54 protein-coding genes (2 of these 54 running past the window's edge) are annotated in these 56005 nt (G+C 70.5%); 17 read left to right on the top strand and 37 right to left on the bottom strand.

The features are described 5' to 3' along the window. On the top strand, positions 1-260 hold the 3' portion of the coding sequence (locus tag ABID77_RS07220) for a copper-binding protein (protein ID WP_429592888.1). It extends 133 nt beyond the left edge of the window; 260 of the gene's 393 nt are visible here — the last part of the coding sequence; the start codon falls outside the window, past its left edge; its stop codon occupies positions 258-260. Here the strand turns inward: ABID77_RS07220 and ABID77_RS07215 are convergent. The 4 genes from ABID77_RS07215 to ABID77_RS07200 all read right to left on the bottom strand — a co-directional run bounded on the left by ABID77_RS07215 (position 191) and on the right by ABID77_RS07200 (position 4526). Beyond that, positions 191-823, bottom strand: a complete 633-nt coding sequence (locus tag ABID77_RS07215; protein WP_429592885.1) for a M48 metallopeptidase family protein — start codon at positions 821-823, stop codon at positions 191-193. The genes ABID77_RS07220 and ABID77_RS07215 overlap by 70 nt on opposite strands. A gap of 8 nt (positions 824-831) precedes the next feature. Next, positions 832-2109: an Hsp70 family protein gene (locus tag ABID77_RS07210; protein ID WP_429592882.1), complete on the bottom strand. Its 1278-nt coding sequence runs from the start codon at positions 2107-2109 to the stop codon at positions 832-834. A gap of 8 nt (positions 2110-2117) precedes the next feature. Continuing rightward, positions 2118-3719 carry a lysine--tRNA ligase gene (gene lysS, locus ABID77_RS07205; RefSeq protein ID WP_429592879.1) on the bottom strand — a complete coding sequence of 534 codons (1602 nt, stop codon included), beginning with the start codon at positions 3717-3719 and terminating at the stop codon, positions 2118-2120. Between the two features lie 135 nt (positions 3720-3854). Beyond that, positions 3855-4526 carry an LON peptidase substrate-binding domain-containing protein gene (locus ABID77_RS07200; protein ID WP_429592877.1) on the bottom strand — a complete coding sequence of 224 codons (672 nt, stop codon included), beginning with the start codon at positions 4524-4526 and terminating at the stop codon, positions 3855-3857. Between the two features lie 31 nt (positions 4527-4557). Here ABID77_RS07200 and ABID77_RS07195 point away from each other — a divergent pair, with 31 nt between their 5' ends. Beyond that, positions 4558-5109, top strand: coding sequence for a YggT family protein (locus tag ABID77_RS07195; protein ID WP_429592873.1), 552 nt, complete (start codon positions 4558-4560; stop codon positions 5107-5109). On the opposite strand, the gene accD is transcribed toward ABID77_RS07195, so the two are convergent. From accD to ABID77_RS07100, 19 genes are all read right to left on the bottom strand, one after another. Continuing rightward, positions 5102-5974 carry an acetyl-CoA carboxylase, carboxyltransferase subunit beta gene (accD, locus tag ABID77_RS07190; RefSeq protein ID WP_429592870.1) on the bottom strand — a complete coding sequence of 291 codons (873 nt, stop codon included), beginning with the start codon at positions 5972-5974 and terminating at the stop codon, positions 5102-5104. The two genes, ABID77_RS07195 and accD, sit on opposite strands and share 8 nt — an antisense overlap. Before the next feature lie 70 nt (positions 5975-6044). Then, positions 6045-6935 (bottom strand): tryptophan synthase subunit alpha, encoded by an 891-nt coding sequence (trpA, locus tag ABID77_RS07185; RefSeq protein ID WP_429592867.1) that lies wholly within the window; start codon positions 6933-6935, stop codon positions 6045-6047. Continuing rightward, complete coding sequence (gene trpB, locus ABID77_RS07180) at positions 6932-8221, bottom strand: tryptophan synthase subunit beta (protein ID WP_429592864.1); 1290 nt, start codon at positions 8219-8221, stop codon at positions 6932-6934. The genes trpA and trpB overlap by 4 nt, the downstream gene beginning before the upstream one ends. 81 nt (positions 8222-8302) lie before the next feature. Beyond that, complete coding sequence (locus ABID77_RS07175) at positions 8303-9028, bottom strand: phosphoribosylanthranilate isomerase (protein WP_429592861.1); 726 nt, start codon at positions 9026-9028, stop codon at positions 8303-8305. A 22-nt stretch (positions 9029-9050) separates the two neighbouring features. Beyond that, positions 9051-9845: a tRNA pseudouridine(38-40) synthase TruA gene (gene truA, locus ABID77_RS07170; protein ID WP_429592858.1), complete on the bottom strand. Its 795-nt coding sequence runs from the start codon at positions 9843-9845 to the stop codon at positions 9051-9053. Between the two features lie 54 nt (positions 9846-9899). Continuing rightward, entirely contained in the window at positions 9900-12668 is a 2769-nt protein-coding gene (locus ABID77_RS07165) for a FimV/HubP family polar landmark protein (protein WP_429592855.1), read from the bottom strand. A gap of 136 nt (positions 12669-12804) precedes the next feature. After that, positions 12805-13974: an aspartate-semialdehyde dehydrogenase gene (asd, locus tag ABID77_RS07160; protein ID WP_429592852.1), complete on the bottom strand. Its 1170-nt coding sequence runs from the start codon at positions 13972-13974 to the stop codon at positions 12805-12807. A gap of 87 nt (positions 13975-14061) precedes the next feature. Beyond that, a complete protein-coding gene (gene leuB / locus ABID77_RS07155; protein ID WP_429592849.1) occupies positions 14062-15174 on the bottom strand; it encodes a 3-isopropylmalate dehydrogenase in 1113 nt (370 codons plus the stop codon). Between the two features lie 70 nt (positions 15175-15244). Then, positions 15245-15895 carry a 3-isopropylmalate dehydratase small subunit gene (gene leuD, locus ABID77_RS07150; RefSeq protein WP_429592846.1) on the bottom strand — a complete coding sequence of 217 codons (651 nt, stop codon included), beginning with the start codon at positions 15893-15895 and terminating at the stop codon, positions 15245-15247. A gap of 17 nt (positions 15896-15912) precedes the next feature. Next, positions 15913-17334: a 3-isopropylmalate dehydratase large subunit gene (leuC, locus tag ABID77_RS07145; RefSeq protein ID WP_429592843.1), complete on the bottom strand. Its 1422-nt coding sequence runs from the start codon at positions 17332-17334 to the stop codon at positions 15913-15915. Positions 17335-17377: 43 nt separating this feature from the next. Further along, entirely contained in the window at positions 17378-18379 is a 1002-nt protein-coding gene (locus tag ABID77_RS07140) for a LysR substrate-binding domain-containing protein (protein WP_429592840.1), read from the bottom strand. A gap of 170 nt (positions 18380-18549) precedes the next feature. Further along, the gene (locus tag ABID77_RS07135) at positions 18550-18690 is read right to left on the bottom strand and encodes an entericidin A/B family lipoprotein (protein WP_429592837.1); all 141 of its coding nucleotides are present in this window, start codon (positions 18688-18690) and stop codon (positions 18550-18552) included. A gap of 181 nt (positions 18691-18871) precedes the next feature. Beyond that, positions 18872-20182: a citrate synthase gene (gene gltA / locus ABID77_RS07130; protein ID WP_429592834.1), complete on the bottom strand. Its 1311-nt coding sequence runs from the start codon at positions 20180-20182 to the stop codon at positions 18872-18874. A gap of 60 nt (positions 20183-20242) precedes the next feature. Then, a complete protein-coding gene (locus tag ABID77_RS07125) occupies positions 20243-20524 on the bottom strand; it encodes a succinate dehydrogenase assembly factor 2 (protein WP_296315561.1) in 282 nt (93 codons plus the stop codon). A gap of 14 nt (positions 20525-20538) precedes the next feature. Then, positions 20539-21240: a succinate dehydrogenase iron-sulfur subunit gene (locus tag ABID77_RS07120; RefSeq protein WP_429592831.1), complete on the bottom strand. Its 702-nt coding sequence runs from the start codon at positions 21238-21240 to the stop codon at positions 20539-20541. Between the two features lie 40 nt (positions 21241-21280). Continuing rightward, entirely contained in the window at positions 21281-23092 is a 1812-nt protein-coding gene (gene sdhA, locus ABID77_RS07115) for a succinate dehydrogenase flavoprotein subunit (RefSeq protein ID WP_429592828.1), read from the bottom strand. Between the two features lie 5 nt (positions 23093-23097). Next, the gene (gene sdhD / locus ABID77_RS07110; protein WP_429592825.1) at positions 23098-23463 is read right to left on the bottom strand and encodes a succinate dehydrogenase, hydrophobic membrane anchor protein; all 366 of its coding nucleotides are present in this window, start codon (positions 23461-23463) and stop codon (positions 23098-23100) included. Between the two features lie 13 nt (positions 23464-23476). Next, on the bottom strand, positions 23477-23920 hold the full coding sequence (gene sdhC, locus ABID77_RS07105) for a succinate dehydrogenase, cytochrome b556 subunit (RefSeq protein ID WP_429592822.1): 444 nt from the start codon (positions 23918-23920) through the stop codon (positions 23477-23479). 114 nt (positions 23921-24034) lie between these two features. Beyond that, positions 24035-24820 (bottom strand): GntR family transcriptional regulator, encoded by a 786-nt coding sequence (locus ABID77_RS07100; protein ID WP_429592819.1) that lies wholly within the window; start codon positions 24818-24820, stop codon positions 24035-24037. Positions 24821-25004: 184 nt separating this feature from the next. Here ABID77_RS07100 and ABID77_RS07095 point away from each other — a divergent pair, with 184 nt between their 5' ends. The 5 genes from ABID77_RS07095 (at position 25005) to ABID77_RS07075 (ending at position 31177) form a co-directional block, all read left to right on the top strand. Beyond that, complete coding sequence (locus ABID77_RS07095) at positions 25005-25997, top strand: malate dehydrogenase (protein ID WP_429592816.1); 993 nt, start codon at positions 25005-25007, stop codon at positions 25995-25997. An 8-nt stretch (positions 25998-26005) separates the two neighbouring features. Beyond that, positions 26006-26788 (top strand): trans-aconitate 2-methyltransferase, encoded by a 783-nt coding sequence (tam, locus tag ABID77_RS07090; protein ID WP_429592813.1) that lies wholly within the window; start codon positions 26006-26008, stop codon positions 26786-26788. After that, entirely contained in the window at positions 26785-27801 is a 1017-nt protein-coding gene (locus ABID77_RS07085; RefSeq protein WP_429592810.1) for an HpcH/HpaI aldolase/citrate lyase family protein, read from the top strand. The genes tam and ABID77_RS07085 overlap by 4 nt, the downstream gene beginning before the upstream one ends. Before the next feature lie 119 nt (positions 27802-27920). Next, positions 27921-28553 carry a hypothetical protein gene (locus ABID77_RS07080; RefSeq protein WP_429592807.1) on the top strand — a complete coding sequence of 211 codons (633 nt, stop codon included), beginning with the start codon at positions 27921-27923 and terminating at the stop codon, positions 28551-28553. 29 nt (positions 28554-28582) lie between these two features. Further along, a complete protein-coding gene (locus tag ABID77_RS07075) occupies positions 28583-31177 on the top strand; it encodes a bifunctional aconitate hydratase 2/2-methylisocitrate dehydratase (protein ID WP_429592804.1) in 2595 nt (864 codons plus the stop codon). A gap of 100 nt (positions 31178-31277) precedes the next feature. Here ABID77_RS07075 and ABID77_RS07070 read toward each other — a convergent pair whose 3' ends face one another. Genes ABID77_RS07070 through ABID77_RS07050 form a run of 5 tightly spaced genes read right to left on the bottom strand, consistent with a single transcriptional unit; the run spans position 31278 to position 34986 of the window. Then, the gene (locus ABID77_RS07070) at positions 31278-31988 is read right to left on the bottom strand and encodes a glycosyltransferase (RefSeq protein ID WP_429592801.1); all 711 of its coding nucleotides are present in this window, start codon (positions 31986-31988) and stop codon (positions 31278-31280) included. Continuing rightward, entirely contained in the window at positions 31985-32650 is a 666-nt protein-coding gene (locus ABID77_RS07065) for a class I SAM-dependent DNA methyltransferase (protein WP_429592798.1), read from the bottom strand. The genes ABID77_RS07070 and ABID77_RS07065 overlap by 4 nt, the downstream gene beginning before the upstream one ends. Further along, on the bottom strand, positions 32647-33468 hold the full coding sequence (locus ABID77_RS07060) for a PIG-L deacetylase family protein (protein ID WP_429592795.1): 822 nt from the start codon (positions 33466-33468) through the stop codon (positions 32647-32649). The genes ABID77_RS07065 and ABID77_RS07060 overlap by 4 nt, the downstream gene beginning before the upstream one ends. Continuing rightward, entirely contained in the window at positions 33456-34466 is a 1011-nt protein-coding gene (locus ABID77_RS07055; protein ID WP_429592792.1) for an acyl-CoA dehydrogenase, read from the bottom strand. The genes ABID77_RS07060 and ABID77_RS07055 overlap by 13 nt, the downstream gene beginning before the upstream one ends. Positions 34467-34488: 22 nt before the next feature. Next, entirely contained in the window at positions 34489-34986 is a 498-nt protein-coding gene (locus tag ABID77_RS07050) for a pyridoxamine 5'-phosphate oxidase family protein (RefSeq protein WP_429592789.1), read from the bottom strand. A gap of 284 nt (positions 34987-35270) precedes the next feature. Between ABID77_RS07050 and ABID77_RS07045 the strand changes: the two genes are divergently transcribed. The 5 genes from ABID77_RS07045 (at position 35271) to ABID77_RS07025 (ending at position 42136) form a co-directional block, all read left to right on the top strand. Further along, positions 35271-38168 (top strand): aconitate hydratase, encoded by a 2898-nt coding sequence (locus ABID77_RS07045; protein WP_429592786.1) that lies wholly within the window; start codon positions 35271-35273, stop codon positions 38166-38168. A gap of 111 nt (positions 38169-38279) precedes the next feature. Next, a complete protein-coding gene (locus tag ABID77_RS07040) occupies positions 38280-38591 on the top strand; it encodes a FeoA family protein (RefSeq protein ID WP_429592784.1) in 312 nt (103 codons plus the stop codon). Continuing rightward, positions 38584-40500, top strand: coding sequence for a ferrous iron transporter B (gene feoB / locus ABID77_RS07035; RefSeq protein WP_429592781.1), 1917 nt, complete (start codon positions 38584-38586; stop codon positions 40498-40500). The genes ABID77_RS07040 and feoB overlap by 8 nt, the downstream gene beginning before the upstream one ends. Before the next feature lie 26 nt (positions 40501-40526). Continuing rightward, positions 40527-40877, top strand: coding sequence for a DUF6587 family protein (locus ABID77_RS07030; RefSeq protein WP_429592779.1), 351 nt, complete (start codon positions 40527-40529; stop codon positions 40875-40877). Between the two features lie 8 nt (positions 40878-40885). Next, positions 40886-42136, top strand: coding sequence for an FAD-dependent monooxygenase (locus tag ABID77_RS07025; RefSeq protein WP_429592776.1), 1251 nt, complete (start codon positions 40886-40888; stop codon positions 42134-42136). A gap of 39 nt (positions 42137-42175) precedes the next feature. On the opposite strand, the gene kynA is transcribed toward ABID77_RS07025, so the two are convergent. The 5 genes from kynA to ABID77_RS07000 form a co-directional block, all read right to left on the bottom strand. Further along, positions 42176-43150, bottom strand: coding sequence for a tryptophan 2,3-dioxygenase (gene kynA / locus ABID77_RS07020; RefSeq protein WP_429592773.1), 975 nt, complete (start codon positions 43148-43150; stop codon positions 42176-42178). Beyond that, positions 43150-44556, bottom strand: coding sequence for a kynureninase (kynU, locus tag ABID77_RS07015; protein ID WP_429592771.1), 1407 nt, complete (start codon positions 44554-44556; stop codon positions 43150-43152). Before kynU ends, kynA begins: the two co-directional genes overlap by 1 nt. A 5-nt stretch (positions 44557-44561) precedes the next feature. After that, positions 44562-45239: an arylformamidase gene (gene kynB / locus ABID77_RS07010; protein ID WP_429592768.1), complete on the bottom strand. Its 678-nt coding sequence runs from the start codon at positions 45237-45239 to the stop codon at positions 44562-44564. A 104-nt stretch (positions 45240-45343) separates the two neighbouring features. After that, positions 45344-46288 (bottom strand): ornithine carbamoyltransferase, encoded by a 945-nt coding sequence (gene argF / locus ABID77_RS07005; protein WP_429592765.1) that lies wholly within the window; start codon positions 46286-46288, stop codon positions 45344-45346. Beyond that, a complete protein-coding gene (locus ABID77_RS07000) occupies positions 46285-47490 on the bottom strand; it encodes an aspartate aminotransferase family protein (RefSeq protein ID WP_429592763.1) in 1206 nt (401 codons plus the stop codon). Before ABID77_RS07000 ends, argF begins: the two co-directional genes overlap by 4 nt. Before the next feature lie 174 nt (positions 47491-47664). On the opposite strand from ABID77_RS07000, the gene ABID77_RS06995 reads away from it, so the two are divergent. Continuing rightward, positions 47665-47979 carry a DUF3579 domain-containing protein gene (locus tag ABID77_RS06995; RefSeq protein WP_429592760.1) on the top strand — a complete coding sequence of 105 codons (315 nt, stop codon included), beginning with the start codon at positions 47665-47667 and terminating at the stop codon, positions 47977-47979. 160 nt (positions 47980-48139) lie between these two features. On the opposite strand, the gene rpsT is transcribed toward ABID77_RS06995, so the two are convergent. Next, positions 48140-48454 carry a 30S ribosomal protein S20 gene (rpsT, locus tag ABID77_RS06990; RefSeq protein ID WP_429592757.1) on the bottom strand — a complete coding sequence of 105 codons (315 nt, stop codon included), beginning with the start codon at positions 48452-48454 and terminating at the stop codon, positions 48140-48142. An 86-nt stretch (positions 48455-48540) separates the two neighbouring features. Here rpsT and murJ point away from each other — a divergent pair, with 86 nt between their 5' ends. The 4 genes from murJ to yccS all read left to right on the top strand — a co-directional run bounded on the left by murJ (position 48541) and on the right by yccS (position 53967). Further along, positions 48541-50106, top strand: a complete 1566-nt coding sequence (gene murJ, locus ABID77_RS06985; RefSeq protein ID WP_429592754.1) for a murein biosynthesis integral membrane protein MurJ — start codon at positions 48541-48543, stop codon at positions 50104-50106. Positions 50107-50181: 75 nt separating this feature from the next. Beyond that, the gene (locus tag ABID77_RS06980) at positions 50182-51033 is read left to right on the top strand and encodes a SirB1 family protein (protein WP_429592751.1); all 852 of its coding nucleotides are present in this window, start codon (positions 50182-50184) and stop codon (positions 51031-51033) included. Continuing rightward, the gene (locus ABID77_RS06975) at positions 51033-51491 is read left to right on the top strand and encodes a VOC family protein (RefSeq protein ID WP_429592748.1); all 459 of its coding nucleotides are present in this window, start codon (positions 51033-51035) and stop codon (positions 51489-51491) included. Before ABID77_RS06980 ends, ABID77_RS06975 begins: the two co-directional genes overlap by 1 nt. Positions 51492-51546: 55 nt before the next feature. Further along, positions 51547-53967 (top strand): YccS family putative transporter, encoded by a 2421-nt coding sequence (yccS, locus tag ABID77_RS06970; RefSeq protein WP_429592746.1) that lies wholly within the window; start codon positions 51547-51549, stop codon positions 53965-53967. Positions 53968-54000: 33 nt separating this feature from the next. Here the strand turns inward: yccS and ABID77_RS06965 are convergent, their stop codons facing one another. The 3 genes from ABID77_RS06965 to purM form a co-directional block, all read right to left on the bottom strand. Continuing rightward, positions 54001-54426, bottom strand: coding sequence for a VOC family protein (locus ABID77_RS06965; RefSeq protein WP_429592743.1), 426 nt, complete (start codon positions 54424-54426; stop codon positions 54001-54003). A gap of 76 nt (positions 54427-54502) precedes the next feature. Continuing rightward, the gene (locus tag ABID77_RS06960) at positions 54503-55588 is read right to left on the bottom strand and encodes an AI-2E family transporter (protein WP_429592740.1); all 1086 of its coding nucleotides are present in this window, start codon (positions 55586-55588) and stop codon (positions 54503-54505) included. A gap of 70 nt (positions 55589-55658) precedes the next feature. Beyond that, positions 55659-56005: the final stretch of a phosphoribosylformylglycinamidine cyclo-ligase gene (purM, locus tag ABID77_RS06955; protein WP_429592738.1), read on the bottom strand. It continues 694 nt past the right edge of the window; only the last 347 of its 1041 coding nucleotides appear in the window; its start codon lies beyond the right edge, outside the window; its stop codon occupies positions 55659-55661.

The following is a 56005-nucleotide window of genomic DNA, read 5'->3' as shown; positions in this document are numbered from 1 at the left end:
GCGCCACGGCATCGCCCGACGCCGACGACCTCGCCGACGGCGAGGTGCGCAAGATCGACCGCGACGCCGGCCGCGTCACCCTGCGGCACGGTCCGCTGAGGAACCTCGACATGCCCGGCATGACGATGGTGTTCGACGTCGCCGACGCGGCCGTGCTCGACCGGCTGCGTCCCGGCGAGAAGGTGCGCTTTCAGGCCGGGAAGGTCGACGGGCGCTTCGTCGTCGTGCGCATCGAGCCGGCGTCGACCTCGGCGCCCTGATCCTCGCCCCACAGCCGCGCCCCGCCCGCCTCCAGGTGCGTCAGGTAGAGCCGCAGGTCGAACTCGTGCTGGTGGTAGTCGGGCTCCATGTGCGTGCACAGGGCGTAGAAGGCGCGGTCGTGGTCGCGCTCCTTCATGTGCGCGAGCTCGTGCACGACGATCATGCGCAGCCAGGCGTCGGGCACGGCCTTGAACAGGCTCGCCACGCGGATCTCGCGCTTGGCCTTGAGCTTGCCGCCCTGCACGCGCGAGATCGTCGTGTGGGTGCCCAGCGCGTGGCGCACGACGTGCAGCTTGCTGTCGAAGGCGACCTTCGCGAGCGGATCGGCGTTGCGCAGGAACTCGCCCTTGAGCGCCGTGACGTAGTCGTAGAGGGCGCGGTCGGTGCGCACCGTGTGCGCCGCGGGATGGCGCGTTCGCAGGTGCTCGCCCAGCCGCGCCTCGTCGATCATCCGCCGCACCTGTGCCTGCACGCTCGCCGGGTAGTGGGCGATGTACTTCAGGCGCGGGATCGCCGTCGGGGTCGCGGACGGGCTCGCGGGCGGGGGCGGGCGGGAGGCCATGCGCGGTCTCAGGCGCCGCCGGTGGCGGAGGATGGGGTGATCGCGCCGGCCGCGCGCGCCGTGTACGCCAGCCCGGCCGCCACGCCGCCGAAGAGGTCGCCCTCGACCAGCTTCACGCCCGCGAAGCCGCGCCGCAGCGCCTCCTGGAACGCGCGCAGCGCCGACGAGCCGCCCGTGAGGTAGAGCGCGTCGAGGTCGTTGCTGCGCAGGCCCGCGCGGCGCACGCACTCGTGCGCGCTGGCGACCACCTTGGCCAGCGGGTCGGCGAGCTCGCGCGCCATGTCGGCCACGCCCAGCGTCACGGACAGGCCGCGCTCGGCGCACGACAGGTCGATGGCCGCGTCGGCGCCCGAGAGCGAGCCCTGGATCTTGGCGTCCTCGACCGCGCTGGCGATGCGGTGGCCGTGGCGTTCCTCCAGCACCGTCATCAGCCGGTCGTGCAGGCGCGCGTCGGCGTAGCTGGTGCGCAGCTCCTTCGCCTGGCGCACCGCCTTGGCGGCGTAGAGCCAGTTGATCAGGTGCCAGGACGACAGCTCGAAGAACACCTTGCTCGGCACCTCGCGCCCGCGCGCGTCCTTGTGGCGGAAGCCGAACTGCGGCATCACGCGCTCCAGGTTCAGACGCTGGTCGAAGTCGGTGCCGCCGATGTGCACGCCGCTGGTGGCCAGCACGTCGGCGGCGCGGTCGGGGCGGCCCATGCGCTCGGGGCCCAGGCGCACCACGGTGAAGTCGGAGGTGCCGCCGCCGATGTCGACGATCAGCACCAGCGACTCCTTCGTCACGCGCTGCTCGTAGTCGAAGGCGGCGGCGATGGGCTCGAACTGGAAGCGGATGTCGCGGAAGCCCGCCGTGCGCGCGGCCTGGCGCAGGCTGTCCTCGGCCTGGCGGTCGCGCTTGGCGTCGTCGTCGACGAAATGCACCGGCCGCCCGAGCACGACGCGGGTCGGCCGCTCGCCCAGCGAATGCTCGGCGCGGTGGCCGAGCTCCAGCAGGAAGCGCGCGACGATGTCCTGGAAGCTCACCAGGCCGTCGTACACGGCGGTGGTCTCCTGCATCAGCGCGCTGCCCAGCAGGCTCTTGAGCGAGCGCATCAGGCGCCCCTCGACGCCCGCGAGGTAGAGCGCGACAGCCTCGCGGCCGAAGTGCGTGCTGCGGTCCTCGGCGTTGTAGAACAGGGCCGTCGGCATCGTCGTCGCCGTGCCCTCGAGCGGGAGCGCCCGCGCCAGTTCGCCCTCGGGCGCCCAGGCGACGGCGGAATTGGAGGTGCCGAAGTCGATGCCGATCATGGGGCGGGTCAACCCTCGCGGCGCAGGGCGGGGAACAGGATCACGTCGCGGATGCTCGGCGAGTCGGTCAGCAGCATCATGAAGCGGTCGATGCCGATGCCGCAGCCGCCGGTGGGCGGCATGCCGTACTCGAGCGCGCGCACGAAGTCGTGGTCGAAGAACATCGCCTCGTCGTCGCCCGCGTCCTTGGACGCGACCTGCGCGTTGAAGCGCGCGGCTTGGTCCTCGGCGTCGTTGAGCTCGGAGAAGCCGTTGCCGAACTCGCGCCCGGTGATGTAGAGCTCGAAGCGCTCGGTGACCTCGGGCCGGTCGTCGTTGGCGCGCGCCAGCGGCGAGATCTCGGTCGGGTGCTCCATGATGAAGGTCGGCTGCCAGAGCTGCTCCTCCACCGTCTCCTCGAAGTACATCACCTGCAGGCTCGGCAGGCTGCGCTGGGAGAGGCGGTCCTTCTCCTCGCTCAGGCCGAGCTTGCGCAGGGCGTTGACGAGCCAGTCGCGGCTGTCGACGCGCGCCAGGGCATGCGAGTGGGGCGTGGCCAGGGCCTCGACGCTCTCCATCGGCGCGCCGGCCTCGGTGTACTTCACGATCGCCTCGCGGATCGTCAGGCGCTCGAAGGGCCGGCTCAGATCGACTTCCTTGCCCTGGTAGACCAGCTGCTCGCCGCCGGTGGTCTTCTGGGCGATCGTGCGGACGATCCGCTCGGTGAAGTCCATCAGGTCCTGGTAGTTCCAGTACGCGGCGTAGAACTCCATCATCGTGAACTCGGGGTTGTGCCGCACCGAGATGCCCTCGTTGCGGTAGCTCCGGTTGATCTCGAAGACGCGCTCGAAGCCGCCGACGATCAGGCGCTTCAGATAGAGCTCCGGCGCGATGCGCAGGAACATCTCCTGGTCGAGCGCGTTGTGGTGCGTCTTGAACGGCTTGGCGTTGGCGCCGCCCGGGATCGGGTGCAGCATCGGCGTCTCGACCTCCAGGAAGTCGTTGGCCACCATGAACTCGCGCAGGGCCGAGACGGCCCTGCTGCGCGCCTTGAAGCGCTCGCGCGCCGACTCGTCGGTGATCAGGTCGACATAGCGCTGGCGGTACTTCTGCTCCTGGTCGGCCATGCCGTGGAACTTGTCGGGCAGCGGGCGCAGGCTCTTGGTGAGCAGGCGGATCGAGGTCACCTTGATCGACAGCTCGCCGGTGCGGGTCTTCATCAGCGTGCCCTCGGCGCCGACGATGTCGCCCAGGTCCCAGCGCTTGAAGTCGGCGTAGGCGGCCTCGCCGATGGCGTCGCGCGTGACGTAGACCTGGATGCGGCCGGTGGCGTCCTGCACGGAAGCGAAGCTGGCCTTGCCCATGACGCGCTTGAGCATCATGCGACCGGCCACGCTGTAGGTGTCGGTGGTGGTCTCCAGGACTTCGGCGGTGGTCTCGCCGTGGACCTGCAGCAGCGCGGCGGCGCGGTCGCGCGGCTTGAAGTCGTTCGGGAACGCGACGCCCCGGCCTTCGGCCTGCGCTGCGCGCATCGCCTTGAGCTTCTCGCGCCGCTCGGCGATGAGCTGGTTGTCGTCGACGGCGGGGACGCTCGGGGATGCGGTCGCGGAGGTGGGCGTGGGTTCGGTCATTGCAGGGAAGGGACGAAGGACAGGGAACGACGGATCGGCCGGCGGCGCGGTCCACGAGGGGCCGGGACCGGCACGGGCGTCGTGTGGGAAGCAGGAAGGCGAAGGGAGCGCCGATGCGGCGCGGAACCCTCGATTTTAAGGTGCGCGGTCGCCGATGCCGTTGCGCGTGAGCAGGTCGTCCACCAGTTCGAGGCGCATGAGCGGGCTGTCGAGCTCCATCAGGCGCTGCCGGGCCTCGGGCTGCATCGGCAGCAGCTCGCTCCAGCGGTTGGCCAACCAGCCGCAGTCGTCGAAGCGGTAGGGCTCGGTCATCGGCAGGCGCAGGGCGTCCGCCTCGCCGGCCTTGCGCCGCTCCTCCAGGGTGTCGACCAGCCGGCGCAGGGCGTCGGCGATGTGGCGCAGGTCCTCGGGCACGGCCAGCGGCACGTCGTCGTCCACGGCCTCGGCCTCGGCGGTCCAGAGCCCGTGCTTCTGCAGGGCGCTGCTGCGGATGCGGAAGCGTTGCGTGCCGGTGCATTCGATGCGCATCAGGCCGGGCTGCGGCGCGTCGAACTCGCGGATCACGGCCAGCGTGCCGATCGCGGCGAAGCGCTCCGTGCCGGCGCCGGCCACGCGCACTTCGGCGCCCTGCACCAAGCTCACCACGCCGAAGGGCGTGCCCTGGCGGCGGCAGCGGCCGACCATGTCGAGGTAGCGCACCTCGAAGATCTGCAGCGGCAGCAGGCCGCCAGGGAACAGCACGGTGCCCAGCGGGAACAGGGGCAGGTCGTGCAGGACGGCGGGAACGGGGGTGGGAAGGGGGGTCATGGGAACACCTCGCTGGCTATCATCGGACTCCATGCTCTACCAGATCACCGCGTTCCTGCTCGATGTCATCGCCGGCCTTCTGGGTGGAGCATGCCTCTTGAGGCTGTACATGCAGTATCACCGGGTGCCGTTCGGCAATCCGCTCGGGCGCTTCGTGTTCGCGCTGACCGACTGGATCGTCATGCCGCTGCGCCGCATCGTGCCGGCGTTCCGGCGCTGGGACCTAGCGAGCGTCGTCGCGGCCTGGATCGTCATCACGGTGAAGTACGTGCTGCTGTTCCTGCTGGCGGGCCGGACGGCGCAGATGGGGCTGCTGCCGGTGCTCTCGCTGATCGGACTGGTGCAGCTGGCGGTGTCGGGGCTCACGATGCTGCTCATCGTGCATGCCGTGCTGTCGTGGGTGCCGGGCGCCTCGCCGCCGCTGCGCGACGTCGTCGCGCGCCTGGCCGAGCCGCTGGTGGCGCCCCTGCGGCGCTTCATCCCGCTGGTCGGCGGCATCGACCTGTCGCCGCTGGCCGCGATCGTGCTGCTGCAGGTGGCGGGCATGGTCGCGGGCGGCGTGCTGGGTTCGCTGCTCAGGTGACGGCGTCGGCCGGCTGGCGCAGCAGCATCGCCAGCGTGCTGGCCACGGTCTTGCGCAGTTCGCGGCGGTCGCAGATGAAATCGATGGCGCCTTTGGTCTGCAGGAATTCCGAGCGTTGGAAGCCCTCGGGCAGCGTCACCCGCACGGTCGACTCGATCACGCGCGGGCCGGCGAAGCCGATCAGCGCCTTGGGCTCGGCGATCACCACGTCACCGACGAAGGCGAAGCCCGCGGAGACGCCGCCCATGGTCGGGTCGGTCAGCACGCTGACGTAGGGCAGGCCCTTCTTGGCCAGGTGCGTGAGCGCGGCGTTGGTCTTGGCCATCTGCATGAGCGAGAGCAGGCCTTCCTGCATGCGCGCGCCGCCGGTGGCGGTGAAGCACACGAAGGGCACCTTCTGCTCGATGGCGGTCTCCACGCCGCGCACGAAGCGCTCGCCGACCACGCTGCCCATGCTGCCGCCCATGAACTCGAACTCGAAACAGGCGACCACCGCGTTGATGCTGTGGATCGAGCCGCCCATGACCACCAGCGCGTCGGTCTCGCCGGTGTGCTCCATGGCTTCCTTCAGGCGCTCGGGATACTTGCGGCTGTCCTTGAACTTCAGCGGATCGATCGGCAGCACCTCCTGGCCCAGCTCGTAGCGGCCCTCGGGGTCGAGGAACTTGTCCAGCCGGGCGCGGGCGCCGATGCGGAAGTGGTGGCTGCAGTTGGGACAGACGTTCTGGTTGTGCTCCAGGTCGGTCTTGTAGAGCACCGTCTCGCAGCTCGGGCACTTGGTCCACAGGCCGCCGGGCACCTGGCGGCGCTCGCTGGGGTCGGTCTGCGTGATCTTCGGGGGCAGGAGTTTTTCTAGCCAGCTCATGGGCGGTCCTCGTGAAGTCGGTGCGGGGGGCGATTATCGGGCGATCGTGCGGTCTCGGACACCGTCCGTCTCAACCGCCGGCCGCGTTCTTGGCCGTGGCGGCCGGCAGGGCGTCGAGCGCCTGGCGGATCTCGCCGAGGAATTCGCCCACCACCGGCACGACCCGCTCGCGCGGCTCGCCGCCGATGAGCTGCAGGATGCGCGTGCCGATCACCACCGCGTCGGCGGCCGAGCCCACCGCCTGCGCCGTGCGCGCATCGCGGATGCCGAAACCCACGCCCACGGGCACCTTCACGTGCGTGCGGATGCGCGGGATCATGCGGCCGACGGCCTCGGTGTCGAGGTGGCCGGCGCCGGTCACGCCCTTGAGCGAGACGTAATAGACATAGCCCGTGGCGATGCGCGCGACCTGCGCCATGCGCGCGTCGGTGCTGGTCGGCGCCAGCAGGAAGATGAGGTCGATGCCCACCGCGCGCAGTTCGGCGGCGAAGGCCTCGCACTCCTCGGGCGGGTAGTCGACGATCAGCAACCCATCGACGCCGGCGGCGGCCGCGTCGCGCACGAAGCTGCCCTTGCCGTGGACGCCGTCGTAGCGCTCGACCGGGTTGGCATAGCCCATCAGCACCACCGGCGTGCGGTCGTCGTCGCGACGGAACTCGGCCACCATCGCCAGCACCTGCTTCGTGCCGACGCCCAATGCCAGCGCCGACTCGCCGGCCTGCTGGATCACCGGGCCGTCGGCCATCGGATCGGAGAAGGGCACGCCCAGCTCGATCACGTCGGCGCCGGCGGCGACCATGCCGTGCATGAGCTCGGGCGTGATGTCGGCGAACGGGAAGCCGGCCGTGACGTAGGGAATGAGGGCCTTGCGGCCGTCGCGCTCCAGGGCCATGAACGTCGTGGCGATGCGGCCGGTGGTGCGGCCGGCGCTGGCCGTGGTCGACGGCGTCGTCCCGCTCATGCCTGGCCTCCCTTCACGTTCATGCCGCGCATCGACGGCCGGTCGTAGAACTCGACGCCCGAGAGGTCGGCCACCGTGCCGATGTCCTTGTCGCCGCGGCCCGAGAGATTGACCAGGATCGACTGGTCGGCGCGCATCGTCGGCGCCAGCTTCATCGCGTAGGCCACCGCGTGGGCGGATTCGAGCGCGGGGATGATGCCCTCGGTGCGGCACAGGTAGTGGAAGGCCGCGAGCGCCTCGGCGTCGGTGACGCCGACGTACTCCGCGCGGCCGATGTCGGCCAGGTGCGCGTGCTCGGGGCCGACGCCGGGATAGTCCAGGCCGGCGCTGATGCTGTGCGTCTCGGTGATCTGGCCGTCCTCGGTCTGCAGCAGGTAGGTGCGGTTGCCGTGCAGCACGCCGGGGCTGCCGCGCAGGATCGAGGCCGAATGCTTGCCGCTGTCCAGGCCCTCGCCGGCGGCCTCGACGCCGATCAGGCGCGTCTCGGCGAACGGGATGTAGGGGTAGAAGATGCCCATCGCGTTGCTCCCGCCGCCCACGCAGGCGACCACCACGTCGGGCTGCCGGTCCGCGCCGCCGCCGGCGATGCCGTCGGCCGCCAGCATGCCGGGCATCTGGGCGATGCACTCGGTGCCGATCACGCTCTGGAAGTCGCGCACCATCATCGGATAGGGGTGCGGGCCGGCCACGGTGCCGATGATGTAGAAGGTGTTTTCGACGTTGGTGACCCAGTCGCGCATGGCTTCGTTGAGCGCGTCCTTCAGGGTCTTGCTGCCCGACTCGACCGGCACCACCGTCGCGCCCAGCAGGTTCATGCGATAGACGTTGGGGCTCTGGCGCTTCACGTCTTGGCTGCCCATGTAGACCACGCACTCGAGGCCGTAGCGCGCGCAGATGGTGGCCGTGGCCACGCCGTGCTGGCCGGCGCCGGTCTCGGCGATCACGCGCGGCTTGCCCATGCGCTTGGCGAGCATGGCCTGGCCGATCACGTTGTTGATCTTGTGGGCACCGGTGTGGTTCAGGTCCTCGCGCTTGAGGTAGATCTGCGCGCCGCCCATTTCGCGGCTGGTGCGCGCCGCGTGGTAGACGGGCGAGGGCCGGCCGACGAAATGGGCCAGCTCGTAGTGGAATTCGGCCAGGAACTCCGGGTCGTCCTTGAAGCGGGCGTAGGCCTCGCGCAGCTCGGCGATGGCATGGGTGAGCGTCTCGCTCGCGAAGGTGCCGCCGTAGGGGCCGAAATGGCCGCTGGGGTCGGGTTGCTGGTAAAGGGTGCTGATGGCGTCCATGGGATGCTTTCTCTCTGTCTCTCGATGCGGGGGAGCGGCGACGGCGGCCCGGAGGACGGGGCGCCGCGCGGCGGGTGGGAGTCAGGTCGCGCGATCGGCGGCCTGCACGGCGGCGACGAAGGCACGGACCTTGGCGGCGTCCTTGACGCCCTTCATGCCCGGACCGTCGGCTTCGACGCCGGAACTGACGTCAACGGCGAGCGAGCGGCAACGCGGCCGCAGCGCGGCGATGCCCTCTGCCACGCTTGCAGGTGTGAGTCCACCACTCAAGACGAGGTGAGCGTCGACGGCGGTTGGAAGGAGTGACCAATCGAATGCCTTGCCGCCACCGCCGAAGCCCGCGACGTCGGCGTCGAGCAGGATGGCATGGGCGTGGGAGAAATCGGAAACGTATTTTAGGAGGTCGAAACTTGCCCCTGCCGCTCCCAGAGGAATGCGCGCCGCGCGCAGGAAGCGGTGGGCGCCGTCGCCGCTCGCCTCGACGCACCACGCGGGCGACTCGTCGCCGTGGAACTGCGCCATCGCGCCCGGGACCCGTCGCAGGGCGTCGCGCACCCGTTCGGACGCGTCGTTGACGAACAGCAGCACGGGCGTCACGAAGGGCGGCAGGCGCGACGCCAGTTCGGCCGCGCGCTCGATGGAGACGGCGCGCGGACTCGGCGGGTAGAGCACGAAACCGATGGCGTCGGCACCGGCCTCGACGGCGGCGTCGACGTCGGCCTCGCGCGTCAGGCCGCAGATCTTGATGCGGGTGCGCCGCGGCGCGGGGAGGGGAGAGACGGCGGAAGGGACGGGCGGAGCGCTCATCCGGACGATGATACGCAGCGCCTCAGGGACCGAACGTGGCCTCGGCCGGCAGCCCCCAGGCCGCGTCGTAGAGCGGTCCGAGGAAGTACAGCCCGTCGGCGGAGAAGGTCGGCGCGGCGACCTTGCGGCTGCGCGCGGCCAGCACCCCGGCCATCCAGGCGGGCGGCGCGTCGCCGTGGCCCACGCGCAGCAGGCAACCCATCAGGTTGCGGATCATGTGGTGCAGGAAGGCGTCGGCCTCGAACTCGAACTGCCAGCGGCAACGCTCGCCGTCGGCAGAGACGTCGAGCCGGGCGATGTCGATGCGCCGCAGGTGCTTGACGGGCGATCGCGCCTGGCAGGCCGAGGCCCGGAACGAACTGAAGTCGTGGGTGCCGATCAGGTGCGCCGCGGCGGCGCGCATGGCGTCGCCGTCGAGCGGCCGCATCGACCAGCCGACGCGCCCGGCGTCCAGGCTCGGGCGCACCGGCGACTGCGAGAGTTCGTAGCGGTAGCGACGCGTCAGGGCGCTGGCGCGGCAGTGGAAGGCGTCGGGCACCGGGTGCGCCCACTGCAGCGCGATGTCGGCCGGCAGGTAGCGGTTGGTGCCGCGCACCCAGGAGAACGGCGTGCGCTCGATGTCGGTGTCGAAATGCACCACCTGCATGAGCGCGTGCACGCCGGCGTCGGTGCGGCCGGCGCACAGCGTGGCGACGGGACGGTCGGCGAAGCGGGTCAGGGCCGCTTCGAGCCTGTCCTGCACGGTCAGGCCCGAGCGTTGACTCTGCCAACCCTGGTAGGCCTGGCCGTTGTAGCGCACGCCGAGCGCGATCCTCATGCCGCTGCTCCGTGGCGGCGCGGGATGCCGGGCATGCCGACCGCCGTCGTGCGATCAGCCAAGCAGGCCCAGCATGCGTTGGGCTTCCTGGCGCAGTTGGCCCGAACTCTCGGCCTCGACTTCCTCGATCAGCGAGCGCGCGCCTTCGATGTCGCCCATGGCCTGCAACTCGCGCGCCAGCGACAGCTTGATCGACTGCGGATCGCTGTCGAACGGACGCTGCGGCTCCAGGCCGGCGCGCACGGTGTCGGCCGCGGCCGGCGTGCGTGCCTGCGACAGGTCGCGCAGATCGAAGTCGATCAGGCCGGTGTCCGCGGGCAGGTCGGCGCGCAGGGTGGCGTACTCGCTCTCGGGCTCGGCCGGTGGCGCGGGACGGGGTGGGGGTGTCTCGAGCGCGGCCGGGGTGGTGTCGAAATCGGCCAGGTCGATCGTCAGCGGATGGTCGGCACCGCCGTCGTAGGGCGGATGCGGCATGGTCGACATGAAAGGGTTGAGCGGCGGGTTCGGCTCGGGCGGTGTCGCCAGCGGCATCGGCATCGTCGTGTCCAGGGGCGGATGCCGAGGGCGATCGACCGGTTGCTGCACTGCCGGCGCGGCAGCGGCCGGAGTGGCCACGGCCGGCGGTACGTGATCGGGCCGATAGAGGTCCAGATCGAAATCGAGCGGCGCCACGGAAGGGACGAACGCCGGCGCCTGCGACGTGAAGACGGGCGGCAGCGCGGACACGGGCTCCTCCGGTGCGAACGGCATGGGCGCGGGCGCCGGCGCGGCGGAGGCGCGCATCGTCTCGGCGGCCAGGGCGGTGGCCGCGGCCGACGCGGCGAGCGCCGCCGCCGTCGCCGTTCCCGTGCCGCCGGGACGCCCGCCGGCTTCGTAGGCCGGATTGCCCGGATCGAGTTCCCGCCCCATTTCCAGGACGCGCGTCCAGTCGCTGCCGGTGCCACCGGTCAGGGTGCGGACGTCGTCGGCCAGCGCCTCGTAGGCGCGCACGTCGCGGCGCTTGGCGTGGATCTCGAGCAATTTCACGTGGATGGCCACGCGCTCCGGGTTGATCTTGAGGGCCTCGCGCAGGATCTCCTCGGCCTGGAGGTCGCGGCCGTAGGCCAGGTAGACATCGGCCTCGGCGACCGGATCGACGTCCGCGGCATCCACGTGGCTGGGCGAATAGGACAGCGACGACGCCAGCGCGCCGCTGCGATTGCGCGTGTCCACCGATTCGCCACCGCTCGCGGCGAAGAACGAGTCCCGGGGCACGTTGCTCTCCAGGAACACGCTGTCGGCCGCGTCCCGGCGCCGGCGGCTGTTCAGGCGGAAGGCCAGCCAGGCGATCAGCAGGCCGATCAGGCCGAGGCCGCCGAGCGCCAGCGGATTGGCCAGGATGGCTTCGTACCAGGTCTCGTCGGGTTCGGGTGCGACGGCGGCGGGCACGGGCGCGCGCACGGTCGGCGCGGAAGTCGCGGGCGCAGGAGGCACCGTGGCCGTGCCGGTGCCCGTACCGGCCGTGCCGGATGCAGCGGGCGACGGGGGCACGGTGCTCGCCAGGGCCGCGCCGGAGGCCGCCACGGCGGCGGGGGACGTCGCGGAGGCCGAAGCCGAGGCGGGCGTGCTCGCCGCACCGGCCGCGCCGGGGGCACCTGCGCCGATGGGTCCGGCGGGCGTCCCGGCCGGAGACGTCGCCGTCCCACCGATGCCGGACTGCGGTGCGGTGGCGTTCGTGGGCGCCGCCGGGACACCGCCGGGGGCGAGGGTGAGCCGATCGGCCGGCGCCGCGGGTGCGCGCGCCTCGACGTCGGATTGCAGCCGGCCCGAGGTCTGCCGACCCGCCGGCGCCATGCCCGCGACAGGCGCGTTCTCGGCCAGCTGACGGCGGTAGTCGCCGAAGTCGCGGCTCTGGGCGATCACGGCGCGCCGGGCGTCCTGGGGCGACAGGGCCGCGGCCTGCGCGGCGTCCGGCACCTCCATGACGGCGCCGGCGCGAACGCGGTTGAGGTTGCCTTCCATGAAGGCGTCGGGATTGGCGCGCAGCAGCGCCACGAGCATCTGGTCGAGCGAGATCTCGGCCGGCTTGACGGCATTGGCGATCCGGCTGGCCGTGTCGCCGGGGCGCACGGTGAGCAGGCGTCCGCGGCCGTTGCTTCCGCCGGTGCTTCTGGCGGTGGCAGGTGCAGGAGACGGTGCGGGGCGTTCCACCGGTGCGGCGGGCGCCGGCGCGATCGACGGCGCGGCGGCCGCCGGCCGCTGGACCGGCGCGGCGGTCGGGCGCGGACGTGTCTCCGTCGGGGCGGACGAGGCGCGGTCGTTGCCCGCGATGGCGGAGGACGGCCGTGGCGTGGGCGCGGCGGCCACGGCCGGCGCGGGTGCCGTCGGGCGGGCGCCCGGCGGATCGATCAGCACCGTGTAGTCGCGGAACACGCGTCCCGAACTGCCGTTGGCTTCGAGCAGCACGTCGATGAACGGCTCCGCCATCTGCCGGCTGCTCGTCAGCTGCACGATGTAGCGGCCGTTCGCGCGCCGCTGCACGGTCGCCTGTACGTCCGCCAGGGCGGTGTTGTAGGGCACGCCGATGGCGCGGAACGCCTCGGCCGACGGGATGCGGACGCGCAGGCCGTCGGCCTCGGCCGCCGTGACGTCCGACAGCTCGATCTCCGCGCGCAGCGGCTCGCCCAGGGAAGACAGCACGTTGAGCCGTCCCAGCGACAGCGCCGCCGCGTCGATGCCGAACGTGCCGAGGGCCAGCGCGACGCCTGCCGCGACGATCGACAGGGCAGGGCGGCGGGGAGCGGACGACAGGGGGGGTACGGCGCGTGTCGGAGTTCTGGTCATGCTGAGCGAGGCCACACTGCGTGAAAATTGTAAGAGGACGTTAACACTATCGTTTGGCACTGACAAGGCGCCAGCCATCGCGCCCGCCCGGCAGAGACCTGCCGGGCGGGCGCGACGGACCCTCGTCCCCGGGACTTCAGGATTCCAGGAGGATGCGCAGCATGCGGCGCAGCGGTTCGGCCGCGCCCCACAGCAGCTGGTCGCCGATGGTAAAGGCGCCGACGTACTCCGGTCCCATCGCCAGCTTGCGGATGCGCCCGACCGGGATGTCCATGGTGCCGGTCACGGCCACCGGCGTGAGGGACTTGACCGTCGCCTCGCGCGTGTTGGGCACCACCTTGGCCCAGGGGTTGTCGGCGGCGATCATGGCCTCGATGTCGGCCACGGGCACGTCCTTCTTCAGCTTGAAGGTCAGCGCCTGGCTGTGGCAGCGCATGGCGCCCACGCGCACGCAGAAGCCGTCGACCGGCGTCGCCGCGGTGCCGAAGCCGGCGCCCTGGCCGAGGATCTTGTTGGTCTCGGCACCGCCCTTCCATTCTTCCTTGGACGTGCCCCAGCCCTCGTCCTCCCGGCCCTTGCCCAGGCCGAGGTCCTTGTCGATCCAGGGGATCAGGGAGCCGCCCAGGGGGGCGCCGAAGTTGGCGGTCTCGGCCGCGCTCAGGTTCTGCTGCTTCTGCAGCACCTTGCGGTCGATCTCCAGGATGGCGGACTTCGGATCGTCCAGCAATGCGCGCACCTCGGCGTTGAGCGTGCCGAACTGCGTGAGCAGCTCGCGCATGTGCTGCGCGCCGCCGCCCGAGGCGGCCTGGTAGGTCATGCTGGTCATCCACTCGACCAGGCCGGCCTTGTACAGCGCGCCGACGCCCATCAGCATGCAGCTGACGGTGCAGTTGCCGCCGATCCAGTTCCTGCCGCCCTTGGCCAGCGCGTTCTGGATGACGGGCAGGTTGACGGGGTCGAGCACGATGACGGCGTCGTCCTCCATGCGCAGGGTGGAGGCGGCGTCGATCCAGTGGCCGGTCCAGCCGGCCGCGCGCAGCTTGGGGAACACGGCGGAGGTGTAGTCGCCGCCTTGCGCCGTGACGACGATCTCGCACTTCTTCAGGGCCTCGATGTCGTGGGCGTCCTGGAGGGTGGTTTCGTTCTTCGCCCAGGCCGGGGCCTTGCCGCCGGCGTTGGAGGTTGAGAAGAAGACCGGCTCGATGAGACCGAAGTCGCCTTCGGCCTGCATGCGGTCCATCAGGACCGAGCCGACCATGCCGCGCCAGCCCACGAGGCCGACCAGAGGTTGAGATGCGTTCGCCATTTCAGTGTGCCCTTTGAGAAAAAGAAGGATGGGTTTCTCTTTGCGCCCGGCTCGTCGAGCCGGGGGGCATGACGAAGCGGGCCGCGGTCAGCCGGTAATCGTCTTTTTGGTGATGGCCGAGGCCGGCGACGAGGACAGCGCGGCCACCACCGCGTCGCCCATCTCGCGCGTACCGACGCGCGTCGTGCCCGCCGACCAGATGTCCCCGGTGCGCAATCCCGACGCCAGTACCGAACTCACCGCCGACTCGATTCGGTCGGCGGCCTCGGGCTGTTGGAGGGAGAAGCGGAGCATCATGGCGGCGGACAGGATTGTAGCCAGCGGATTGGCGATGCCCTTGCCGGCGATGTCCGGCGCGCTGCCGTGGCTGGGTTCGTAGAGGCCCTGGCTGCTGGCGTTGAGCGAGGCCGAAGGGAGCATGCCGATCGAGCCCGTCAGCATCGCCGCGGCGTCCGAGAGGATGTCGCCGAACATGTTGCCGGTGACCACGACGTCGAACTTCTTGGGCGCCTTCACCAGCTGCATGGCGGCGTTGTCGACGTACATGTGGTCGAGCTCGACGTCCGGGTAGTCCTTGCCGACCTCGGTGACGACGTCCTTCCAGAACTGGAAGGTCTCCAGCACGTTGGCCTTGTCGACGCTGGTCACGCGCTTGCCGCGCTTGCGTGCCGCTTCGAAGGCGACGCGCGCGATGCGCTCGATCTCCGGGCGCGAGTAGCGCATGGTGTCGAAGGCCTCCTCGGCGCCGGGGAAGTGCCCGTCGACGGCGGTGCGCCGGCCGCGCGGCTGGCCGAAGTAGATGTCGCCGGTGAGTTCGCGCACGATCAGGATGTCCAGGCCGGCGACCAGCTCGGGCTTCAGGCTGGAGGCGCCGACGAGCTGCTCATAGCAGATGGCCGGGCGGAAGTTGGCGAACAGGCCGAGGTTCTTGCGCAGGCCCAGGATGGCCTGCTCGGGGCGCAGCGGGCGGTCCAGCGTGTCGTACTTCCAGTCGCCGACGGCGCCGAAGAGCACGGCGTCGGCGTCCTTGGCCAGCTGCAGCGTGGCATCGGGCAGCGGATGGCCGTGGGCGTCGAAGGCGGCGCCTCCGACGAGGGCGGTTTCCATCTCGAACTTCAGGTCGAGCGCGCCCAGCACGCGGACGGCCTCGGCGACGATTTCGGTGCCGATGCCGTCACCGGGGAGAGCTGCGATTTTCATGAGTCTGTGCTTCTCGTCTTGGAAAGGTTGGCGAAGCGGGTGCGCGGACGCGCGGACCCGCGTCGGCGGTTCAGACCAATGCGGTCTTGGCCAGCCAGGGCTTGGTGGCCAGGCGCTCGGCCTCGAAGGCCTTGATCTTGTCCTTCTTCTGCAGCGTGAGCCCGATGTCGTCCAGGCCGTTGAGCAGGCAGAACTTGCGGAAGGCCTGCACCTCGAAGGCCAGCTCGGTGCCGTCGGGCTTCACGACGACCTGGCGCTCCAGGTCGATGGTGAGCGTGTAGCCGGGAAAGGCGAACACCTCGTCGAACAGCTGCGCTACCTGCGACTCGGGCAGCACGATCGGCAGCAGGCCGTTCTTGAAGCTGTTGTTGAAGAAGATGTCGGCATAGCTCGGCGCGATGATGGCGCGGAAGCCGAACTGGTCGAGCGCCCACGGCGCGTGCTCGCGCGAGGAGCCGCAGCCGAAGTTCTTGCGCGCCAGCAGCACCGAGGCGCCGGCGTAGCGCGGCTGGTTGAGCACGAAGTCGGGATTGGGCCGGCGCGAGGCCGGGTCCTGGCCCGGCTCGCCATGGTCGAGGTAGCGCCACTCGTCGAACAGGTTGGGACCGAAGCCGGTCTTGCGGATCGATTTGAGGAACTGCTTGGGGATGATGGCGTCGGTGTCGACGTTCTCGCGGTCCATCGGAGCGACGAGACCTTGGTGCACAACGAACTTTTGCATGGCGTGATGTCCCTGGATCAGGTGAATTGGCGGATGTCGACGAAGTGGCCGTGCACGGCGGCGGCGGCGGCCATGGCCGGGCTCACGAGGTGCGTGCGGCCGCCGGCGCCCTGGCGGCCCTCGAAGTTGCGGTTGCTGGTCGAGGCGCAGCGCTCGCCCGGCTCCAGCCGGTCGGCGTTCATCGCCAGGCACATCGAGCAGCCGGGTTCGCGCCATTCGAAGCCGGCGGCCTTGAAGATCTGGTCGAGGCCTTCGCGCTCGGCCTGTTCCTTCACCAGGCCCGAGCCCGGCACCACCAGTGCCAGCTTGACGTTCTTGGCCACTTTCTGGCCGAGCTTCCTGATGACCGCGGCGGCCTCGCGCATGTCCTCGATGCGGCTGTTGGTGCACGAACCGATGAACACCTTGTCGACGAAGATGTCGTTCATCGGCTTGTTCGGCTCCAGGCCCATGTAGGTGAGGGCGCGCTCGATGGCGCCGCGCTTGTTGGCGTCCTTCTCCCTGTCCGGGTCGGGCACGCGGCCGTTGATGGCCGTGACCATCTCGGGCGAGGTGCCCCAGGTGACCTGCGGCGGGATCTGCGCCGCGTCGAGCTCGACCACGGCGTCGAAGTGCGCGTCGGGGTCGGACTGCAGGGTCTTCCAGTACGCCACGGCCTGGTCCCACTCGACGCCGGTCGGCGCGAAGGGACGGCCCTTGACGTAGGCGATGGTCTTGTCGTCGACCGCCACCAAGCCGGCGCGCGCACCGGCCTCGATGGCCATGTTGCACACCGTCATGCGGCCTTCCATGCTCAGGTCGCGGATGGCGGAGCCGCCGAACTCGATGGTGTAGCCGGTGCCGCCGGCCGTGCCGATGCGCCCGATGATGGCCAGCACGATGTCCTTGGCGGTGCAGCCCAGTGGCAGCTTCCCTTCGACCTTGATCAGCAGGTTCTTCGCCTTCTTGGCCAGCAGGGTCTGCGTCGCCATCACGTGCTCGACCTCGCTGGTGCCGATGCCGTGCGCGAGGGCGCCGAACGCGCCGTGGGTGGAGGTGTGCGAATCGCCGCAGACCACCGTCATGCCCGGCAGGGTCGCGCCCGACTCGGGGCCGATGACGTGGACGATGCCCTGGCGCTTGCTCAGGAACGGGAAGAACGCGGCGGCGCCGAATTCTTCGATGTTGTGGTCCAGCGTGGTGACCTGCTCCTTGCTGATCGGGTCGGTGATGCCGTCGTAGCCGCGCTCCCAGCCGGTGGTGGGCGTGTTGTGATCGGCCGTGGCCACCACCGAGCTGATGCGCCAGAGCTTGCGGCCGGCCACGCGCAGGCCCTCGAAGGCCTGCGGGCTGGTGACCTCGTGGACCAGGTGGCGGTCGATGTAGAGGACGGAGGTGCCGTCCTCCTCGGTGTGGACGACGTGTTCGTCCCAGAGCTTGTCGTAGAGCGTGCGTGCCATGGTGGTGTCTTCCTTCGTGGGTTTCTTGAAATTCGTTGAGGTCTCAGGCGGCCAGTGCGACGGGTTCCGGCGCCGCCGCATCGCCGGAGGCCCGCAGGTGCGTCACCAGGGTGCGCGCGGCGACGGGCAGGGTGGAGAAGTCGCGCGCCACCAGCCGGATCTCGCGGCGTGCCCAGTCGTCGGTCAGGGGGATGCTGCGCAGCCGGTGGCCGATGCCCGCGCGCATGAGCTCGAAGGCGTGGCCGGGCATCACGCCGATGCCCAGGCCGTTCTCGATCATGCGGCACATGGCGTCCAGCCCTGTCACGTGGATGCGCAGCCGGAGCGTGCGACCGGCCTCCAGGGCGGCCTGGCGCGTCGCCACGTAGATCGAGCTGTTGGTGTGCAGGCCGACGTGGTCGAAGTCGAGCGAATCGGCGAAGGCGAGGCCGGGCAGGCGGTCGTCGCCGTCGACGGCGTCGCCGGCGGACGGCCCGGCGCGTCGCAGCAGGGCGTGGCCCACGGGCACGATCAGCATCAGGTGGTCGGTGCGGTAGGGCAGGCTCTGCAGGTCGCTGGTCCCGTCGGTCGCATGGCACACGCCCAGGTCGGCGGCGCCTTCCTGCACCGCGCGCAGCACCTCGGCGCTCAGGTGCTCCTCCAGGTCGATCTTGATCTCCTCGTGCCGGTGGCGGAAGGCGCCGAGGTCCTCCGGCAGGAACTGCACGATGGCGGAGATGTTGGCGTGCATGCGGACGTGGCCGCGCACGCCGTCGGCATATTCGCTGAGCTCGCCCTGCATCTTCTCCAGGCTGTAGAGCACCGAGCGCGCGTGGTGCAGCAAGCTCTCGCCGGCCGGTGTCAGGTCGACGCCCCGCGTGTGGCGATAGAGCAGGCGCGTGGAGAGCGTGGCCTCCAGGTCCGACAGCCGCTTGCTGACCGCCGACGCGGCGATGAACTCGCGCTCCGCCGCGCGGCCGATGCTGCCGAGCTCGCACACGGCCACGAACAGCTGCAGCGAGGTCAGGTCCATGCGGCGGGCAAAACTGCGTTCGGAGGCGATCACGGCGGGGGCATCGCGTGGAAAGATGGCGGGAGAGCTATTTTCCACTGTCCGTGACGGATTGGCCATCGCGAAGCACGATGACCCGTCGATCGATGGGCGATGAGTCGGCGCATCGGACGCCCAAAAAAAAGCGGACCGAAGTCCGCTCTTTCCAATCGACCGGGGCCGATTTACTTCTTGCGCTCGGCGGCGTTCTCGATCTTTTCGCCACCCTTCTGGATGTCCTGGCCCGCGCCCTTGAACGTGTTGCAGCCGGCGAGGGGCACGGCGAAAGCAAAGGTGACGGCGATCAGTGCGGCAAGTTTCTTCATGAGGACTCCTTCGAGATTTATGGACTTTGAGTGGATTCATCCACCGTCCGGAATCGTAGGTACCTCGCGAGTAAGAACCTGTAATCCAAAAGGCAGAAAAGCTGCCCGGAGGCAGCTTTCGAGGGTTTGCACGTGGATTGTGTTGCCGATGCAACACACCCCGGGTGCCCCGGCTCGCGGGTCAGCGCGTGCCGATGGCCTGCACGTCGCGCTTGACGGAGCCTTCGAAGAGCTGGCGCGGACGGCCGATCTTGTACTCCGGGTCGCCGATCATCTCGTTGAGCTGGGCGATCCAGCCGACCGTGCGCGCCAGGGCGAAGACAGCGGTGAACAGCGGCACCGGGATGCCGATCGCGCGCTGCACGATGCCCGAATAGAAGTCGACGTTGGGGTAGAGCTTGCGCGAGACGAAGTACTCGTCCTCCAGGGCGATCTTTTCCAAAGCCATGGCCAGCTTGAACAGCGGGTCGTTCTCCAGGCCCATCTCTGCGAGCACTTCCTTGCAGGTTTCCTGCATCAGCTTGGCGCGCGGGTCGTAGTTCTTGTAGACCCGGTGGCCGAAGCCCATCAGCTTGACGTTGGAGTTCTTGTCCTTGACCTGCTTGATGAACTCGCCGATCTTCTCGACGCCGCCCGCCTTCTGGATGTCGTAGAGCATGTTGAGCGCCGCCTCGTTGGCACCGCCGTGGGCCGGACCCCAGAGGCAGGCCACGCCGGCCGCGATGGCGGCGAACGGGTTGGTGCCGGAGGAGCCGCACAGGCGCACGGTGGAGGTCGAGGCGTTCTGCTCGTGGTCGGCATGCAGGATGAAGATGCGGTCGAGTGCGCGCTCGAGCACCGGGCTGACCTTGTACTCCTCGCACGGCGTCGCGAACATCATGTGCAGGAAGTTGCCCGCGTAGCTCAGGTCGTTCTTCGGGTACATGTACGGCTGGCCGATCGTGTACTTGTACGCCATGGCCACCAGCGTGGGCATCTTCGCGATCAGGCGGATCGCGGCGATCTCGCGGTGCTTCGGATTGTTGATGTCCGTGCTGTCGTGATAGAAGGCCGACAGTGCGCCGACCAGACCGGTCATGATGGCCATCGGATGCGCGTCGCGACGGAAGCCGCGCAGGAAGAACTGCATCTGCTCGTTGACCATCGTGTGGTTGGTCACGAGCTTGGTGAAGTCGCCCTTCTGCGTCTCGTTGGGCAGTTCCCCGTAGAGCAGCAGGTGACAGGTCTCGAGGAAGTCGCAGTTGGTCGCGAGCTGTTCGATGGGGTAGCCGCGGTAGAGCAGTTCGCCCTTGTCGCCGTCGATGTACGTGATGTCCGACTGGCACGCGGCCGTCGACATGAAGCCCGGGTCGTACGTGAACATGCCGGTCTGCGCGTACAGCTTGCGGATGTCGATGACGTCGGGGCCCATCGTGCCCTTGTAGATCGGCAGGTCGACGTTGTCGCCGCCGTTGCTGAATGACAGTGTGGCCTTGGTGTCGGATGCTTTCATTGCGATTGCTTTCTTCAAAGAGGACATGCGGAAAGTGGAAACGAAGGGCGATCGCGCCGGCTAGACGCGCATCAGCCGCAGCAGATCGGCGACGTCGGTTCCGGCCACGGGAGGTTCGGGCTCCTTGCGCTGCAGGAAGAGGTCGAGCAGGTCGTGATCCGAGAGATCCATCAGCGCGTCGAGCGCCTGGGCCTGCCGGACGGTCAGGCCCGCCTCGTGCCGCTGGAAGAAACGCTCGATGAAGAGATCGTTCTCGAGCAGCCCGCGCCGGCAGCGCCATTTCAGCTTGCTGAGCGCGCGCTCGCCCAGAGGCTGGTCGAGGTCGTCGGCTTGGGCTTGCATCGGGAGGTGTCCGTTCAAATGGCGCGACGCACCATCAGTTCCTTGATCTTGCCGATCGCCTTGGTCGGATTCAGGTTCTTCGGGCACACGTCGACGCAGTTCATGATCGTGTGGCAGCGGAACAGGCGGTACGGGTCCTCGAGGTTGTCCAGTCGCTCGCCGGTGGCCTGGTCGCGGCTGTCGGCGATGAAGCGATAGGCCTGCAGCAGGCCGGCCGGACCGACGAACTTGTCGGGGTTCCACCAGAAGCTCGGGCAGCTCGTGGAGCAGCTCGCACACAGGATGCATTCGTAGAGGCCGTCGAGCTCCTCGCGCTCCTCGGGCGACTGCAGACGCTCCTTCTCGGGCGGCACGTTGTCGTTCTGCAGGTACGGCTTGATCGAGTTGTACTGCTTGAAGAACTGCGTCATGTCCACGATCAGGTCGCGGATCACCGGCAGGCCGGGCAGCGGCTTGAGCACGATCGTGCCCTTGAGCGTGAGCATGTTGGTCAGGCAGGCCAGACCGTTCTTGCCGTTGATGTTCATGGCGTCGGAGCCGCAGACGCCTTCGCGGCAGGAGCGGCGGAACGACAGCGTCGGGTCCTGGGCCTTGAGCTTCATCAGGGCGTCGAGCAGCATGCGTTCGTGGCCGTCGAGTTCGATCTCGATGGTCTGCATGTAGGGCTTGGCGTCCTTGTCCGGGTCGTAGCGGTAGATCTGGAATGTGCGCTTCATCGTGATGACCTTGTTGTGTGTCGAGGATCGTGCGGCCGGGTCAGAAGGTACGGACCTTGGGCGGCACGGAGGCGACCGTGAGCGGCTGCAGGCGCACGGGCTTGTAGGTGAGCTGGTTGGGCGCGCTGTGCCACAGCGTGTGCTTCATCCAGTTGGCGTCGTCGCGGCCGAGCGGCGCCACGGCGTCGTCGGCCGGACGCTCGTAGTCCTCGACCGTGTGGGCACCGCGGCACTCCCTGCGGGCGGCGGCCGAGACCATCGTGGCCTGCGCCACCTCGATCAGGTTGTCGACCTCGAGCGCCTCGATGCGCGCGGTGTTGAACACGCGCGACTTGTCCTTGAGCGTGATGGCGGCGACGCGCTCGCGCACGGCGGCGATCTTCCTGACGCCCTCGTCCATCGACACCTGCTTGCGGAACACGGCGGCGTGCTGCTGCATGACCGTGCGGATCTCGTTGGCCACGTCCTGCGCGTACTCGCCCGAGGTGGAGTTCTCGAGCTGGTTCAGGCGCTCCAGGGAGCGGTCGGCCGTGTCGAGCGGCAGCGGCTTGTGCTCCTTGAGCTTGTCGTTGAACTGGACGATGTGGTTGCCGGCCGCGCGGCCGAACACCAGCAGGTCGAGCAGCGAGTTGGTGCCCAGGCGGTTGGCGCCGTGCACGCTCACGCAGGAGCATTCGCCCACGGCGTAGAGGCCGTTGACCACGGCGCTGTGCTCCTCGCCCTTCTGGATCACGACCTGGCCGTTGATGTTGGTCGGGATGCCGCCCATCTGGTAGTGGATGGTGGGCACCACGGGGATCGGCTCCTTCGTGACGTCGACGTTCGCGAAGTTGATGCCGATCTCGTAGACCGAGGGCAGACGCTTGTGGATCGTGTCGGCGCCCAGGTGGTCGAGCTTCATGTGGATGTAGTCCTTGTTGGGACCGCAGCCGCGACCTTCCTTGATCTCCTGGTCCATGCAGCGCGAGACGAAGTCGCGCGGCGCCAGGTCCTTCAGCGTGGGCGCGTAGCGCTCCATGAAGCGCTCGCCGTTGCTGTTGAGCAGGATGGCGCCTTCGCCGCGGCAGCCTTCGGTCAGCAGCACGCCGGCGCCGGCCACGCCGGTCGGATGGAACTGCCAGAACTCCATGTCCTGCAGCGGGATGCCCGCGCGCGCGGCCATGCCCAGGCCGTCGCCGGTGTTGATGAAGGCGTTGGTAGAGGCCTGGAAGATGCGGCCCGCGCCGCCGGTGGCCAGCAGCACGGTCTTGGCCTGCAGCACGTGCAGGTCGCCGGTCTCCATCTCCAGCGCGGTCACGCCGACGACGTCGCCGTCGTCGTCGCGGATCAGGTCGAGCGCCATCCATTCGACGAAGAACTGGGTGCGGGCCTCGACGTTCTTCTGGTAGAGCGTGTGCAGCATCGCGTGGCCGGTGCGGTCGGCCGCGGCGCAGGCGCGCTGGACGGGCTTCTCGCCGTAGTTGGCCGTGTGGCCGCCGAAGGGACGCTGGTAGATCGTGCCGTCCGGGTTGCGGTCGAACGGCATGCCGAAGTGCTCGAGCTCGTAGACGACCTTGGGCGCCTCGCGGCACATGAACTCGATCGCATCCTGGTCGCCGAGCCAGTCGGAGCCCTTGATGGTGTCGTAGAAGTGGTAGTGCCAGTTGTCCTCGCTCATGTTGCCCAGCGAGGCGCCGACGCCACCCTGGGCGGCGACGGTGTGCGAACGCGTCGGGAACACCTTGGAGAGCACGGCGACGTTGAGGCCGGCGCGGGCGAGCTGCAGCGAGGCGCGCATGCCGGAGCCGCCGGCCCCGACGATGACGACGTCGAACTTGCGCTTGGTGATTTGGTCTTTGGTATAGGCGGTCATGGGGTTCAGAGTCTCCAGAGCACTTGGATGGCCCAACCGGCACAACCCACGAGCCAGACGATGGTGAAGATTTGGCAGACGAGGCGGATGCCGACGGGCTGGACGTAGTCCATCCAGATGTCGCGCATGCCCACCCACACGTGATAGAGGAGCGAGGCGATCACGACGAAGGTCAGCACCTTCATCCACTGGGCGGCGAAGATGCCGGCCCAGGTGTCGTAGCCGATCGGTCCGCGCGAGAAGACCAGCTGGGCCAGCACGAGCAGGGTGAAGAGGGCCATCAGGCCGGCGGTGACGCGCTGGCTGAGCCAGTCGCGCAGACCGTAGTGCGCGCCGACGACGATGCGCTTGGAGCCGTAATTCACTGACATGTCGGTTTCCTTCTCAATACAGGCCGAAGAGCTTCGCGCCGAGGACGACGGTCAGCGCGATGCTCAGGACGAGCACGAGGACGGCGGACTTGCGGCTGAAGTCCTTGCTCGTCGCGGCGTGGCTGGTGTCCATCCAGAGGTGGCGCAGGCCGGCGATGAAGTGGTGCAGGAAGGCCCAGATCAGCGCCAGGGCGACGAGCTTGAGGAACCAGCCGGGCGCGTAGCCGATGCCGGCGTTGAAGGCGGCCTTGAAGCGCGCGAAGGAGATCTCGGAGGAGACGGAGGTGTCGAACATCCAGATGATGAACGGCATCAGCAGGAACATGATCGCGCCGCTGATGCGGTGCAGGATCGACACGATGCCCGCGGGTGGCAGCCGGTAGGTCGTCAGGTCCGTGAAGGCGTTGATGTTGCGAAACTGGCGGCGCGGCGGCCTGGATGAGGCGAGCTCTGTCATGGGGGGCTTTCTTTGCTTTTGGTGAACGACTTGTTCTTTGACAAATTTGCAAACAACGCAAAATTCTATTGCAACGCACCATTCCGCGGCGCATCCAAGCGTGTCGAATCGCTTTCAGCCGAGCGCGTTGCGGTAGTGGTGCGTGTCGGTCCGGTAGAGCGCGCGGCGCAGTTCCATCGGTGCGTCATGGTACGTGTGGGCGACCCGCTCCACGCTCAGGAGGGGCATGTCCGGCGGCAGCCGCAGCAGCCCGGCCTGCTCCGCGTCGGGGCGCACGGCGCGGATCTTCTCCTCGGCGCGCACCATGCGCACGCCGAATTCGGTCTCGAACAGCGCGTACATCGGGCCGTGCCAGTCGCGCAGCCGCTCCGCCGTCAGGCCCTTGAAGGGGGTACCGGGCAGCCACAGGTCCTCCAGGATCGTCGGCACGCCGCCGTAGGCCAGCACGCGGCGCACCTGCAGCACGGCGTCGCCCGCGCGCAGGTCGAGCGCGCGCGCGACGTCGGCCGCGGCGCGCTGCCGCCGGCAGTCGACGATGGTGCGCTCGGCCGGTCCCTCGGCCTGCGCGTCGCCATGGTCGGGCACCAGGCGCAGGAACCGGTACTGCACGTGGTGCTCGGCATGCGTGGCGACGAAGGTGCCCTTGCCCTGGCGGCGCACCACCAGGTTCTCGGCGGCGAGTTCGTCGATCGCCTTGCGCACCGTGCCCTGGCTGACGCGGAAGCGCGCGGCCAGTTCGATCTCGCTCGGGATGGGCTCGCCCGGCTTCCATTCGCCGGCCTGCAGGCGCTGCAGGATGAGCGCCTTGATCTGCTGGTAGAGCGGGCTGAACGACGGCGTCGCGTTCTCCGCCGCGACGGGGGCCGGGGGCGGCGGAAGGGCGGACGAAGGTGTGTTCATGGAAGTGGCGAAAGCGCCTATCTTATATAAGACACAAGACATGGACAGACAAAGTGCGAATCGGCATTAAAATGCCGGCCGGCCTCGTGCAATGGCGTTTTCCCCGACGACCCGGCGCACGCGGGCCCCGGCGGCCGACCTGCCCGCCGGCACCGTTTTCCATCACCTTCTGGAGTCCTTTCCCATGAGCAAAAAGCCTGTTCGCGTCGCCGTCACCGGTGCCGCCGGCCAAATCGGTTACGCCCTGTTGTTCCGCATCGCCTCGGGCGAGATGCTCGGCAAGGACCAGCCGGTCATCCTGCAGCTGCTGGAAATCCCCGACGAGAAGGCCCAGAAGTCGCTCAAGGGCGTGATCATGGAGCTCGAGGACTGCGCGTTCCCGCTGCTCGCCGGCGTCGTCCCCACCGGCGACCCGCTGGTGGCGTTCAAGGACGCCGACTACGCGCTGCTGGTCGGCTCGCGCCCGCGCGGCCCCGGCATGGAACGCGCCGAGCTGCTGGCCGTCAACGGCGCCATCTTCACGGCGCAGGGCAAGGCCCTCAACGACGTCGCCAGCCGCGACGTCAAGGTGCTGGTCGTGGGCAACCCCGCCAACACCAACGCCTACATCGCCATGAAGAGCGCGCCGGACCTGCCGCGCGAGAACTTCACCGCCATGCTGCGCCTGGACCACAACCGCGCCGCCAGCCAGATCGCCGCCAAGACCGGCGTCGCCGTGGGCGACATCGAGAAGCTCACCGTCTGGGGCAACCACTCGCCCACGATGTACGCCGACTACCGCTTCGCCACCGCCGGCGGCAAGAGCCTGAAAGACCAGATCAACGACCAGGCCTGGAACGCCGACACCTTCCTGCCGACCGTCGGCAAGCGCGGCGCCGCCATCATCGAGGCGCGCGGCCTGTCGTCGGCCGCTTCGGCCGCCAACGCCGCCATCGACCACATGCGCGACTGGGCCCTGGGCTCCAACGGCAAGTGGGTCACCATGGGCGTGCCCTCCAACGGCGAGTACGGCATCCCCAAGGACGTGATGTTCGGCTTCCCGGTCACCACCGAAGGCGGCAAGTACAAGATCGTCGAAGGCCTCGAGATCGACGCCTTCAGCCAGGAACGCATCGACAAGACGCTCAAGGAACTGACCGACGAGCAGGCCGGCGTGGCCCACCTGGTCCAGGGCTGATCGGCACCATGCTCGACTGGAATCCCGCGCTCTACGGCCGCTACGAGGACGAGCGCACGCGCCCGGCCGCCGAGCTGCTGGCGCGGGTTCCGCTCTCCGGCGCGACGCGCGCGGTCGACCTCGGCTGCGGGCCGGGCAACTCGACCGAACTCGTCGCCCGGCGCTTTCCCGGTGCCGAGGTGCTCGGCATCGACAACTCCGAAGCCATGCTGGCCGCCGCGCGCGAGCGCCTGCCGGCCGCGCGCTTCGAAGCCGGCGACATCGCGCGGTGGACTCCCGCCGCTGATGCCGCTCCCGATCTCATCTACGCCAACGCCGCCCTGCAGTGGGTGCCCGACCACGAGGCGCTGATCCCGCGTCTGTTCGCGGCGCTGGCTCCCGGCGGCGTGCTGGCCGTCCAGATGCCCGACAACCGCGCCGAGCCCACGCACCGGTTGATGCGCGAGGTCGCGGCCGAGCCCACGTGGCGCGAGGCCGTCGGCGACGCCGACCGGCTGCGCACCGAGCTGCTGCCGCTGGCGGGCTACTACGACCTGCTCGCGCGCGACGCGGCGGCGGTTGACGTCTGGCACACCATCTACCAGCATCCGCTGGCCTCGCCGGCGGCGATCGTCGACTGGGTGCGCGCCACCGGGCTCAAGCCCTTCGTCGACCGGCTGACGCCCGAGCTGCGGGCGAGCTATCTGGCCGAGTACGAGCGCCGCGTCGACGCGGCGTACCCGGTGCGCGCCGACGGCCGGCGGCTGCTGGCCTTCCCCCGCATGTTCATCGTGGCGCGAAAGGCGACATGACCGCATCGACGACCCCCGATCCCTCGCACCCGCGCTCGATGCTGCTCGGCGCCCAGGCCGGCGCCGTGACGCTGCCGGTGTGCGACCACTACAGCGGCGTCGAGGCGCGCATGCGCAAGAGCCTGGCGCTACAGGCCGAGCTGACGGCCGAGTTCGGCGCCTGCGTCTTCGACGTCACCCTCGACTGCGAGGACGGCGCCCCCGTGGGCGCGGAGGCCGAGCACGCCGCGCTGGTCACCGAGTTGGCGCTGGGAGCCGCGCCCGGCGCGCGTGTCGGCGTGCGCGTGCATCCGGTCGATCACGCCTCGTTCGATGCCGACGTGGCGACCATCGCCGGCCGCGCCGGTGCGCGACTGAGCCACCTGATGGTGCCCAAGGTCGAATCGGTGGCCGACGTGGTGCGCGCCGCCGCCGCGCTCGACGCCGCCGGTGCCGCCGAACTGCCGCTGCACGTGCTGATCGAATCGCCGCTGGCGGTGCACCGCGCCTTCGACATCGCCGCGCACCCGCGCGTGCAGTCGCTCAGCTTCGGCCTGATGGACTTCGTCTCGGCCCACGCCGGCGCCATCCCGGCCGAGGGCATGGGCGCGGCCGGCCAGTTCTCGCACCCGCTGGTGGTGCGCGCCAAGCTGGAGATCGCCTCGGCCGCGCACGCGCACGGCAAGGTGCCCTCGCACTGCGTCGTGACCGAGTTCGGCGACGTCGACGCGATGCGCCGGGCGGCGCTGCGGGCCGCGGGCGAGTTCGGCTACACGCGCATGTGGAGCATCCATCCGGCGCAGATCCGGCCGATCCTCGAGGCCTTCGCGCCCGACGCGCGCCAGATCGACGTCGCCGTGCGCATCGTCGAGGCGGCGCAGCGTGCGCAGTGGGCGCCGGTCAGCATCGACGGCACCCTGCACGACCGCGCGAGCTACCGCCATTTCTGGCAGGTGCTCGAACGCGCCCATGCCACCGGTCGGACCCTGCCGGCCGAGGCCCGGGCGTGGTTCGCACCGGCGGGGAACGGTTGACGCGTTTCCCGCTCCATTTCGGGCCTGGCCCCGGATTTGCATCGCCTCTGGGTGATGCGGTCGTCCCCAGGCAAATGTCTTCACCCCAAGTCCCTGTCATCCCTAGGAAACCCCGCTCCATGAAAACCACCGTCCTGATCGCGACCCTCGCGCTGGCACTGCCCTTCGCCACGTTCGCGCAGACCGCGGCCAATGCCGACAAGGCCAAGCCGGCCGCCAAGAGCGCCGCCAAGCCCGCCGCCGCCAAGCCGGCGCCCAAGGCCGCCGACAAGACTGCCGCCAAGGCCGCCGTGAAGAAGCCCACGCGCCAGATCACCCGCCGCGCCGCCAAGGCCGTCGAGGAAGTCACGCCGATCGACACCAACACGGACGTCACGCTCAGCGAGGCCGACCTCGCCGTCGCCCAGCTGGTGCACACCGGCAAGATCCAGTGCGAGCTCGGCGCCGACGTCACCGTCACCGCCGACGAGAAGAAGCCCGGCTTCTTCAGCGTCTCCACCAAGGGCGCCAAGTACCGCATGCACCCGGTGGAGAGCCGCACCGGCGCGATCCGGCTGGAAGACCCGCGCGCGGGCGCCATGTGGCTGCAGATCGCCAACAAGTCGATGCTCATGAACCAGAAGATGGGCCTGCGCCTGGCCGACGACTGCCAGGCCCCGCAGCAGCTCGCCTTCGCCGACGAGATGAAGAAGAACCCGCCCAAGAGCCTGTTCGAGGGTGCCGATCCGCAGCCCGGCGCCGCCGCCAATTAATCCTGTTCGTTTCAGCCCTGGAGAAAAAGATGTTGCAAGCCTACGTTGACCATGTCGCCGAGCGCGCCGCGCTCGGCATCCCGCCGCTTCCCCTGACGGCCAAGCAGACCTCCGAGATGATCGAGCTGCTCAAGACCGCGCAGCCCGGCGAGCAGGGCGACTTCCTGCTGAACCTGCTCGCCCACCGCGTGCCCGCAGGCGTGGACGACGCGGCCAAGGTCAAGGCCAGCTACCTGGCGGCCGTGGCCCACGGCACGCAGGTCACGCCGCTGCTCTCCCGCGCCCGCGCCACCGAGCTGCTGGGCACCATGCTGGGCGGCTACAACATCGGGCCGATGATCGACCTGCTCAAGGACGAGGAGGTCGGCACCGTCGCCGCCGAAGGGCTGAAGAAGACGCTGCTGATGTTCGACCAGTTCCACGACGTCAAGGAACTGGCCGACGGCGGCAACGCCAACGCCATCGCGGTGATGCAGAGCTGGGCCGACGCGGAGTGGTTCACTGGCCGCCCCGAAGTGCCCGAGAGCATCACCTTCACCGTCTTCAAGGTGCCCGGTGAGACCAACACCGACGACCTCTCGCCCGCGCCCGACGCCACCACGCGCCCGGACATCCCGATGCACGCGCTGGCCATGCTGAAGAACAAGCGCGACGGCGCGGCCTTCACGCCCGAGGAGGACGGCAAGCGCGGTCCGATCAAGTTCATCCAGGACCTCGTCGCGCGCGGCCTGCCCGTGGCCTACGTCGGCGACGTGGTCGGCACCGGCTCCAGCCGCAAGTCGGCCACCAACTCGGTGTTGTGGTTCACCGGCGAGGACATCCCCTTCATCCCGAACAAGAAGTTCGGCGGCATCTGCCTGGGCGCCAAGATCGCGCCGATCTTCTACAACACCATGGAAGACGCCGGCTCGCTGCCCATCGAGCTGGACGTGAGCCAGATGGAGATGGGCGACACCATCGAGCTGCGTCCCTACGAGGGCAAGGCCCTGAAGGACGGCCAGGTCATCGCCGAGTTCAAGGTCAAGAGCGAGGTGCTGTTCGACGAGGTGCGCGCCGGCGGCCGCATCCCGCTGATCGTCGGCCGCGGCCTGACGACCAAGGCGCGCGAGGCGCTGGGCCTGCCGGCCTCCACGCTGTTCCGCCTGCCCCAGGCGCCGGTGGACAGCGGCAAGGGCTTCTCGCTGGCGCAGAAGATGGTCGGCCGCGCCTGCGGCCTGCCCGAAGGCCAGGGCGTGCGCCCCGGCACGTACTGCGAACCGAAGATGACCTCGGTCGGCTCGCAGGACACCACCGGCCCGATGACCCGCGATGAGCTCAAGGACCTGGCCTGCCTGGGCTTCTCGGCCGACCTCGTCATGCAGTCGTTCTGCCACACGGCGGCCTACCCGAAGAAGGTCGACGTGAAGATGCACCACGAGCTGCCGGACTTCATCAGCACGCGCGGCGGCGTCTCGCTGCGCCCGGGCGACGGCGTGATCCACAGCTGGCTCAACCGCCTGCTCACGCCCGACACCGTCGGCACCGGCGGCGACAGCCACACGCGCTTCCCGATCGGCATCAGCTTCCCGGCGGGCTCCGGCCTGGTCGCCTTCGCGGCGGCCACCGGCGTGATGCCGCTGGACATGCCCGAATCGGTGCTGGTGCGCTTCAAGGGCACGATGCAGCCGGGCGTGACGCTGCGCGACCTGGTCAACGCCATCCCGCTCTACGCCATCAAGTCGGGCCTGCTGACGGTTGCCAAGCAGGGCAAGAAGAACATCTTTTCGGGCCGCATCCTGGAGATCGAGGGCTTGCCGGACCTGAAGGTCGAACAGGCCTTCGAGCTGAGCGACGCCTCGGCCGAGCGCTCGGCCGCCGGCTGCACGGTGCACCTGAACAAGGCGCCGATCATGGAGTACATCAACAGCAACATCACCCTGATGCGCTGGATGATCGCCGAGGGCTACGCCGACGCCCGCACGCTGGGTCGTCGCATCGCCGCCCAGGAAGCCTGGCTCAAGGACCCGCAGCTGCTCAAGGGCGACGACGACGCCGAGTACGCGGCCGTCATCGAGATCGACCTGGCCGACATCCACGAACCCATCGTAGCCTGCCCGAACGACCCGGACGACGTGAAGACGCTGTCGGACGTCGCCGGCGCGACCATCGACGAGGTGTTCATCGGCTCGTGCATGACCAACATCGGCCACTTCCGCGCGGCCTCCAAGCTGCTCGAAGGCAAGCGCGACATCCCGGTCAAGCTGTGGATCGCGCCGCCGACCAAGATGGACGCGCAGCAGCTGACCGAGGAAGGCCACTACGGCGTCTTCGGCAACGCCGGCGCGCGCACCGAGATGCCCGGCTGCTCGCTGTGCATGGGCAACCAGGCGCAGGTGCGCGAGGGCGCGACCGTGATGTCGACCTCGACCCGCAACTTCCCCAACCGCCTGGGCAAGAACACCTTCGTCTACCTCGGCAGCGCCGAGCTCGCCGCGATCTGCTCGCGCCTGGGCCGCATCCCGACGAAGGCGGAGTACATGGAGAGCGTCGGCGTGCTGGACGCCTCCAGCGCGCAGATCTACCAGTACCTCAACTTCGACAAGATCGAGGACTACCAGACGGCGGCCGACAACGTCGCCGCCTGACGCTCGGATTGATCTTGGGAGCGCCTGCCGCGCTTCTTCGATGAAAGGCCCACTTCGGTGGGCCTTTTTTCCGTATGGTTCCGTCCGGAACGCTGCGGTCCTACTCCATCACCCGCTGCACCGCCACCGTCACGGCCGTGGCCGCCAGTCCGGCGGCGATGACGGCCAGGAGCGTGTCGCCGAAGCCGCCGCGCGCGCGGGCATCGGCGCGCGCGCTGGTGGTCACGCGCGGCGCGGCGCTCCAGGCGATGCGCGCGCCGCTGGCCTGGAGCGCTTCGACCAGCGCCACGTCCTCGCTGCAGGCCAGCGGCTGGAAGCCCCCGACGCGTTCATAGGCCGCGGCCGAGACGCCGAGATTGGCGCCGTGGATGTGCCGGTGGCCGTCGACGTCGTGGTAGGTGATGGCGAAATGGTCGCGGATGAAGCCGGCCTGCGGGCCGTGCGCGCTCCAGTCGTCCACGCCGATGGAGCCGCAGACGACGTCGGCGTCGAGTTCGAGCTGGCGCACCAGCCAGTCGGGCGAGACCCGCGTGTCGGCGTCGGTGAAGGCCAGCCAGCGCGCGCCGCGCGCCAGCAACGCCGAGGCGCCCGCCGCGCGGGCCCGGCCGACGTTGCGCACCTCCAGGGCCAGCGCCTCGACGCCGCATGCCCGGACGATGTCGGCCGTGGCGTCGCGGCAGCTGTCGAGCACCACCAGCAGTTCCACCGCCTCGCCCGCGAGGCCGGGATGGCGCGCGGCCAGCGCCAGGGCGGCGAGGGTGTCGCCGATGTGCTCCGCCTCGTCGTGGGCGGGCACGACCACGCCGATCACCGGATGCCCTCCCGCTGCGCGACCGAGCGCGCGTCGCGACACCAGACGTCGAGCACGAAATCGTCCTCGACGTGATGCACGGTGCGTGGCAGGCCGAGGTCGGCCAGCGCGGCATGGACGGCGTCGGTGGACAGCGCCCGGGCGTCGAAATCGGGCCGCCAGTCGCAGGCGACCAGCACGCCGTCGTCGGCCAGGGCCGAGCGGCAGCGGTCGGCCAGCGCGCGCATCGCATCGGCATCGAGGAAGTAACCCATCTCGCTGACGACGACGAGGTCGAAGGTGCCCGCCGGCCAGTCGCCCGGCAGCACGTGGGAGGCGATGCGCACGTTGGGCAGCGTCGCCGTGCGCGCGCGGGCCGAGGCCAGCGCGCGCGGGCTGAAGTCGCTGGCGAGCAGGTCGTCGCAGCGTGCGGCGAGTTCGGCCGTCAGTTCGCCGGCGCCGCAGCCGGGCTCGTAGGCGCGGGCGTAGCGCGGATGGGGCAGGGCGGCCAGCAGGACCGCGCGCTTGCGGGCCTCGTACCAGCGCGTGCGCAGGCCGTAGGGGTCGGCGCTGTCGCCGTACATGCGCTCGAAGTAGGGCAGGCGGCCGGTCGCATCGGTCGTGGGCGCGGGACCGGCTGCGTCGCCGTCCACGGCCGTCGACGGCGCATCGGTCGCGCTCACGTGAACACCACCTCGAACGGCCGCCGGGCGCGTTCGACCGTCGTCGATCGCAGGATCGGCCCGGCGCCGGTCGATTCGTCCGGCAACAGCTGGCTGCGGAAGGCGTCGACCGCCTCGGCCTTGCGATGCGCCGTGTCGGCGTCGAGCGCCACGCGGCGCGCGCGCGACCAGGGCAGCCGTGCATCGCCCGCCACGGCCCAGTGCCACGCCCACACCGGCACTTCGACCAGCGTCACGCCCATGCAGGCGGCCACGGCGGCGCAGGCCTGTCCGGTGGCTTCGTGATCGGGATGGCCGTCGAAGCGCCACGTGGTGAAGACGACGTCGCCGGGACGCAGCAGGGCGGCGACGCGCTCGGCCAGCGCACCGCGCGAGCGCATCAGGCCACCGTCGGGCAGGCCCAGGCGGCGCACCTCGCACGACGCCAGGTCGAGCCGTCGCAGCGCTTCGGCAGTCTCCAGCGGACGCTCGCGCGCCAGCCGCTCGGGCGGCCACAGGGGCGAGCCGTCGTGGCTGCCGGTGCCGTCGGTCGCGGCCACGACCAGGAGCTCGCGGCCCAGTCGATGGAGACGTGCGAACAGCCCGCCAACCGAGAGCACCTCGTCGTCCGGATGCGGTGCGACCACGACCGCGCGGCAGCCGGGCGGCACCAGGGTCTCGGGCGCGGCCTCGGGCAGCCGCCGGCGGTCCAGCCAGCGCAGCCAGTCGGCCTCGGACGTGCCGGCGCCCTCGATGGCGCGATCGCCGGCGGGGCCCGCCGTCGCGGGGGCGGGCGAAGGCGAAGGGGCGGCGACGGCGGACGGACTCACAGTTTCCACGGGGATTCCTCTTCGGGGAGCAGGCCCGTGCCCAGCGACGCGAGATCGCGCTCGGCATGGCTCTGGCGCAGGAAGACCGGCAGGTCGGCCATGGCGCGTGCGAAGCGTGCGTCGCGGCACAGGGGGCCGGCGCCCAGGGCACGGCCCGCATGGTCGAGCACCCGCGTGGCCGCGTGTTCGACGGCCAGCCGCGCGCGCGCGGCCACGCGCTGGGCATCGGCGCGCGGATGGGCGTCGATCCAGGCGGCCGCCTCGCGCAGCACCGCCGCCGCGCCGGCCAGCGCAACGTCGATCGCGCCCAGGTGCGCCAGGCGGTGGGCGTCGGGCTTCGGACCGAGCCGGCGGCGCGTCATCTCGGCGATGCCCTGGGCGCCGCCGTACCAGCAGGCGGCGATGCCCGCGCCACCCTGCCAGAAGCCGGGTCGCGCCACGTAGTCGCCGGGCTGGCCGACCGGCGTCGCCGCGGCGTCGTCGAAACGCACGTCGACGCTGCCCGTGCCCGCCATGCCCACGGCGTGCCAGCCGGTGTCGGTGACCGTCACGCCCGGCTGATCCAGTGCCACGGCCGCCAGGCAGGGCTCGCCCCGGGCGTTCCAGCAGCTGATCACGGCATGGGTCGAGCTCGCCGCGCCCGAGCACCAGGATTTGGTGCCGTGGAGGCGCGCGTCGGAGCCGTTCGCCGATTCGCGCAGTTCGACCCGCGCGTCGGGCGGCTCCGCGCACCACGTGCCCCAGCGGCTCGCCGGCGGCGGGGCGGGACCGCCGAGTTCGGCCAGGATGGCCAGGGCGTCGGTGTGGCCCTCGAACAGCTTGATGAGCGTCAGGTCGCGAGTGGCCACGGCCGTCAAGGCTTGCCATCGCGCCAGGGTGCGACCGTCGCCGGGCAGAGGCAAGTCATCGGCACCCGCTTCGATCAGGTGAGCTAGCGACGGCGGCTGTGAAGCGCCGTCGAGCAGTGCGGCCAGCCGGTCGAAGCCGCCGGCGCCCGGAGAGGACATCAGGGTCGGACTCAGGCCGATGTCAGAGATCGACCTTCTTGTGCTCGCCGAGGTTCTTGGGCACGTCGCCGGTGAGGGCGGCCTTGGCCATCTTCAGCAGCTGCACCATCTTGCTGTCGTCGACGTCCCAGTACTCGGCTTCCTCGATGTGCACGGCCAGCAGGCCGGTGTTCGGATCGGTGGGGCCGTTGGGGAACCAGGCCTTGGCCATCGGGTTGAACAGTTCCTCCTTCTTCGCCAGATCGTCGAGCATGGAGGCGCGGCCGGCCACGGAGACGTAGCTATCGCTGCCGGTGTTGGCATAGGCCACGTTGACGATGCCGTCCTCGGCCACGTGGCGGGCGATGTCGCCGTCGGCGGGCACGAAGAAGTAGAGCGTGGCGTGCTCGTCGACCGACTTGTTCTGCGTCGTCAGCGGGTGGCTGTGCAGCAGGCCGTCGTGATGGCGGTGGGTCAGCATGCCGAAGCGCGTGTCCTTGATCAGCTCCCAGAGCTTCTGATGGGTGTGGGTGTCGGCCATGTGGAATTCCCGTTCTTTGGTTGATGGATGTACCCATTCACACTACGGGCGAGCGTCACCCCATGCCGGCCTTCCTGCGGCTGATGATCGTGTCGTCCTGCACCGACGAAAACGCGACCGGCTCGGGGTATGCCCTGACGCCGACGGCCGTTCCGGCCCCGTTCGGGCTCCGAGGCGATGTCGTCCTACGCGTGCTGGCAGTGTCCCCAAGGGTGCCGGTTTCACGCACGACTGCTAAGGTTTCCAGGTTTTCCCACGCTTTCCGTCATTCCACAGGAGTCCCCATGGCCACCACCCCCGCGCACGCCTTCGCGTCCACGCTCAAGACGTTCCGCACGCCGTCGGGGCGTTCCGGCAAGTACTGGTCGCTCAAGGAACTGGCCAAACAGTACCCGAGCGTGTCGCGCCTGCCGGTGTCGATCCGCATCGTGCTGGAGTCGGTGCTGCGCAACTGCGACGGCCAGAAGGTCGGCGAGGACAACGTGAAGCAGCTGGCGCACTGGCTGCCCAACGCCGAGCGCACCGACGAGATCCCGTTCGTCGTCGCCCGCGTGGTGCTGCAGGACTTCACCGGCGTGCCGCTGCTGGCCGACCTGGCCGCGATGCGCAGCGTGGCCGCGCGGCTGGGCAAGTCGCCCAAGGCCATCGAGCCGCTGGTGCCGGTCGACCTGGTGGTCGACCACTCGGTGATGGTCGACTACTACGGCACGCCGCAAGCGCTCGACCTCAACATGAAGCTGGAATTCCAGCGCAACCACGAGCGCTACCAGTTCATGAAGTGGGGCATGCAGGCCTTCGACACCTTCGGCGTCGTGCCCCCGGGCTTCGGCATCGTCCACCAGGTGAACCTGGAATACCTCGCGCGCGGCGTCTACAAGCGCGCCGACGACACGGCCGAAGTGCCGGTCTACTACCCCGATTCGCTGGTGGGCACCGACAGCCACACCACCATGATCAACGGCGTCGGCGTGGTCGGCTGGGGCGTGGGCGGCATCGAGGCCGAGGCGGCCATGCTCGGCCAGCCGGTCTACATGCTGACGCCCGACGTGGTCGGCTTCGAGCTTACCGGCAAGCTGCGCGAGGGCGTCACGGCCACCGACCTGGTCCTCTACGTCACGGCCATCCTGCGCGGCGAGAAGGTGGTGGGCAAGTTCGTCGAGTTCTTCGGCCCCGGCGCCGCCTCCATCGCCGTGCCCGACCGCGCCACCATCGGCAACATGGCGCCCGAGTACGGCGCGACGATGGGCTTCTTCCCGGTCGACGAGATGACGGTGGCCTACTTCAAGGGCACCGGCCGCACCGACGAGGAGATCGAGCGCTTCGAGGCCTACTACAAGGCGCAGGGCCTGTTCGGCATGCCGGCGCCGGGCGACATCGACTACACCAAGATCGTCAAGCTCGACCTGGGCACCGTCACGCCGAGCCTGGCCGGGCCGAAGCGTCCCCAGGACCGCATCGACCTCGGCCACCTGTCGACCAAGTTCTCCGAGCTCTACAGCAAGCCCAACAACGCCAACGGCTTCAACCAGCCGGCCGAGAAGCTCAAGAGCCGCTTTCCGCTCCCGGTCGCGGCGGCACCCGGCGGCGCGGCCGACAACGCCGAGGCACCGCCCACGGCGCCCGGCGAGGCCCGGCAGGTGGTCGAGATGGTCGCCAACCGGCCGACCCGCGAGGCGGCCGACACCAGCGCCTCGGCGGCGGCGTCGACCGTGCCCGCGACCCCGGGCGCCGGGGTCACCATCGGCAACGGCGACGTGCTCATCGCCGCCATCACCTCCTGCACCAACACCTCCAACCCGAGCGTGATGCTCGGCGCCGGCCTGCTGGCGAAGAAGGCGGTGGAGGCGGGGCTCACGGTCAAGCCGCACGTCAAGACCTCGCTGGCGCCGGGCTCGCGCATCGTCACCGAGTACCTGGAGAAGGCCGGCCTGCTGCCCTACCTGGAGAAGCTGGGCTTCTACCTGGCCGGCTACGGCTGCACCACCTGCATCGGCAACGCGGGCGACCTGACGCCGGAGATCAACGAGGTCATCACGAAGAACGACCTGGTCGCGGCGGCCGTGCTGTCGGGCAACCGCAACTTCGAGGCCCGCATCCACCCGAACCTGAAGGCCAACTTCCTGGCCTCGCCGCCGCTGGTGGTGGCCTTCGCCATCGCCGGCAACGTGATGGTCGATCTCATGACCCAGCCGGTGGGCCAGGGCACGGGCGGCAAGGACGTCTACCTCGGCGACATCTGGCCGACCACGCAGGAGATCGACGAGAACCTGCGCTACGCCATGAACGCCAAGGCCTTCCGCGCCAACTACGACAAGGTCCGGACCGACCCGGGCGAGTTCTGGACCAGCATCCAGGGCACGACCGGCGAGGTGTACGACTGGCCGACCTCCACCTACATCGCCGAGCCGCCGTTCTTCGAGGGCTTCGAGATGACGCCGCAGGCGGGCGCGGCGCCCGGCTTCCTGGGCGCGCGGATCATGGCGCTGTTCGGGGACTCGATCACCACCGACCACATCTCGCCGGCCGGCGCCATCAAGGAGAGCTCGCCCGCCGGCCTGTGGCTCAAGGATCACGGCGTCGCCAAGACCGACTTCAACAGCTACGGCTCGCGCCGGGGCAACCACGAGATCATGATGCGCGGCACCTTCGCCAACGTGCGCATCAAGAACCTCATGCTGCCGCCGGACGACAAGGGCACGCAGGAGGAGGGCGGCTTCACGCTGTTCCAGCCCGGCAACGAGAAGATGGCGATCTACGACGCCGCCATGACCTACATCGACCAGGGCGTGCCCACGGTGGTCTTCGGCGGCGAGGAGTACGGCACCGGCTCGTCGCGCGACTGGGCCGCCAAGGGCACGCAGCTGCTGGGCATCAAGGCCGTCGTGGCGCGCAGCTTCGAGCGCATCCACCGCGCCAACCTGGTCGGCATGGGCGTGCTGCCGCTGCAGTTCCGCGGCGCCGACTCCTGGCAGAGCCTGGGGCTGACCGGCGACGAGCGCATCGACGTCGTCATCGGCGGCGAGCTCAGGCCGCAGATGGACGTGAAGCTCGTGGTGCACCGTCCCGACGGCAGCCAGCAGGAGGTCACCGTGCGCCTGCGCATCGACACGCCCATCGAGGTCGACTACTACCTCCACGGCGGCATCCTGCCGTTCGTGCTGCGGCAGCTGCTGGAGGACTGAGCCGGTCGCCGGGAGGGGAAAAGCGGGCGGTCCGGCCCGGATCGAGTTGAGAATGGTTAGCATCTGGGTTTTGATCTCGCGTCGTCCGCCTTCGCGGACCGTGTCCCGCCCGTGCTCCATACCGACTCCGACGCAGCGTCGCTGCAGGCCGCCGTGCAGCGGCTCGACCAATTCCCGTCCCATCAGTGGGCGACCGTCGTCGACCTGCGCCGCCCCGGCGCGGCCGACGCCGCCGAGGACCGCGACCTCGTCCTGCGGCTGACCGAGATCGGCTTCGTCCCCGGCGAAGCGGTGCGCATCGTCGCCAGCGGCCTGCCGGGGCGCGAGCCGCTGGCCGTGCGCCTGGGCCACACCACCTTCGCGCTGCGGCGTCACGAGGCGTCCTTCATCCACGTCACGGCGGGAGCGGCCCATCATGGTTGAAGCCACGCTCGTTTTCCAGCCGGGCGCGGCACGGTCCGGATCGGCCGCCGCGCCGCCGGAGCGCATCGCCTTGCTGGGCAACCCCAACTGCGGCAAGACCGCCCTGTTCAACCTGCTGACCGGCAGCCGCCAGAAGGTCGCCAACTACGCCGGCGTGACCGTCGAGCGCAAGGAGGGCGTGCTGCAGACCACCGGCGGGCGCCGCGTCTTCGTGCTCGACCTGCCGGGGGCCTACAGCCTGAACGCGTTGTCGGCCGACGAGGCGGTCACACGCGACATCGTCACCGGCCGCAGCAAGGAGGCGCTGCCCGACCTGATCGTCTGCGTCACCGACGCCACCAACCTGCGCCTGAACCTGCGCCTGGTGCTGGAGGCCCGGCAGCTCGGCCTGCCGATGGTGGTGGTGCTCAACATGACCGACATGGCCCGCAGGCAGGGCATCGCCGTCGACACGGCGGTACTTTCGCGCGAGCTGGGCCTGCCGGTGATCGAGACCGTGGGTGTGCACGCCGGCGGCGCCGACGGGCTGCTGGCCGCGCTCGACGCGCCGGTTGCCGCCGCAGCGCCGGTGCCGTGGGTCGCGCCGCAGCTCGACGACGTGCTCGCCACGCAGCGCGAGGTGCGCCGCATCCTGGGCTTGGCCGTGACCGAGCCGGTCGGCAGCCTGGCCACGAGCGACCGCATCGACCGCGTGGTGCTGCATCCGCTGTGGGGCATGGTGGTGCTGGCCGTCACGCTGTTCCTGATGTTCCAGGCCGTCTTCAGCTGGGCCAACGTGCCGATGGACCTGATCAAGGGCGCCACCGAGGCGCTCGGCGAACTCGTCGGCCGGCTGCTGCCCGAAGGCCTGCTGCAGAGCCTGCTGGTCGACGGCGTGGTGGCGGGGCTGGGCGGGGTGATCGTCTTCCTGCCCCAGATCCTGATCCTGTTTCTGTTCATCCTGGCGCTGGAGGATTCGGGCTACCTGCCGCGCGCGGCCTTCCTGCTCGACCGCGTGATGGGCACGGTCGGGCTGTCGGGGCGCTCGTTCATCCCGCTGCTGTCGAGCTTCGCCTGCGCGATTCCCGGCGTGATGGCCACGCGCACCATCAGCAACTGGCGCGACCGCCTGACGACCATCATGATCGCGCCGCTGATGACGTGCTCGGCGCGGCTGCCGGTCTACGCGCTGCTGATCGCCGCCTTCATCCCCGAACGCACGGTCGGCGGCGTCTTCAACCTGCAGGGGATCGTGCTGTTTGGGCTCTACGTCTTCGGCATCGTCTCGGCGATGGCCGTGGCCTGGGTCATGAAGCGCTTCCGCCAGGCGAGCGATGGCACCGTGCACTCGCCGCTGCTGATGGAGCTGCCGGCCTACCGCTGGCCGAACCTGCGCAATCTGGCGCTCGGCCTGCACGAGCGCGCCTGGATCTTCCTGCAGCGCGTGGGCACGATCATCCTGACGATGACCATCCTGCTGTGGTTCCTCTCCACCTTCCCGTCGCCGCCCGAGGGCGCGACCGGTCCGGCGATCCAGTACAGCGCGGCCGGCGTGCTCGGCGGCTGGCTCGAACGCCTCTTCGCGCCCATCGGCTTCAACTGGCAGATCTCGATCGCGCTGGTGCCGGGCATGGCCGCGCGCGAGGTGGCGGTGGGCGCGCTGGGCACGGTGTACGCGCTGTCGGCGACCGGCGAGGGCGTCGCCACGGCGCTGGAGCCGCTGATCGCGGGCAGCTGGTCGCTGGCGACGGCGCTGTCGCTGCTGGTGTGGTTCGTCTTCGCGCCGCAGTGCCTGTCGACCCTGGCGGCGGTGCGGCGCGAGACCAACTCCTGGCGCTACGTCTGGATCATGGCCGGCTACCTCTTCGGGCTCGCCTACCTGGCGTGCTTCGTCACCTACCGCATCGCGCTGGCCCTGGGCTGGGGCTGACGCGACCCACCCCATCGGAGGCTCCCGTGACCCAGCAGATCATCGTCGGACTCATCGTCGCCTGCGCCGCGCTCTACGCCGTCTGGCGCTGGATGCCGGCGACCTGGCGGCGCGCGGCGGCGGGCCGGGTGGCGGCCGGATCGCGGCGCGCCGGTCTTGTCGACGCCGAGCGCGCCCAGGCGCTGGCCGCCTCGCTCGCCAAGACCTCCGGCTGCGGCGCGTGCGACAGCTGCGGCGGCTGCGGGACCGGGGCCAGGCAGGGTACAGCTGCCGCCGACGGCGCGGCCGGGGGTGCCGGTGCGGTCCGCGCGACGGGGGCGGCGAACGCTGCGTCGTCGGCCCGCGCGGACGTCCGTCCGGCCCACGCCGGACGCTGACTCCGGTCGTGACGCCGCGCATCCTCGTCGCCGGTGGCGGCATCGGCGGGCTGGCCTGCGCGCTGGCGCTCGCGCGCGGCGCGACCGGCGCGGCGGCCGATCGCGGCCCGGAGGCCGTGCCCCGCCCGATCCACGCACCGCGCCCCCGCGTCGACCTGCTGGAACAGGCCGACGCCTTCGGCGAGGTCGGTGCCGGCCTGCAGCTCGGACCCAACGCCACGCGGCGGCTGCACGCGCTCGGGCTGAAGGAGGCACTGGCCGGCATCGCGGCGGTGCCGGAGGCGCTCGTGGTGCGCGGCACCGGCGGCGACGGCGTCGTCGCGCGGCTGCCGCTGGGCGAATCGATGCATCGGCGCTACGGCGCGCCGTACTGCTGCGTCCACCGCGCCGACCTGCACGCGCTGCTGCTCGACGCCGTGCGCGGGAGCGACGGCGCCACGCTCCACCTGGGCGCGCGCATCGAGCGGATCGAGACCCGCGGCGAGTCGGTCCATGTCGCCAGCGCCGACGGTCGCGGCTGGTCGGGCGACGCCCTGATCGGCGCCGACGGTCTCTGGAGCGCCGTGCGATCCCATGTGACCGGCCCGGCCGATCCGGCCCCGCGCGTCACCGGCCACACGGCCTGGCGCGCGCTGGTGCCGCAGGCCGCGCTGCCGGCCGCGCTGCGCGGGGACGACGTGCGCGTCTGGCTGGGCGCGCGCCTGCACGCGGTGGCGTACCCGGTGCGCGGCGGCGCGGCGCTCAACGTCGTCGTGCTGGCCGAATCGGCCCCGGCCGGCGATGCGCGCGACTGGGACCAGGCCACCGGCCTCGACGCCCTGCAGCGGGCCACGGGACGCTGCGGTGGAATGCTGCAGGCGCTGATCGAGGCGATGCCCGGCTGGCGCGCCTGGACGCTGTGCGATCGCGCGCCGCTCGCCGGCCCGGCCGCGATGGCGCGCGGGCGCATCGCATTGGCCGGCGATGCCGCGCATCCGATGCTGCCGTACATGGCGCAGGGCGCGGGCATGGCGATCGAGGACGCGGTGGCGCTGGCCGGTGCGTTGGGAGCAGGGGGCGGCACCACCGCCGCCGACGTGCCTGCCGCGCTGTCGCGCTACGCCGCCGCGCGCTGGCAACGCAACGCCCGGGTGCAGGCGCGGGCCCGGCGCAACGGCGTGGTCTTCCACCTCGCCGGCCCGGCCCGGCTGGCACGCGACGCCGGTCTGCGCGCCCTGGGGCCTAGGCTGCTCGACGTGCCCTGGCTCTACGCCGGCTGAGCCGGCCGGCCGGACACGGTCCGTGCGACCCCGGGCCGATCAGAGGTCGGTGCGCAGCGCCCACAGTTCGGGGAACAGCACCACGTCGAGCATCTTGCGCAGGTAGCTCACGCCGCCCGTGCCGCCGGTGCCGCGCTTGAAGCCGATCACGCGCTCGACCGTCGTCACGTGGCGGAAGCGCCAGAGCCGGAAGGCGTCCTCGATGTCGATCAGCTTCTCGCCGAGCTGGTAGAGGTCCCAGTGCGCCCGCGGATCGCGGTAGACGGCGAGCCAGGCGGCGCGCACGGCCTCGTCGGGCTCGCAGGGCCGGGTCCAGTCGCGCGCCAGGCGCTCGGCGGGAACGGCCAGGCCGTGGCGGGCCAGCAGGCGCAGGGCCTCGTCGTAGAGCGAGGGCGCGCGCCAGGCGGCCTCAACCTGGGCCAGCAGGTCCGGCCGGTGCGCGTGGGGCTGCAGCATGGCGGCGTTCTTGTGGCCGAGCATGAACTCGATGCGGCGGTACTGCGCGCTCTGGAAGCCGCTGGAATTGGCGAGCCAGGGCCGCATGGCGCTGTACTCGGGCGGCGTCATGGTCGCCAGCACGCTCCAGGCGCCGACGAGTTGCTCCATGATCCGGCTCACGCGCGCCAGCATCTTGAAGGCGTCGGGCAGCCGGTCGGCGGCGACGCCGTCGATGGCCGCCGTCAGCTCGTGCAGCATCAGCTTCATCCACAACTCGCTGGTCTGGTGCTGGACGATGAAGAGCATCTCGTCGTGCGCCGGCGAGCGCGGATGCTGGGCCGCGAGCAGTTCGTCGAGGTGCAGGTAGTCGCCGTAGCTCATGGCGGCGCTGAAGTCGAGCCGCGCGCCCTCGTCGCGCACGATGCGCTCGGCGACGGGTGCCTGCGTGGCGGTGCCGGACGGCCCGGGCGTCGATCCCGGACCGTGGCCGTGGAGGGCGGGCGCAGCGGCGGCGGCGGCAGTCGCGGCAGGCCAGGCCGGCGGATCGGGCCGGACGGATGGGGTGTCGGCCGCCATCAGGTCACTGCCTGCTTCCGGTTGAACTCCGGGCGCTGCCATTCGCGCGCCGCCAGCACCCGCGTCAGGTGGTCGACGGCCCGCCAGACGTCCTTGAAGCCGAGGTAGAGCGGCGTGAAGCCGAAGCGCAGGATGTCACGCGAGCGCGCGTCGCCGGCGCGGAAGTCGCCGACGACGCCGCGCGCGATGAGCGCTTGGACGATCGCGTGCGCGCTCGGCGCCGGGCCGTCGTGGTCGGCCGACGCCGCGTCGGTGCCTGCCAGCGTCAGGCTGACCTGCGAGCCGCGCCGCGCGTGCGCGCGGGGCGTGGCGATGTCGAAGCGGCCAGGGCAACGGGCCTCGACCAGCGCGATGAACGCGTCGGTCAACGCCAGCGACTTGCGCCGCAGCGCGCCCATCGGCCCAGCGTCGCCGTCGAAGGGTGCGGCGGCCAGCACGGTGTCGAGTCCGCATTCGAGGCCGGCCAGCGCGACGATCGGCTGGGTACCGCACAGGTAGCGCGCGATGCCGGCGGCGGGCCGGTAGTCGGGCGTGAACGCGAACGGTGCCGCGTGGCCCCACCAGCCCGACAGGGGCTGCTCGAAACGTTCCGCGTGGCGCGCGTGCGCCCAGACGAAGGCCGGCGCGCCCGGCCCGCCGTTCAGGTACTTGTAGCCGCAGCCGACGGCGAAGTCGGCGCCGCAGTCGTCCAGCCGTACCGGCACGGCGCCGGCGCTGTGCGCCAGGTCCCAGACGGCCAGCGCACCGGCGGCGTGCGCGGCGGCGGTGACGGCACGCATGTCGTGCATCGCGCCGGTGCGGTAGTTGACGTGCGTGAGCATCAGCACGGCGACGTCGCCGGCGGCGAGGGCGGCGTCGAGTCCGTCCGCGTCGTCGAGCAGCGCCAGGGTGAAGCCGCGCTCGCGGCACAGCGACTGCGCGATGTAGAGGTCGGTCGGGAAGTTGCTGCGCTCGCTGAGCACCACGCGGCGCGACGCGTCGCGGTCGCCTTCGCCATCGCGCCGCAGCACCTGCGTCATCGCCGCGAACAGCACCTTGTAGAGGTTGACCGAGGTGCTGTCGGTGCACACCACGCTGCCGGGCGCGGCACCGACCAGCCGCGCCACCTTGTCGCCCAGGCGCTGCGGCAGGTCGAACCAGCTCGCCGTGTTCCAGGAGCGGATGAGCCCTTCGCCCCATTCCCGCGCCACGACCTCGGCGATGCGCGCCGGGGCGGCCTTCGGCAGGGCGCCGAGCGAGTTGCCGTCGAGGTAGATCACGCCCTCGGGCAGCGTGAAGAGATCGCGCAGGGGACGCAGCGGGTCCCGTGCGTCCAGGGCGCGGCAGTCGTCGAGGCTCGGGGCGGTGGCGGGGGAGCGGGGCGCCGTCGTCGACGACGACGGGGTGGCGGTCGGGGTGGAGGTCATGGCGGTCACGGGGTGGAAGGAGGCGCAGCGGTGCCGGCGGCGGGCGGGAGGTCGCGCAGCACCGCGCGCACGGGCGAGGCGTCGGCGGTCGTGAGCCTGAGCGGCAGGGCGATGAGTTCGTAGTCGCCCTCGGGCACGTCGTCGAGCACCAGGTTCTCCAGCACGCGCAGGCCCAGGCGGCGGATCGCCTGGTGGCTGTCGAGCGTCTTGCTGGTGGCCGGGTCGATGCTGGCGCTGTCGATGCCCACCAGGGTCACGCCGCGCGCGGCCAGCCGTTCGATGGCGTCGGGCGCGAAGGCGACGAGGTCCGGGTCCCAGCGGTCGACGACGGCCCGCGCGCGGGTGCGCACCAGCACGCGCGGCGGCAGGTCGTCCAGCGCGTGCGCGAGGTCCGCCCAGCCGATCAGCGGACCGCGATCGATGACGTGGACGACGCGGCAGCGACCCAGGAAAGGCGCGAGGTCGACCGCGCCGATCGCGGCGCCGTCGGGGTCGTAGTGCAGCGGCGCGTCGGCATGCGCGCCGACGTGCGGCGACAGCGTGATCTCGCCGACGTTGACCGGGCAGTCGGGTCCGATCCGCGCGGCCCAGCGCTGGCGGTAGGGCGTGTCGCCGGGAAAGACCGGCGCGCCCTCGTGGACGGGCGGGGAGATGTCCCGGATGCGGGGTGGGGAGGCAGGCATGGCGCGAAGTTAGCGCCGCGCGACGGGGCGTGGTGTCGGTTATTTCCAACGTCGCGGTAACACCCCGAGACCCGGATCGCCGGTTGCGGTGCGGGGCCGGCCGCTCAGGCCCGCAGCCGTCCCAGCAGCAGGAACTCCAGCAGCGCCTTCTGCACGTGCATGCGGTTCTCGGCCTCGTCCCACACGACCGACTGCGGGCCGTCGATGACGTCGGCGTCGACCTCCTCGCCGCGGTGCGCCGGCAGGCAGTGCATGAAGAGGGCATCGGGCTGGGCGACGCGCATCATCTCGGCGTCCACGCGCCAGTCGGCGAAGGCGGCGCGGCGGGCGTCGTTCTCGGCCTCGTAGCCCATGCTGGTCCAGACGTCGGTGGTCACCAGGTCGGCGCCGCGGCAGGCTTCCATCGGGTCGGTGAAGACCTTGTAGCTGTCCGACGAGCGCAGGCCCGCCACCGACTGGTCGACGCCGTAGCCGCTGGGCGTGCTCACATGCACCGTGAAGCCCAGGATCTCGCTGGCCTGCAGCCAGGTGTTGGCCATGTTGTTGCCGTCGCCGACCCAGGCCACCGTCTTGCCGCGGATGGAGCCGCGGTGCTCGATGTAGGTGAAGATGTCCGCCAGGATCTGGCAGGGATGGAACTCGTTGGTCAGGCCGTTGATGACCGGCACCCGCGAGTGCCTGGCGAACAGCTCGATCTTGTCCTGCCCGAAGGTGCGGATCATCACCGCGTCGACCATGCGGCTGATGACGCGGGCGCTGTCCTCGATCGGCTCGGAACGGCCCAGCTGGGTGTCCCCGGTGGTCAGGTGGACCACGCTGCCGCCGAGCTGGTACATGCCGGCCTCGAAGCTCACGCGGGTGCGCGTCGAGGCCTTCTCGAAGATCATGACCAGCGTGCGGTCGACCAGCGGCTGGTGCTTCTCGTAGGCCTTGAACTTGCGCTTGATGAGGGCGGCGCGTTCGAAGAGATAGGCGTAGTCGTCGGTCGTGAAATCCGAGAACTGCAGGTAGTGCCGGATCGCCGGTTGGCCGGTCATGGTCGTCGTCATGGGGTGGGTTCCGAGAGGAAGGTGTGGACCAGCGGCGCGAGGATCGCGACGATCTCGTCGGCCTCGGCGATGCTCAGGACGAGCGGCGGCACGAGGCGGATCACGTTGTCGGCCGTGACGCTCAGCAGCAGGCCGGCGTCGCAGGCGCGGTTGAGGATGACGCCGCAGGGGCGGTCGAGCTCGATGCCCAGCATCAGGCCGTGGCCGCGCACCTCGCGCACGCCGGACAGGTCCTCGAACTCGCGCTCCAGCGCCGCCTTGAGGTGCGCGCCGACGGCGGCCGCATGCTCGACCAGGCCGTCCTTCTCCATGATGCGGATGGTCTCGATGCCCGCGCGCATCGCCAGCGGATTGCCGCCGAAGGTCGTGCCGTGGTTGCCGGGGCCGAAGATGTTGGCCGCGCGCGGCCCGGCGACCACCGCGCCGATCGGCACGCCCGAGCCCAGGCCCTTGGCCAGCGGCATCACGTCGGGAAGGATGCCGGCCCACTGGTGGGCGAACCACTTGCCGGTGCGGCCCATGCCGCACTGCACCTCGTCGATCATCATGAGCCAGTCGCGCTCGTCGCACAGCGCGCGCACCTGCCGGAGGTATTCGACGCGCATCGGGTGGATGCCGCCTTCGCCCTGGATGGTCTCGAAGAACACCGCCACGACGTTGGAATTGCCTTCGGTGGCCCGCTTCAGGGCCTCGATGTCGTTGAGCGGCACGCGGATGAAGCCCTCGACCAGCGGACCGAAGCCCTTCTGCACCTTGGGATTGCCGGTGGCCGACAGCGTCGCGATCGAGCGGCCGTGGAAGGCGTGCTCGTAGACCACGATCTCCGGGCGCTCGATGCCCTTGTCGTGGCCGAACTTGCGCGCCAGCTTGAGCGCCGCCTCGTTGGCCTCCAGGCCGGTCGAGCAGAAGAAGGCGTTGGTCAGGCCCGACAGCTCGGTCAGCTTGGCCGCGAGCTGCTCCTGGCCGGGCACGTGGTAGTAGTTGGAGCTGTGGATGAGCTTGGCCACCTGGTCCTGCAGCGCGGGCACCAGTTCGGGGTGGTTGTGGCCGAGCGTGTTGACGGCGATGCCGCCGAGGCCGTCGAGGTAGGCACGGCCCTCGGTGTCCCACACGCGGCAGCCCTGGCCATGCGACAGCGCGATGGGCAGTCGGCCATAGGTGTTCATGACGTGGGGCGAGGTGGGGACGGCGGGGGCGCTCATACGGGGTACTCCGGGAAAGGGAAAGCGGATTCTAGGCGTGCAGTATTTCGTCTTTATTGAGGATTCCGCATCGCAGCAATGTCCGGGCCAGCCCTGTGCGATTGCATGCCGCGCGCCAGGGCGGCCGGATAGAATCCGTGGTGCGCTGCAGCACGCGCCCAGCCCCTTCAAACGATGATCTCCCCCAGCGCCAAAGAAGTCTTCATCCAGGGCATCACGAGCGACGGCCGAACCTTCCGCCCCAGCGACTGGGCCGAACGCCTCGCCGGCGTCATGAGTTCGTTCCGTCCCGGCGGCGCCACCCCCGGCAGCCACCTGAGCTATTCGCCGTGGTGCGTCCCCACCAACATCAACGGCGTCAAGTGCGTGGTCGTCCACGTCGACCTGCGCGAGTACAACGTGATGGCGTGGGACTTCGTCATGAACTTCGCGCGCGACAACGGCCTGCAGATCGCGGAAGCCTGCCTGGTGCCCGAAGAGAAGCCCTGACACGTCATCCCCTGACGGAACGCCATTCCGTCCACCCATGAAAAAACCGCCCGAAGGCGGTTTTCCATTTTTTTGCTTTGCTGCAGCGCACCCCGATCAAACGGCGGAGCGGTGGGATGCGCTGGGCATCGAACCGATCCGGGCTGGTTTCACCTGAGCGTCAGGCGGCGGCCTTCTCAGGGGCGAGTGCCAGGGCCTTGACCTTGGCGGACAGGCGGCTCTTGTCGCGAGCGGCCTTGTTCTTGTGGAAGATGCCCTTGTCAGCGACGGTGTCGACCACGGCCTGGGCCTTGGCGAACAGCTCGGCGGCCTTGGTCTTGTCGCCGGCCAGCACGGCCTTCTCGACGTTCTTCACCGCGGTGCGGTACTTGGAGCGCAGCGAGGTGTTCGCGGCGTTGAGCTTGGTGTCCTGACGGACGCGTTTGCGGCCCGACGCGAGGCGCGGGTTCTTCTTCTTGGGTTTAGCGGATGCCATTGAATGTGTGTCCTAATGTGTCTGGGGATGATGCGGCAAAGCCAAAAATTATACCTCGCCCCCAGGGCACCTACACTCGCGGCGCCGTGTCCCTATTCAAATCCGCTTCCACCGTCTCGCTGCTCACGCTGGCGTCCCGCATCGCCGGCCTGGCGCGCGATCTCCTGATGGCTTCCGTCTTCGGGGTCAGCGCGCTGACGGACGCCTTCAACGTCGCCTTCCGCATTCCGAACCTGTTCCGGCGCGTGCTGGGGGAGGGCGCCTTCAGCCAGGCCTTCGTGCCGGTGCTGGCGGCGACGCGCACCGAGCGCGGCGACGAGGGAGCACGCGCCCTGGTCGACCACGTCGCCACGCTGCTGACCTGGACGTTGGTGGTGCTGTGCATCGCCGGCATGGCGGGGGCGCCGCTGATGGTCTGGGCGATGGCCAGCGGTCTGGCGCAGACGGCGCAGGGCCACGACGCGGCGGTGTTCATGACGCGCTGGATGTTCTCCTACATCGGCTTCATGTCCCTGGTGGCGCTGGCCGGCGGAATCCTCAACACCTGGCGCCGGTTCGCGGTGCCGGCGGCCTCCCCGGTGCTGCTGAACCTGGCGCTGATCCTGTCGATCCTGATCGGCGCGCCGCTGTTCCGGCGCTGGGGCATCGAGCCGATCTACGCGCAGTGCGTGGGCGTGATGGTCGGCGGGGCGCTGCAGCTCGGCATCCAGCTGCCGGCCCTGCGCCGCATCGGCATGCTGCCCCGCGTGGGCACCCGCCTGCGCGACGTGCGCGCCGCCTGGGCCGACCCGACCACCCGCCGGATCCTGACGCTCATGCTGCCGGCGCTGGTCGGCGTGAGCGTGGCGCAGATCTCGCTGCTCATCAACACGCAGATCGCCTCGCACCTCGCGCCGGGCAGCGTCACCTGGGTGAGCTACGCCGACCGGCTGATGGAGTTCCCGACCGCCATGCTGGGCGTGGCGCTGGGCGTGGTGCTGATGCCGCAGCTCGCCTCCGCCCGCGCCGCCAAGGACGACGCGCGCTATTCCTCGCTGCTCGACTGGGGCCTGCGCCTGGTGGTGCTGATGTCGGTGCCGTGCGCGGTCGCGCTGCTGCTGTTCTCGCGGCCGCTGGTGGCGGTGCTGTTCCACAACGGCGCCTTCAGCGACGTGGACGTGCAGCGCACCACGGTCGCGCTGATGGGCTACGGCGCCGGCCTGGTCGGCATCGTCGCCATCAAGGTGCTGGCGCCGGGCTACTACGCGCGGCACGACATGCGTTCGCCGATGCGCATCGCCGTGTGCGTGCTGGTGCTCACGCAACTGCTCAACCTGGTGCTGGTGCCGGTGCTCCAGCACGCGGCGCTGACCTTGACCATCGCCCTGGGCGCCGTCGTCAACGCGGTGTGGCTGCTGATCGGCCTGGTGCGGCGCGGCAGCTACCGGCCCGAACCGGGCTGGGGCCGCTTCGTCGCCAAGGTGATCGTGGCCTCGGCCGTGCTGGGTCTGCTGCTGGCCTGGGGCGCGCAGCACTTCGACTGGGTCGGCCTGCGCGCGGTGCGCGTGCAGCGCATGGGGCTGCTGGCCCTGTTCGTCGTCGGCGCGGCGGCACTGTACTTCGCGGTGCTGGCGGCGCTGGGCGTGCGGCTGCGCAACTTCATCAAGCGCTGATCGAGCGTCGGGCCGCCGATGCGATGGCGGCCCCGGCGCCTTGACGCTCCCGGCCCGGTCCTCTACAAAGCTCTCATGAAGTTCAGTCTCGCGACACCGACCGCCCTCGAATATTTCGCCGCCCTGGTGCAGAGCGACGAGCATTTCCCGCTGCTCGAGGCCGCCACCAGCATCGCCCAGGACGAGTATCCCGAACTCGACGTCGCCCAGGTGCTCGGCGACGTCGACCAGCTCCTCGCCCGCCTGAAGCGCCGGCTGCCGGCCGACGCCGCGCCGCTCGCCCGGCTGCGCCTGCTCAACCAGTTCTTCTTCCACGACCTGAACTTCGGCGGCAACCTCAACGACTACTACGACCCCGACAACAGCTATCTCAACGCCGTGCTGCGCACGCGCCGCGGCATCCCGATCTCGCTGGCCGTGCTGTGGATGGAGCTGGCGCAGGGTCTGGGGCTGCAGGCGCGCGGCGTCGCGTTCCCGGGGCATTTCATGATCAAGGTGACCCTGCCCAAGGGCCAGGTGGTGATCGACCCCTTCACCGGCAAGTCGCTCTCGCGCGAGGAGCTGGTCGAGCGGCTTGAGCCTTACAAGCGCGGGGACGGCGTGGTCGGCGAGTTCGACGTGCCGCTCGGGCTCTACCTGCAGCCCGCCACGCCGCGCGAGATCATCCACCGCATGCTGCGCAACCTGAAGGAGGTGCACGCGGCGCAAGAGGACTGGCAACGCACGATCGCCGTGCAGGACCGCCTGATCGCGCTCACGCCCGACGCCTGGGGCGACTGGCGCGACCGTGGCCTGGCCCATGCGGCGCAGGGCCACACGGCGCAGGCCGTCAGCGACCTCGAGACCTACCTGCGCCATGCCGAGGACGCGCTGGACCTCGACGTCATCGCCGAGCGCGTCGCGGCCCTGCGCCGGGCGGCGAACTGATGGCCGCCGCGCCGGCACCCGTCGCATCGGACGCCGCCGAGCGGCTCGGCGACCGCCACCGCTTCCACGGCGTCCAGCCGGTGCTGCCGGTGGCCGACGCGGCCCGCGCGGCGCGCTACTTCTGCGAGGTGCTCGGCTTCGAGCTGGACTTCATCGCCGGCGAGCCGCCCAGCTACGCGCGCGTGAAGATCGGCGCCGACCGCCGCGGCCAGCCCGGCGAGGGCGACCCGGTCTACCTGCGGCTGTGGCAGTGCCGCCCCGGCGACGCGCGGCCCTGGCGCGGCGAGATCGTCATCCACGTCGGCCACGACCTCGACGGCCTGCACGCGGCCTACGTCCGGCGCGGCGTCGCGGTGATCGAGCCGCCGCAGTCCCACCCGTGGGGCCTGCGCGAGTTCGCCGTGCGCGAGCCCGACGGCCACGTGCTGCGTTTCTCGGGCTACCTGCCCCATCCCTGAAAGACCGGGTCGCCGGCACCGCCGGCGGTGGCATGCAACGTGCAGGCATGCCACCATGGCCGTTTCCACCATCGACATGCCGTCCCTCTCCACCTCCCTGCAGCTGCGCGAGCGCCTGCGCGGCATCCCCGCGGGCGGCCAGCCGCTGCGCGTGCTGCTCACGCTCGGCAGCCTGATGGCGATGTGCGTGCTCGGCCAGCGTTCGGAGGCGGTGATCCCGCTGTTCCTGGGCGCCATCGCCAGCGCCCTGTCGGAGACCGACGACAGCTGGCGCAAGCGCATGCGGGCCCAGGTGCTCACGCTGGCGTGCTTCGCGGCGGCGGCGCTGGCGGTGCAGGGGCTGTTCGACCGGCCGATCCTCTTCATCGCCGGCCTGGCGCTCGCGGCCTTCTGCCTGACGATGCTCGGCGCGGTCGACGCGCGCTACCGCGCCATCGGCTACGCGACGCTGATCCTGGCGATCTACGCCACGCTCAACCTCGACCACGCCGCCCATGCCCCGTCCGCCGCCGGCGCGATCGCGCGGCGCGAGAGCCCCGTGCTGCTGCTGGCCGGCGCCGCCTGGTACGGCGTGTTCTCGGTCGGCTGGGCGGCGCTGTTCCCGGCCCAGCCGGTGCAGGCCCTGCTGGTGCGGCTCTACACCGTGCTGGGCGACTACGTGCGCTTCAAGGCCTCGCTCTTCGAGCCGCTGCGCGGCATCGACATCGAGCAGAAGCGCCTGTCGCTCGCGCAGCTCAACACCGACGTCGTCACCGAGCTCAACGCCGCCAAGGAGGGCATCTTCCGGCGCATCGGCAAGCGCGCGCCCACCGGGCGCATCTCGCGCTACCGCGGCCTCTACCTGATCGCGCAGGACGTGCACGAACGCGCCAGTTCCTCGCACGACGACTACAACGCGCTGGCCGACACCTTCTTCCACAGCGACCTGCTCTACCGCTGCCGGCGCGTGCTGGCGCTGCAGGGCGTCGAATGCCAGCGCCTGGCGGCGTCGATCGCGCGGCGCGAGCCCTTCGTCAAGGGCGACGTCACCGTGCAGGCGCTGGCCGACCTGCGCGGCGCCATCGAGCACGAACGCACACGCACCCGCGAGCCCAAGGCGCTGGCATTGCTGGCCTCGGTCGAGGCGCTGGCGCGCAACCTGGCCCAGCTCGACGGCCAGCTCGCCGGCGCCAGCCAGCCCTCGGCCCAGGCCGGACGCATCGACATGGGCCTGGCCGACGGCTCGCCGCACGGCTGGCGCGACATCCTCGAGCGCGTGCGGCGCCAGCTCACGCCGGGCTCGGCGCTGTTCCGCCACGCGCTGCGGCTGGCCGTGGCGCTGACCGCCGGCTATGTCGTGATGCGCGTGATCCATCCGGCCCAGGGCTACTGGATCCTGCTGACCACGCTGTTCGTCTGCCAGCAGACCTACGGCGGCACCATCGCGCGCATGGGCCAGCGCATCGCCGGCACGGTCCTGGGCGTCGTCGCCGGCTGGGCGCTGCTCGAACTCTTCCCGCAGCCGTGGCTGCAGTCGCTGCTGGCCGTGGCCGCTGGCGTGGTGTTCTTCGCTACCCGCGCGCAGCGCTACCTGCTGGCCACCGCCGCCATGACGCTGCTGGTGCTGATGTGCTTCAACCAGGTCGGCGACAGCGGCGTGCTGCTGGTGCCGCGGCTGGTCGACACCGCCATCGGCAGCGTCATCGCCGGCCTGGCGATGCTGCTGGTGCTGCCGCACTGGCAGGCGCGGCGCATCGACGCCCTCGCCGCCACGGCCCTGCGCGGCCAAGCGGGCTACCTGCGGCAGATCGCCCGCCAGTACCGCTCGGGCGCGCGCGACGACCTGGCCTACCGCGTGGCGCGGCGCGACGCCCACAACGCCGATGCGGCCCTGTCGAGCGCGGTCTCGGACATGTTCCGCGAGCCCGGCTTCGTGCGCCCGCGCGCCGGCGTGGCGTTGCGCTTCCTGATCCGCGCGCACACGCTGCTGAGCTACCTCTCGGCACTCGGCGCGCACCGGGCGGTGGTCGGCCCGGCCGGGTCGGCCGGTGTCCGGGCCCTGCTCGACGCGGCGGAGGGCGCGGCGGCGGCGCTCGACGCCCTGGCGGTCGTGCTGGTGGCACGGGGGACGTTCCACGAGCCGCGGCAGGTCGCTTCTGCCACCGCCACGGCCGTCCCCGGCGCTGCGGATGCCGCACCGGCGGCCACCGACCCGGACGCAGCCGGCATCGCCACCGCTGCGGCTTCCGCCATCCCCGATACCGACCCCGCCACGGTCGCCGCTCGGGCGGCGGAGACGATGCTCCGCGACGCCCTGGCGGCGTCGGTCGAGGCGGGCGACGAGCGCAACCCGGCGGCACGCCTGCTGCGCACCCAGCTCACGCTGGTGTGGCTGCAGATCGACGCGTTGCGCGCGCACGCCGACGAATGGCTGCAGCGCGGTGATGCCGCGCCGGACGGGTCGGCGAAGGACCCGAAGGATCGGCTTGCGGCCTGAGCCGGATGACGGGCGGGCCGATGCCGCTCGGACTCAGGACGTCGCCGCCCCCGGCGCGCCGCCGCCCACCATCCAGGGCGTGCCGAAGCGGTCCTTCAGCATGCCGAAGGCGCCGGCCCAGAAGGTCGGGGACATCGGCATCGTCACCGTGGCGCCTTCGGAGAGCGCCTCGAAGACGCGCTGCGCCCGCGCCGCGTCGGGATAGTTCAGCGACACCGCGAAGCCCGACATCGGCGGGCAGGGCTGCCCGCTCATGGTGTCCGACGCCATCAGCATGCCGCCGTCGAAGGCGACGTTGGCATGCATGACGCGGGTGGCGTCGCCCGGCGGCATGCCGGCCGAGGCGGGCACCTCGGCCTGGGTCATGAGTTCGAGCTTGCCGCCGAGGGCGCGGGCGTAGAAGCGCATGGCCTCGGCCGCGGTGCCGTCGAAGAACAGGTAGGCGCTGATGGGTGACATGGCGGACCCCTTGTGTCGAAATCGATCGGGACGATGCCGCCGCACATTAGCAAAGGCGCCTTCCGGTGTCGAGATTTCAGACCAGGCCCGCGGCCTGCAGCTCTTTCTTGAAGTACGCGTAGAACAGCGGCGCCGCCACCAGCCCCGCCGGCCCGAAGACCGCCTCGGCCATGAACATCACGGCCAGCAGTTCCCACACCGCCATCTGCGTGCGGCTGCCGACCACCTTGGCGTTGATGAAGTACTCGGCCTTGTGGATGAGCACCAGGAAACCCAGGCAGGCCAGCGCCGTCGCCGGCGACACCGACAGCCCGACCAGCGTGATCACCACGTTGCACAGCAGGTTGCCCACGATCGGCACCAGGCCGGCGACGAAGGTGAGCGTGATGAGGGCGGGGGTGTAGGGCAGTTCCTCGTCCCACAGCGGCAGCAGGAACAGCAGGAACACGGCCGTGAGGAAGGTGTTGAACGCCGCGATCCAGAACTGCGCCGCGACGATCTGGCCGAAGGCCTCGCCGAAGCGGGTGATGCGCCTGAACATCTGCAGCGCCAGTGGCCGGCGCACGGCCGGGCCGTGGGCCACGGCGGCCAGCGTGCCGACGATCAGGCCGACGTAGGCGAACAGCAGGCCGCCCAGCCAGGCGCGCCCGGCCATCGCCATGGCGCCGGCCTGCGCGCGCAGGTAGCCCGCGACGACGCGCTGGACCTCGGCGGCGCCCTCGGGCAGGTAGATCGCCATGTCGGGCGGCAGCTTCGAGCGCAGCTCGAGCACGGTGCGCGCGATGAAGTCGAGCAGTTCTCGGTACTGCTCGGTGGCGTTCAGGACGAACTCGCGGGCTTCCGCGTAGGCGAAGACCAGCAGCGCCAGCGGCGCCAGCATCACCAGCGCCGCGGCGGCGATGCGCGCCGTGGACGACGACGTGGCGGGCGAGGGCAGCGGCGAGGCGTCGGCGGCGCGTGACACGCCGCGGCGGCGCTGCAGGCCCAGGTCCAGCACCCGTGCCAGCCAGCGTGTCGCGAGGAAGCCCACGCACACGCACAGCAGGCCGGGCAGCAGCCCGTGCCACATGATCAGCAGCAGGGTCGCCGCGATGAGCACGAAGCTCGCCGCGACGATGGCGCGGGAGGGAACGTCGGGGGTCGCGGCGGCGGGCAGGGTCACGCTCGGAGGGATGTGGTCGGCGGCGGGCGGGCGGCATGGGAGCCGCCCGGACGGGAGGGCGGGGGGGTGGTCAGGCGACGATCACCGCGGCGCCGTCGCCGCGCGGGGCGATGCGGCCGATCGCGTGGACCGTCTCGCCGGCCGCGCGCAGGGTCGCGGCGCAGGCGTCGGCCTCGGCGGCGTCGATCACCACGACCATGCCGATGCCGTTGTTGAAGGTGCGGTTCATCTCCAGGTCGTCGATGCCGGCGACCTGCTGCAGCCAGGCGAAGAGCTCGGTCCGCGGCCAGCTGCCCTTGACCAGGTGCGCGGCGGTGCCCTCGGGCAGCACGCGCGGGATGTTCTCCAGCAGGCCGCCGCCCGTGATGTGGGCGAGCGCCTTGATCGGATGGGCGGCGAGCGCCTCGAGCACCGGCT

This window comes from Variovorax sp. PvP013 (genome assembly GCF_050435945.1).
Classification (GTDB): Bacteria; Pseudomonadota; Gammaproteobacteria; order Burkholderiales; family Burkholderiaceae_C; genus Variovorax.
Note: the sequence above shows the minus strand (reverse complement) of the source record. Positions and strands in the feature narration are given on the sequence as shown.

Excerpts from the sequence above, each read along its gene's own strand:
- ABID77_RS07215 (WP_429592885.1), bottom strand. The coding sequence starts at position 823 with ATGGCCTCCCGCCCGCCCCCGCCCGCGAGCCCGTCCGCGACCCCGACG.
- ABID77_RS07210 (WP_429592882.1), bottom strand. The coding sequence starts at position 2,109 with ATGATCGGCATCGACTTCGGCACCTCCAATTCCGCCGTCGCCTGGGCG.
- lysS (WP_429592879.1), bottom strand. The coding sequence starts at position 3,719 with ATGACCGAACCCACGCCCACCTCCGCGACCGCATCCCCGAGCGTCCCC.
- ABID77_RS07200 (WP_429592877.1), bottom strand. The coding sequence starts at position 4,526 with ATGACCCCCCTTCCCACCCCCGTTCCCGCCGTCCTGCACGACCTGCCC.
- ABID77_RS07195 (WP_429592873.1), top strand. The coding sequence starts at position 4,558 with ATGCTCTACCAGATCACCGCGTTCCTGCTCGATGTCATCGCCGGCCTT.
- accD (WP_429592870.1), bottom strand. The coding sequence starts at position 5,974 with ATGAGCTGGCTAGAAAAACTCCTGCCCCCGAAGATCACGCAGACCGAC.
- trpA (WP_429592867.1), bottom strand. The coding sequence starts at position 6,935 with ATGAGCGGGACGACGCCGTCGACCACGGCCAGCGCCGGCCGCACCACC.
- trpB (WP_429592864.1), bottom strand. The coding sequence starts at position 8,221 with ATGGACGCCATCAGCACCCTTTACCAGCAACCCGACCCCAGCGGCCAT.
- ABID77_RS07175 (WP_429592861.1), bottom strand. The coding sequence starts at position 9,028 with ATGAGCGCTCCGCCCGTCCCTTCCGCCGTCTCTCCCCTCCCCGCGCCG.
- truA (WP_429592858.1), bottom strand. The coding sequence starts at position 9,845 with ATGAGGATCGCGCTCGGCGTGCGCTACAACGGCCAGGCCTACCAGGGT.
- ABID77_RS07165 (WP_429592855.1), bottom strand. The coding sequence starts at position 12,668 with ATGACCAGAACTCCGACACGCGCCGTACCCCCCCTGTCGTCCGCTCCC.
- asd (WP_429592852.1), bottom strand. The coding sequence starts at position 13,974 with ATGGCGAACGCATCTCAACCTCTGGTCGGCCTCGTGGGCTGGCGCGGC.
- leuB (WP_429592849.1), bottom strand. The coding sequence starts at position 15,174 with ATGAAAATCGCAGCTCTCCCCGGTGACGGCATCGGCACCGAAATCGTC.
- leuD (WP_429592846.1), bottom strand. The coding sequence starts at position 15,895 with ATGCAAAAGTTCGTTGTGCACCAAGGTCTCGTCGCTCCGATGGACCGC.
- leuC (WP_429592843.1), bottom strand. The coding sequence starts at position 17,334 with ATGGCACGCACGCTCTACGACAAGCTCTGGGACGAACACGTCGTCCAC.
- ABID77_RS07135 (WP_429592837.1), bottom strand. The coding sequence starts at position 18,690 with ATGAAGAAACTTGCCGCACTGATCGCCGTCACCTTTGCTTTCGCCGTG.
- gltA (WP_429592834.1), bottom strand. The coding sequence starts at position 20,182 with ATGAAAGCATCCGACACCAAGGCCACACTGTCATTCAGCAACGGCGGC.
- ABID77_RS07125 (WP_296315561.1), bottom strand. The coding sequence starts at position 20,524 with ATGCAAGCCCAAGCCGACGACCTCGACCAGCCTCTGGGCGAGCGCGCG.
- ABID77_RS07120 (WP_429592831.1), bottom strand. The coding sequence starts at position 21,240 with ATGAAGCGCACATTCCAGATCTACCGCTACGACCCGGACAAGGACGCC.
- sdhA (WP_429592828.1), bottom strand. The coding sequence starts at position 23,092 with ATGACCGCCTATACCAAAGACCAAATCACCAAGCGCAAGTTCGACGTC.
- sdhD (WP_429592825.1), bottom strand. The coding sequence starts at position 23,463 with ATGTCAGTGAATTACGGCTCCAAGCGCATCGTCGTCGGCGCGCACTAC.
- sdhC (WP_429592822.1), bottom strand. The coding sequence starts at position 23,920 with ATGACAGAGCTCGCCTCATCCAGGCCGCCGCGCCGCCAGTTTCGCAAC.
- ABID77_RS07100 (WP_429592819.1), bottom strand. The coding sequence starts at position 24,820 with ATGAACACACCTTCGTCCGCCCTTCCGCCGCCCCCGGCCCCCGTCGCG.
- ABID77_RS07095 (WP_429592816.1), top strand. The coding sequence starts at position 25,005 with ATGAGCAAAAAGCCTGTTCGCGTCGCCGTCACCGGTGCCGCCGGCCAA.
- tam (WP_429592813.1), top strand. The coding sequence starts at position 26,006 with ATGCTCGACTGGAATCCCGCGCTCTACGGCCGCTACGAGGACGAGCGC.
- ABID77_RS07085 (WP_429592810.1), top strand. The coding sequence starts at position 26,785 with ATGACCGCATCGACGACCCCCGATCCCTCGCACCCGCGCTCGATGCTG.
- ABID77_RS07080 (WP_429592807.1), top strand. The coding sequence starts at position 27,921 with ATGAAAACCACCGTCCTGATCGCGACCCTCGCGCTGGCACTGCCCTTC.
- ABID77_RS07075 (WP_429592804.1), top strand. The coding sequence starts at position 28,583 with ATGTTGCAAGCCTACGTTGACCATGTCGCCGAGCGCGCCGCGCTCGGC.
- ABID77_RS07055 (WP_429592792.1), bottom strand. The coding sequence starts at position 34,466 with ATGTCCTCTCCGGGCGCCGGCGGCTTCGACCGGCTGGCCGCACTGCTC.
- ABID77_RS07050 (WP_429592789.1), bottom strand. The coding sequence starts at position 34,986 with ATGGCCGACACCCACACCCATCAGAAGCTCTGGGAGCTGATCAAGGAC.
- ABID77_RS07045 (WP_429592786.1), top strand. The coding sequence starts at position 35,271 with ATGGCCACCACCCCCGCGCACGCCTTCGCGTCCACGCTCAAGACGTTC.
- feoB (WP_429592781.1), top strand. The coding sequence starts at position 38,584 with ATGGTTGAAGCCACGCTCGTTTTCCAGCCGGGCGCGGCACGGTCCGGA.
- kynA (WP_429592773.1), bottom strand. The coding sequence starts at position 43,150 with ATGGCGGCCGACACCCCATCCGTCCGGCCCGATCCGCCGGCCTGGCCT.
- kynU (WP_429592771.1), bottom strand. The coding sequence starts at position 44,556 with ATGACCTCCACCCCGACCGCCACCCCGTCGTCGTCGACGACGGCGCCC.
- kynB (WP_429592768.1), bottom strand. The coding sequence starts at position 45,239 with ATGCCTGCCTCCCCACCCCGCATCCGGGACATCTCCCCGCCCGTCCAC.
- argF (WP_429592765.1), bottom strand. The coding sequence starts at position 46,288 with ATGACGACGACCATGACCGGCCAACCGGCGATCCGGCACTACCTGCAG.
- ABID77_RS07000 (WP_429592763.1), bottom strand. The coding sequence starts at position 47,490 with ATGAGCGCCCCCGCCGTCCCCACCTCGCCCCACGTCATGAACACCTAT.
- ABID77_RS06995 (WP_429592760.1), top strand. The coding sequence starts at position 47,665 with ATGATCTCCCCCAGCGCCAAAGAAGTCTTCATCCAGGGCATCACGAGC.
- rpsT (WP_429592757.1), bottom strand. The coding sequence starts at position 48,454 with ATGGCATCCGCTAAACCCAAGAAGAAGAACCCGCGCCTCGCGTCGGGC.
- ABID77_RS06980 (WP_429592751.1), top strand. The coding sequence starts at position 50,182 with ATGAAGTTCAGTCTCGCGACACCGACCGCCCTCGAATATTTCGCCGCC.
- ABID77_RS06975 (WP_429592748.1), top strand. The coding sequence starts at position 51,033 with ATGGCCGCCGCGCCGGCACCCGTCGCATCGGACGCCGCCGAGCGGCTC.
- yccS (WP_429592746.1), top strand. The coding sequence starts at position 51,547 with ATGGCCGTTTCCACCATCGACATGCCGTCCCTCTCCACCTCCCTGCAG.
- ABID77_RS06965 (WP_429592743.1), bottom strand. The coding sequence starts at position 54,426 with ATGTCACCCATCAGCGCCTACCTGTTCTTCGACGGCACCGCGGCCGAG.